The sequence below is a fragment of the Microbispora sp. NPDC046973 genome (assembly GCF_040644495.1).
Taxonomy (GTDB): domain Bacteria; phylum Actinomycetota; class Actinomycetes; order Streptosporangiales; family Streptosporangiaceae; genus Microbispora.
This window is the reverse complement of record NZ_JBEYWQ010000015.1, coordinates 114,792-171,501: the sequence shown is the minus strand read 5'-3', so window position 1 is coordinate 171,501 and position 56,710 is coordinate 114,792. Positions and strand designations below refer to the sequence as shown.

Sequence of the window (56,710 nt, the reverse complement as noted above, 5' to 3'; positions counted from 1 at the left end):
GCCCTCCCCCTCGCCGGTCACCAGCAAGGGCGGTGGGTGCCCGGCCACCGAGTACGCCAGCCGCCACCCGCCCTCGTCGTCCCTTTCCAGGCGGGCCAGGACGCAGGTGGCCGTGCTCTCGCCGTTCAGGGTCTCCAGGGCGCTGTTCAGCCGCCGCAGGACGTCGCCGGGGAACTCGTCGCGGTCGACGGCGAGCGCCCGCAGCATGTTGCGGACCTGGCTCATGGACACGGCGGCGGCCAGGTCGTGCCCGGCCACGTCGCCGATGACCAGCTTGAGGGCGCCGCCGGACAGCAGGAACGCGTCGTACCAGTCTCCGCCGATCTCCGCGGCGGTCGGGCTCGCCTGGTAGCGCGCGGCGAGCTCAAGGCCGGGGACGTGGGGCGGCTCGGCGAGCAGGCTGTGCTGCAGGGCCAGCGCCACCCGCTGGGTGCGGCGGAAGCGCAGAGCCTTGCTGATCGCGTCGTGGGCGTGGTCGAGCATCTCCCGCGTCAGGTCGACGTCGTCCGGCGCGATCGGCGGCCGTTCCCCGCAGGCGCCGATCACGACCACGGCCGCCACCTCGCCTTGGACGACGATGGGCAGGAGGGTCACGTTGTGCGACCCGGTCTCGGCCATCCACGTCCTGACGGTGTCTGGGCAGGGAAACGGAGGAGAGCCCGGAGGGAAGGACAGCTGGACCGGGCGGCGCCGCCGCACCGCGCGCACGAACGGGCCATCCGGAAGGTGATACTCCTTGCGCCGCGTCGGCAGCCTCGGCAAGCCGGCGCTGACGGCGGTGGCGATGCGTTCGGTGACGATCGGCGCGTGCGGGAAGCCACCGCTCGACTCGGGACGCAGGTACACGTCACACGAGTCGGCGAGCTCCGGCACGATCACGTCGGCGATGGCCTGGCACATCTCCTCCAGGTTGGTGATGTCGGTCGCCGCGGCCGCGGCTCGGTCCAGCAGCCGGCGGCGGCGCTCCTCCTGCCACTCCTGCTCGACGTCGGCGGAGGCACCCACCCACTCCACCACGACGCCGTCCTCGTACACGGGTACGGCCCGGAAGCGGATGTGCCGGTAGACGCCGTCCGACCCGGCGACGCGGAAGACCTGCTCCCAGATCGGGTTCGCCAGTTCGGCGGCCCGGGCCCAGGCGTCCAGTGCCCGCTCGCGGTCCTCGGGGTGCAGGGCCTGCAGCCACCCGTAACCGCGGCTCTCCTCCCATGTCTGCCCCGACATGCGCTGCCAGCTCTGGCTCGGCTCCTCGGCCTCGCCGTGCGGACCGGCCACCCACACCATGTGCGCGCCCGCCCACACCATGCTCTTGTAACGGCGCATGAGGCGGTGCCGCTCCTTCGTCAGGGCGCGAATCCGCCGTGTGGCGACGACCTGCTCCGTGACCTCCTGGATCACCGCCAGCAGTCCGCGCTCGCCGCCCTGGAGGGGAATCCCGGAAAGGCTCATCCGGAAGTGGCGCTCGTGTGGTCCGCCGCTCCGGTCCACGGTCACGCAGACCTCGTCGAGGCGCGTGGTCTCCCCTGTCTCGCGGATCTCGTCGAGCATGGCTAGGGTGTCCTGCCCGAGGACGTCACGCAGGCCCTCCCGGACCGGCACCCCGACCGGCCGGTCCCCGAACATCGCGTGGAAGGCATCGTTCGTGTAGAGCAACCGATGGTCTTCCCCCCGGGTCACCAGGACTGCTCCCGGCGTCTGGTCGAAGACGCCCATCGGTACGCGGCTGATCTCTTGTTGTCGGCCGGCTTGCACTGCATCTTCCCCCGGTTGAACCGTACGCACACGGTCGGCGGGTCCCCCGCATACGCGCCCCGCGACTCGCTTACGTGAAGATTACACGCGTTTGCGCAGGTCAAGAAGGTGCGTCACGGCTCGGTGCGGCTGCGGCACGGGCCGGAAACGACGAACGGCGCCCGGGGGCTCCGAGCGCCGTCCACTGGTGCGGGGTGGGGCCGGCTACTTCTTCTTGGCAGCCTTGCCACCCGCGTTGACCTGCTCCTTGAAGTCCGCCCCGGGGCGGAACCTGGGCGCCCAGCTCTCCTCCACCTTGATCGGATCCCCGGTGGAAGGGTTGCGGGCCGTACGGGCCGGCTTGTGGACCATCTCGAAAGCGCCGAAGCCGGTGATCGAGACCTTGTCCCCGCTCGCGACAGCGCCCTGGATGGCGTCGAGGACGGCGTTGACGGCTTCTGTCGCCGTCTTCTTGTCGCCGACACGATCCGTGATCGCGTCGACGAGTTCTTTCTTGTTCATTTCGGTTTCCTCCCCCTTACGCGCTTGAAATTAGGGGACGAGGTCGCGGGACTTCAATCACCGTGGGGCATGTTTCGCCTGCTCGGCGTGTCGAATGTGCCGTCCAGATAGGCGATGAAGGCGTCCAGCCGGGCGGCCGCATGGGCTATGTCCCGCTTTGCCACGTCACAGATAGCAAGCAGCCGTCGCGCCAGGCGGGCCTGCTCCTCCTGTGGTAAGGCTAACGCTCTGACGCGGCGATGCGCATCACGCAGTCGCCGCGCCAGCAGCTCATCTCCGGTCTGAGGATCGTTCAGACGGTCGTCGGCAGCCATGGCTGCCGTCCATTCTCGTACTCCTCGATGGCGTCCGCGTGACGCAGGGTCAGCCCGATGTCGTCGAGGCCCTCCATCAGCCGCCAGCGCGTGTAGTCGTCGATCTCGAACGAGGCCACCAGGTCGCCCGAGCGCACCTGGCGTTCCACCAGGTCGACGGTGATCTCGGTCTTCGGGTCGGCCTCGGCCGCGTCCTGCAGGCGCTCGACCACGTCCTCGGGCAGGACGACCGGCAGCAGGCCCATCTTCGTGGAGTTGTTGCGGAAGATGTCGCCGAACCGCGAGGCGATCACGACGCGGAAGCCGTACTGCTGCAGAGCCCAGACGGCGTGCTCGCGCGAGGAGCCGGTGCCGAAGTCGGGCCCGGACACCAGGATCGACGCGCCCTCGTACGCCGGGTCGTTCAGCACGAAGGACGGGTCCTCGCGCCAGGCGGCGAACAGGCCCTTCTCGAAGCCCGTACGGCTGACCTGCTTCAGCCAGACCGCCGGGATGATCTGGTCGGTGTCCACGTTGCTGCGGCGCAGCGGCACGGCCCGGCCGGTGTGAGTGGTGAAGGCATCCATGATGATCTCTTCCTGGGACTGAGGCGGGCGGACTAGAGGTCGGCGGGGGCGGTCAGCCGGCCGGTCACCGCGGTCGCGGCCGCCACCTGCGGCGAGACCAGGTGGGTGCGCCCGCCCTTGCCCTGGCGGCCCTCGAAGTTGCGGTTGGAGGTCGAGGCGCTGCGCTCGCCCGGCTTCAGGGTGTCGGGGTTCATGCCCAGGCACATCGAGCAGCCGGCCTCGCGCCACTCGGCGCCGGCCGCCTTGAAGACCTCATGCAGGCCCTCCTCCTCGGCCGCCTTCTTGACTCCCATGGAGCCCGGGACGATCAGCGTACGGGTGACGACCTTGCGGCCGCGCAGGATCTCGGCGGCGGCGCGCAGGTCCTCGATGCGGCCGTTGGTGCAGGAGCCGACGAAGACGGTGTCCACCTGGATGTCGTGCAGCGGCGTGCCGGCGGTCAGGCCCATGTACTCCAGCGCCCGCTCGGCGGCGGCCCGCTCGACCGGGTCGGCGAACTGCTCGGGCGACGGCACGGCGGAGCCGAGCGGCGCGCCCTGGCCCGGGTTGGTGCCCCACGTGACGAACGGCGTGAGGGTCGAGGCGTCGATCTCCACGACCTTGTCGAACTCGGCGTCGTCGTCGGTGCGCAGCGTCTTCCAGTACTCGACTGCCCGGTCCCAGGCCTCGCCGCTGGGGGCGTGGGGGCGGCCGCGCAGGTACTCGAACGTGGTCTCGTCGGGGGCGATCATGCCCGCGCGCGCGCCGGCCTCGATCGACATGTTGCAGACGGTCATGCGGCCCTCCATGGAGAGCTTGCGCACGGCCTCGCCGCGGTACTCGACGATGTAGCCCTGGCCGCCGCCGGTGCCGATCTTCGCGATGATCGCGAGGATCAGGTCCTTGGCGGTCACGCCGACCGGCAGCTCGCCCTTGACCTCGATCGCCATCGTCTTCGGCCGGTAGGCGGGCAGCGTCTGGGTGGCCAGCACGTGCTCGACCTCGGAGGTCCCGATGCCGAACGCGATGGCGCCGAACGCCCCGTGGGTCGAGGTGTGCGAGTCGCCGCAGACGATCGTCATGCCGGGCTGGGTGAGGCCGAACTGCGGGCCGATGATGTGCACCACGCCCTGTCCGGCGTCGCCCATCGGGTGCAGGCGGACGCCGAACTCCGCGGCGTTCTTGCGCAGCGTCTCGACCTGCGTGCGCGACACCGGGTCGGAGATCGGCCCGAGCACGGTCGGGACGTTGTGGTCCTCGGTGGCGATCGTGAGGTCGGGGCGGCGCACGGTGCGGCCGGTCATGCGCAGGCCGTCGAAGGCCTGCGGGCTGGTCACCTCGTGGATGAGGTGCAGGTCGATGTAGAGCAGGTCGGGCTCGCCTTCGGCACGGCGTACGACGTGCTGCTCCCAGACTTTCTCAGCCAGTGTGCGACCCATGGTTGTGACGCCTCCTCGCGTTCAGACCCCCGCGGTCGTGTCTCTCATGATGAGACGGAAATATCGGGATATGGACACTGTATCTGCTGATTCCCAACATTGCGTTTGCATCTCGTATGGCGAGACGGCAGTATCGGGGTATGGACAACTCTAGCGGGGTCGGAGTACTCGACAAGGCGGTTCTCGTACTCAACGCCCTGGAGGCGGGCCCCGCTTCCCTGGCACAGCTCGTCCAGGCGACCGGCCTGGCCAGGCCGACGGCCCACCGGCTGGCCGTCGCGCTGGAGCACCACCGCATCGTCTCCCGCGACACGCAGGGCCGGTTCATCCTCGGACCCCGCCTGTCGGAACTGTCCACCGCCGCGGGCGAGGACCGGCTGCTCGCCGTCGCCGGCCCGGTGCTCACCCAGCTTCGCGACCTCACCGGGGAGAGTGCTCAACTTTACCGGCGCCAGGGCGACGAGCGGGTATGCGTGGCCGCCGCCGAGCGCGCCAGCGGATTGCGCGACACCGTGCCGGTCGGCTCCGCGCTGCCCATGACCGCGGGGTCCGCCGCGCAGATCCTGCTCGCCTGGGAGGAGCCCGACCGGCTGCACCGCGGCCTGCGGGGGGCGAAGTTCACCGCCGCCACGCTCGCGAGCGTACGCAGGAGGGGCTGGGCGCACAGCGTCGGCGAGCGCGAGCAGGGCGTGGCGAGCGTCTCCGCGCCCATCCGCGGCGCCGGCGGCAAGGTGATCGCCGCGGTGTCGGTGTCCGGTCCCATAGAGCGGCTGACCCGTACGCCCGGCAGGATGCACGCCGCCCCCGTCGTCGCCGCCGCCGAGCGGATAACCGAAGCCATGCGCCGTGCGAACTGATTGGAGAGCGGTGTCCCGATAGCCCTAGGCTGGCGGGGTGACAGACCGCATCGAGGCAGCCGCCGCTGAACTGCGTCCCCTGCTCCAAGAATTCATCCTCTGGGCGCCGGACAACGCACCCGGCAGCGACCCCGACCTCGTGGGCCCCGTCGCCCTGTGGCATCGCCTGATCGCCCGCAACGACGTCGGACTGTGGAAGCGCGGCGACCTGCGCACGGTCCTGCTGGAGCGCATGCCCCAGGTCGTCGAGGACCCCGACGCCGCCGCGGACGGCATGATCCCCGCCGTCCGGGCCTATCTGACGTTCCTGTCGTCCACCGGGCGGCTCTCGCCGGGCTCGGCGTCCCTGGAGACCCTGCTCGCGGAGCTGGACGAGGTCGAGGACGACTTCGTGGACGCGATGGAGGACACCATCGCCGAACGCGACTGGGACGAGGAGGAGGACGAACTCGACGAGGACGAGGCCGACGAGGGCCTCGGCGACTTCGAGCCGTTCGCCGACGAGATCGGCGCCCTGCCCACGATCCGGCTGCGTCCCGACACCGAGCTGGCCGAGGCGGCCCGCCGGGTGACGCTCATCGCGCAGGCCCGCGACCTGGCGCTGTGGGTCGGCACCGGGCGCAAGGTGGGCGAGGAGACGCTGCTCACCGAATCCGAGGTGGACGAGGCGGTGCGCACGCTCGGCCTGCCCGACGCGCGCAACATCTGGAACCTGTGGAACCTCGCGATCGACCTGGAGTTCCTCGCCCCCGACGGCGACGACACGGTCAGCGTGGACTCCGACACCGCCGCCTGGCCCTTCGAGGACGACGACGACGTCCTGGACGCCTGGATGCTCGGCCTTCACTCGCTGGACTACGGCGACCCGGAACTGGACGACGACGACCTCACGCTGGCCCTGTCCGGCCTGACCCGCGCGCTGCTGATCCGCGTGCTGCTGGCCGGCGGCACGCGGACGGTGTCCTCGCTGCGCGAGGAGCTGGCCGAGGCCGCGGCGGAGTACGACGACCTGGGCGCCGACGCCTGGGCCGCGGCCGGCGACCCCCTCGCCTCCGTGCTCGCCTGGCTGACCGGCTACGGCATGGTCACCGTCGAGGGCGAGGCGGTGGCCTTGACGCCGCTCGGCACGGAGGGCCTCGTCCACCTGCTGGACGACGAGGACATCGAGATCGACGCCCGGCCCGCGATCGACGCCATGACCGCGCTCGACCTGCTGTCGTTCAGCGCCGACATGTCCGAGGAGGAGGCCGACGAGGAGTTCGCCGCCTGGCTCGCCCTGCGCGACCCCGCGCGGGCCGCCTCCGAGCTGCTCGAAGCCGCCGCCGAGGAGGAGGCGGACGCCCTCGTGCGGGTCCAGGCCGCCAGCCTGGTGGGCTCCCTGGGCGAGGCGGCGATTCCCGCCTGGCAGGAGGCGCTCAAGGAGCCCTCGCTGCGGCCGTACGCCGCGACGCACCTGACCCAGATGGACGTCGAGGACGCCCCGGAGCCGACCCAGGCGGATACCCACTGGCTGATCCTCGACATGTGGACGATCTCCGCCGGGCTCGGCCGGCCGGAGTTCGTGTCCAGCCTGCACGACATCGGCCCGGCGCAGACGCTCATCGGGCTGCTCGACGTGATCTGGAAGGTCCGCCACCCTCACATCGAGGAACTGCTCGACCTCATCGGCGAGACCCACCCGGACAAGCAGGTGGTCAAGGCCGCCAAGCGGGCGCTGTTCAAGGCGCGGTCGGGCAGCTAGCGGCTCGTGGAGGCCGGGACGGCGGCGTCCGCCCCGGCCTCGCCGCCGCCGCGGTCACGGCAGGATGACCGGCTCGGGCGTGCGGACTTAGTCTGGTCGCGTGACGCCGATCTCACTCATGGTGAGCCCTGTGGCGTGGTGGCAGCCGGCCGTCGACCTCGCCATCGCGCTCGTGCTGTCGGCGGCCATCGGGCTGGAACGGGAGATCCGGCAGAAGAGCGCCGGGCTGCGCACCCACACCCTGGTGGGGTTCGGCGCCGCGCTGTTCATGCTCGTGTCCAAGTACGGCTTCTCCGACGTCCTCGGCGACTCCGTGGTGCTCGATCCGTCGCGGGTGGCGGCCCAGATCGTCTCCGGCATCGGCTTCATCGGCGGCGGGCTGATCTTCGTACGTCGCGACGCGGTCAAGGGGCTGACCACCGCCGCCGCCGTGTGGCTCACCGCCGGGGTCGGCATGGCCGCGGGAGCCGGTCTGTGGCTGCTCGCCGTCCTGGCCACGGTGGGCAACTTCGTCGTGATGCTGGGGCTCACCCCGCTGGCCGCCCGGCTCCCCCGTTCCAAGCACGCGCAGTCGCGGCTGCGCCTGTCCTACCTGGACGGCCGGGGCGTGCTGCGCCAGGCCCTGGCCGAGTGCACGGGCCTGCGTTTCGTGGTCGACGAACTGTCGTTGGAGCAGGCCGGCCAGGGCCGGGACACCGGCACGGTCACGGTCACCCTGCTGATCCACGGCCCGGGCTCGATCGGGGACCTCACGAGCAGGCTGGCCGAGATCGAGGGCGTGCTCCTCGTCTCCTGTGACGACGCCAACGCCCAGCACATCTAGAGCATTCGTGAGCAGTCCCAGGCGGCCGGTGGCCCGCGCGACCGCCGCCCGGCCGACACGAGCGGTCCCCGCCACGGGTCCTGCGGCCCGGACAAGCGGCTGTGCGACCCTGATGGGAACCACCGGCCGTGACACGTGCCGACCCACCTCGCAGGAGGCCGCACCCGCATGACCAGCCACGGGCTCCTGGCGCCGCCCTCGGCGAGCTGAGCATGCTGATCACCCGCCTGACCGTGCCGCCACCTCATCCGGATCGGTGGCCGTTCACCGTTCCCGCCGTCCGGCACCTCACGGCGGGGCTCGACCTCACCGCCCCCGTGACGTTCCTCGTCGGCGAGAACGGCTCCGGGAAGTCCACGCTCGTCGAAGCCGTCGCCGACGTGTGCGGCATCAACGCCGAAGGAGGCAAGGCCGGCACCCGCTACGCCTCCACGGGGGAAGCGACGCCGCTCGGCCAGGCCCTGCGCGCCGAGTTCACCACGGCGGGGCTGCGCCTCGTCCGTGGCCCGCGTACCAGGCGGCGGGCGTTCTTCTTCCGCGCTGAGACGCTGTTCAACCTGGGCCAGAACGTGTCCGGCCTGCACGGGTTCTGGGAGGAGGACCTGACCGAGCAGTCGCACGGCGAGGGGTTCTTCACCGTGCTGGACCGCATGGTCGCCGGGCCCGGCCTCTACCTGATGGATGAGCCGGAAGCCGCGCTGTCGTTCACCTCGTGTCTGCGCCTGGTCGCTTTGATGGACCGCGTCGCCCGCGAGGGCGGGCAGATCATCTGCGCTACGCACTCGCCGATCCTGGCCGGCCTCCCGGGCGCGCAGGTCCTCGAACTGGACGACGATGGGATCCACCCCGTCGCCTGGAAGGACCTCCGCTTGGTGGACCACTGGCGGCGGTTCCTGGAGACGCCTGACGCCTACCTGCGGCACGTGCTCGGCCGCGACGCGACGCGGCGCCGGGAGTCGTCGTAGGCATCGTCGTAGGCACCACCGTCATCTCTGCGTCGTCACCAGGCCCAGGTCGAGCAGGCTCTCCGCCGTCTGCACGATCGTCGTCTCGGCGGGACGCGGACGCCATCCGAGCTCGTCGCGGGCCCGGTCGTTATGGGTGATCGGTCGCGGCGGCTCGTCCCCGGGCGCCTCCCGCGTGGGAACGCGCGCGGCGAGCGGGCCGAGCCACCGGCCCAGGATCTCGGGCGCGGCCATGGCGCGGATGTGCGGGTCGGCCACGTCGCGCACGTCGACGACGCCGAAGCGCTGCCGGGGCGCGACGCTCATCGTCCCGTCGAGCATCGCTTCGATCAGCTGCGTCGAGGAGCCCGGCCCGGCCCCAGGGTGGGCCCGAGGATGAACGTCGGGTTGACCACGACGAGCTCGGTGCCGCCGCCGTCGCGCTTCATCAGGTCCCACGCGGCCCGCTCGGCGATCGCCTTGGAACGCGGGTAGGGCGCCAGCCCCGGAGTGTCAGGGTCGGTCCAGTCGGCCTCGGTGAACTCGGCCCCCGGCTTCGGCGTGTATCCGACCGCGGCGAAGGACGAGGTGAGCACGACGCGCCGGGCGCCCGCGTCGCGCGCAGCACCCGCAGCGTGCCCTCGCGGGCAGGGACGATCAGCTCGTCGGGGTCCTCGGGCTGACGAACGGGATGGGCGAGGCGACGTGATGGACCTCGTCGCACCCTGCCACCGCGGCGGCCCAGCCGTCGTCGGCCGTCAGGTCCGCGGCGACGATCTCCAGGCCGGCGTCGTCGGCGTCGCCGCGGCGCGGCGCCCCGTAACGGCGAGAACCCCCGGCACGGGGAAGTGCCGAGGGTTCCCGGTAGCCCGGGCCGGAGTCGCACCCGCGCAGCGGGCATGGGCAGGGCGCGGCGCCCCGTAACGGCGAGAACCCCCGGCACGGGGAAGTGCCGAGGGTTCTCGATGATGTAGCCCCGACCGGATTCGAACCGGCGCTACCGCCTTGAGAGGGCGGCGTCCTAGGCCACTAGACGACGGAGCCGAGTGCAGTGAAGTAGTCCCGAGCGGATTCGAACCGCCGTTACCGCCTTGAGAGGGCGGCGTCCTAGGCCACTAGACGACGGGACCTTGCACTGCGCTGTTTCCAGCAGAATCCCTTGGGGGGATCCAGCTGGGGTACCAGGACTCGAACCTAGACTAACGGAGCCAGAATCCGTCGGGCTGCCAATTACCCCATACCCCATCTGCTCGCGGGGGCCTCGCGGCTCCCGCTTGCGACTCCGAAAGAATAGCCCAGCTTGCGACCCACTACCAAAACGATTGCGGCGCGCCTCGTGATCTCGTGATCCGATCCCCCGCGCGAAGGGTCCGATCCCCTCCGTACGAAGGGCCCGATCCTCCCGGGCGCAGGGCCGGGTCCGCCTGTGCGAGGCTGGGAGAAACGCCAGCACCACGTGAGGAGCCGCCAGCCATGACCTCGGCCGCGAACCCCTTCCTCAGCCCGAGCACCCTTCCCTACGGGCTGCCCCCCTTCCAGGAGATCAGGGAGGAGCACTACGCGCCGGCGTTCGAGCAGGGCATGGCCGAGCAGATCGCCGAGGTCGAGGCGATCGCCGAGAACCCGGAGCCCCCGACCTTCGAGAACACCATCGAGGCGCTGGAGAGGTCCGGCGCCCTGCTCGAGCGGGTCTCCGCGGTGTTCTTCAACCAGGCGTCCTCCGACACGACGCCCGGTGTGCAGGAGATCCAGAAGGACGTCACGCCGAAGCTCGCCAAGCACGCCGACGCGATCCACCTCAACGCCGAGCTCTTCGCGCGCATCCAGGCGGTCGAGGCGTCCGACGAGGAGCAGCGGTGGCTGCTGAAGCGCTACCTCACCGACTTCACCCGTGCGGGCGCCACGCTGGGCGCGCAGGACCAGGCCAGGCTCAGGGAGATCAACGAGCGGCTGTCGGCCCTGGGGACCGCGTTCCAGCAGAACCTGCTCGCCGACACCAACGAGCGGGCGGTGGTGGTCGAGGACGTGGCCGAGCTCGACGGGCTGTCGCAGGACGCGATCCATGGACTCGCCGAGCAGGCCAGGGAGCGCGGGCTGGAGGGCAAGTATCTGATCACGCTGGTCCTGCCCACCGGCCAGCCCACCCTGGCCGAGCTGACCAACAGGTCCCTGCGCGAGCGGATCCACCGGGCCTCGGTCGGGCGGGGCGCGGCGAACGCCGAACTGATCAAGGAGATCGCGGTCCTGCGCCGGGAGCGCGCCCGGCTGCTGGGCTACGAGAACCACGCGGAGTACGTCCTGGCCGACCAGACGGCGGGCACGACCCGGGCGGTCACCGAGATGCTCGACCGGCTCGTGCCGCCCGCCGTGGCCAACGCGCGCAAGGAACAGGCGGATCTGGAGGAGATCGCCGGCCACCCGATCCAGCCGTGGGACTGGGCGTTCTACTCCGAGAAGGTGCGCAAGGCCCGCTACGACATCGACAGCCGGCGCATGCGGCCGTACTTCGAGCTGAACACCGTGCTGGAGAAGGGCGTCTTCAACGCGGCGTCGCGCCTGTACGGCGTGACCTTCCACGAGCGCTCCGACCTGTACGGCTACCACCCCGAGGTGCGGGTCTTCGAGGTGCGCGACGAGGACGGCTCCCCGCTTGGCCTGTTCCTCGGCGACTTCCACGCCAGGGCCTCCAAGCGGGGCGGGGCGTGGATGAACAGCCTGGTGAGGCAGTCGGGCCTGGAGGGCACCAGGCCCGTGGTGGTCAACAACCTCAACATCGTCAAGGGCGAGCCGACCCTGATGACGTTCGACGAGGTCAACACGATGTTCCACGAGTTCGGGCACGCGCTGCACGGGTTGTTCTCCGACGTGCGCTACCCCCGGTTCTCCGGCACGGCCGTGCCGCGCGACTTCGTCGAGTACCCCTCGCAGGTGAACGAGATGTGGGCGACCCATCCGGAGATCCTGGCCGAGTACGCCAGGCACCACGAGACGGGCGAGCCGATGCCGCAGGACCTCGTCGACCGGATGCTGGAGACGCAGAAGTTCAACCAGGGCTTCGCCACGCTGGAGTACCTGGCCGCCACCCTGCTCGACTGGGCGTGGCACACGGCGTACGACGGCGAGGAGGACGTGGAGGAGTTCGAGAGGCGGGCGCTGCGAGAGGCCGGGGTGGACCTGCCGGCCGTCCCGCCGCGATACCGCAGCACGTACTTCGCCCACATCTGGGCGAGCGGCTACAGCGCGGGCTACTACTCCTACATCTGGAGCGAGGTCCTCGACGCCGACACCGTCGAGTGGTTCAACGAGAACGGCGGGCTGCGCCGGGAGAACGGCGACACCTTCCGCCGGGCCCTGCTGTCGCGGGGCGGCAGCGTCGACTCGATGACGGCGTTCCGCGACTTCCGCGGCCGCGACCCGGAGATCACGCCCCTGCTGGACCGCCGCGGACTGCTGTGACGATCACGACCGGGTGAGCGCGGAGATGGCCTGCCTGAGCCAGTCCTTCTCCGCGGCGGTCACGGCCCGGGCGACGAGCATCATGCCGCGGCGGAAGGGATCGGGCGTCTCCTCGGCCCTCAGGGGCCGTCCGCCGCGGTAGAAGAAGCTCGCCGGCGTCTCCAGGAAGGCCAGGCGCCGGCGCAGCACCCGCGCCTGGTCCTCGGCGTCGGGCAGCCGGGACAGGAACGCCAGCAACGTGAAGAACCTCGCCTGGTCGCTGATCTCGACGTCCGACGGCTCGCGCAGCCGCCTGAGCAGTTCCTCCCGGCCCCGCGCGGTGATCGAGAGCACCTGGCGCCGGGCGGCGCCGGAGCCCTCCTCCTCGTGCCGCTCCAGGAGGCCGGCCGCCTCCATCCGGGCGATCGCCGGGTAGAGCGCGCCGTCGCTGACCGGCCGGACGTGCCCGCTCAGCCCGGCGATCCGCTGCTTGAGCTCGTATCCGTGCATGGGCTCCTCGTCGAGGAAACCGAGGATCGTCAAGGCCAGGTCACCGCTTGCCACGGCGGCATCGTATCGCTATACCTCTAATCGACATAGCTCGATTCGAGGTGAACGCATGAGTCTGACCAGGCTCGCCCTGCCCGTCTACGTCGAACTCCTGACGGCCGTCGTCGCCGTCGGCCTGATCGACACGCTGTGGGTGTCCGGCCTCGGCAGCGAAGCCGTCGCCGCGGTCACGGTCGCGACCACGACCGAGAACCTCGCCCTCGGCGTGATCCTCTGTGTCGGAACGGGCACGACGGTCCTGATCGGACGGCGGGACGGCCGCGCGCCGCTGACCCCGGTCGTCCGTACGGCCTGGCTGCTGCTGGGCGTCTTCGCCCTGGCCGTGGCGGTGCCCGGCGTGCTGCTGCGCGAGCCGGTCGCCCGCCTGTTCACCGACGACCCCGTCACGGTGGGGCTGACCGCGGGCTACTACGCGGTGGCGTTCGCCGGGATCCCCGTCTTCTTCGCCCAGAACCTCGTCGACGGGATCTTCAAGGGCCTCGGCGACACTCGGACGCCGATGCGGACCGCCCTGCTGTGCAACGCGCTGGTGATCGGCCTGGACCCGCTGCTGATCTACGGGCTCGGCCTGGGCGTCCGGGGAGCCGCGCTGGCGACCGTGGCGGCCCGCCTGGCCACGCTGGCCGTGTCCGCCCTCCTGCTCGCCCGGCGGCTGCCCAAGGAGAGGGGGACGGAGAAGGTCTCGCCCGGCCGCGCGGACGCGGCGGCGATCCTGCGCACCGGGCTGCCCATGTCCGGCGACTTCCTCGCGCGCGCCCTGGTGGGCATGGCGCTGGCCGGCATCGTCGGCCGGCACGGCGTGGCCGCGCTCGCCGGCTACGGCATCGGCCTGAAGATCATGATGGCCGGGGTGATGTCCTTCTACGCCCTCCGCCAGGCGGCGATGATCCGCACCTCGCGGGCCGGCGAGGCGGACGACCCGTCTTCACGGCGCGATCACGCGGTTCAGGCGTTGCGGTACGGCCTGGCCGCGGGGCTGGCCGCCTCGCTCGTGCTGAACGCGCTCGCCCCGGCGGCCGTGGGCCCGTTCACCGCCGACCCCGCGGTGGCCGCGGAGGCCGTGTGGTTCCTGCGCTGCATGCCGCTCTACCTCGTGCCCTTCGGCGGGCTGATCGCCGTCGGCGGCGCGCTGCAGGCCGGCGGGCGGGGCGCCGGCCTGCTCGCGGCCACGCTGGCGGGCTTCGCCGTCCAGTTGCCTCTGGCTTTCCTGCTCGGCTCCCGGATGGGCACCACGGGAGTCTGGCTGGCCATGGCCGCCGGCGCCGCGCTGTCGCTCGGCCTGCTCAGGCCAGCCTGGCGAGGGCCGCGCGCACCCGGTCGAGCGAGCGCTCGCGGCCGAGCACCTCGATCGACTCGAACAGCGGCAGGCCCACGGTCCGGCCGGTGATCGCCACGCGGACGGGGGCCTGCGCCTTGCCGAGCTTGAGCCCGTGGGCGAGGCCGACCTCCTCCAGGGCCGTCTTGAGCGAGTCGGGGTCCCAGCTGACCGTCTCCAGTCGCTCGGCGTACCCGGCCAGGATCTCGGCCGCCCCCGCCTTCATCGCCTTGTCCCAGGACGCCTGGTCGAAGACGGGCTCGTCGAGGAACAGGAAGTCGACGTTGGCGGTGACCTCCGACAGCACGGCGACCCGGGTCTGCACCAGGTCGGCCACGCGGTCGAACACCGAGCGGTCCCAGGACGGATCGAGCCACGGCTCGCAGCGGGCGACGAACACCTCGCGGGGCAGCGCCCGGATGTACTCCCCGTTGAAGGCCCGCAGCTTCTTCTCGTCGAAGAACGCCGGCGCCTGGTTCACGTCCTCCAGCCGGAACAGCGGCATCATCTCCGACCACGGCATGATCTCGCGGTCGTCGCCGGGCCCCCAGCCGAGCAGCATGAGGTAGTTGACCATCGCCTCGGCAAGGTAGCCCTCGTCGCGGTAGGACTCCAGGGCGACCTTGTCGCGGCGCTTGGACAGCTTCTGCCGCTTCTCGTTGACGATCACCGGCACGTGCGCCCAGACCGGCGGCTCCGCGCCGAGCGCCTTCCACAGCAGTTGCTGCTTGGGCGTGTTCGACAGGTGCTCCTCGGCCCGTACGACATGGCTGATGCGCATCTCCATGTCGTCCACGACGTTGGCGAGGATGAACAGCGGCGAGCCGTCCCCGCGGACGATGACGAAGTCCTCCATCGCCGAGTTGGGGAACTCCACCCGCCCGCGGACCTTGTCGTCCACGACCGTCACGCCCTCGTCGGGCGTACGGAACCGCACGGCGCCCTCGGTCAGGCCGCGGTCGCGGCAGTGGCCGTCGTAGCCCTGGTGCTCCGAGCCGGTCCTGGCCTTCACGTCGTCGCGCGTGCAGGTGCAGTGGTAGGCCTTGCCGTCCTTGAGCAGCTTGGCCGCGGCCTCGCGGTGCTGCTGCTCGTAGGCGGACTGGAAGTAGGGCCCCTCGAAGTGCGGCGAGTCGCCGTTGATGCCGATCCAGGCGAGGGCCGAGATGATGCCCTCGGTCCACTCGGGCCGGTTGCGTGCCGCGTCCGTGTCCTCGATGCGCAGCACGAACGTGCCGCCGGACTGCTCGGCGATCGCCCAGTTGAACAGCGCCGAGCGGGCGCCGCCGACGTGGAACATGCCGGTGGGCGAAGGGGCGAAGCGCACCCTAGTCACGTGAGATCACCCGGTTAGTGAGAGTTCCGATTCCTTCGATGGAGACGCCGACCTCGTCGCCCACGGACATCGGGCCCACCCCGGCGGGCGTGCCGGTCAGGATGACGTCGCCGGGCAGCAGGGTCATGACCGCGCTCACGTACGCGATGAGCGCGGGGACGTCGTGCAGCAGGAGGGAGGTGCGGGCGCTCTGCCTGACCTCACCGTTGAGCGTGGTGGTGATCGCCAGGTCGGCCGGGTCGAGCTCGGTCTCGATCCAGGGACCGAGCGGGCAGAAGGTGTCGAAGCCCTTGGCCCTCGTCCACTGGCCGTCCCTGGCCTGCAGGTCGCGTGCGGTCACGTCGTTGGCGCAGGTGTATCCGAAGACGACCTCGCCCGCGCGCTCGGCGGGCACGTCACGGCACAGCCGGCCGATCACCACGGCCAGTTCGCCCTCGTAGTCGACCCGCTCCGACAGCTTCCCCGGGTAGGCGATCGCCTCCGACGGCCCGATCACGGTCGTGTTGGGCTTGAGGAACACGACCGGCTCCGCCGGGGGCTCGCCGCCCATCTCCCTGGCGTGGTCGGCGTAGTTCTTGCCGATAGCGATGATCTTGCTGGGCAGCATGGGGGCGACCAGGCGGACCTCGGCCACCGGGAACCGCTCGCCGGTGAACTCCACCCCGTGGAAGGGGTGGCCACCGACGCGGGCGATGACCTGCCCGTCCTCTTCCACCACGCCGAAGGCGACCTGGTCGCCCATCGAGAACCTCGCGATACGCACGTCACGAGCCTAGTGGGGGACGCCGGGTGGGCGTACGTAAGGTGGTCTGGTATCAGCGGGAGTCAAGCGTACGGGGAGTCGATGTGCCTTCGGTCGTGAAGATCAACGTGCTGACGGTGCCCGAGGAGATGCGGCGCGAACTGGAGAAGCGGTTCGCCAACCGGGCCGGGATGGTGGAGTCGGCCGACGGGTTCGAGTGGTTCGAGCTGCTGCGGCCGGTGGAGGGCAGCGACCGTTACCTCGTCTACACCCGCTGGCGCAGCGAGGAGGACTTCCGGCGCTGGCAGGAGAGCCGGGCCTTCCAGGCGGGACACGCGCGGGCCGCCGCCGAGGCCGCCGCGCAGGGCCAGGCTCAGGGCCACGGACACGGGCAGGGTCACGGTCACGGTCACGGGCAAGGCGGCCCGGCCGCATCCGACTCCGAGCTGTGGACGTTCGAGGTCGTGGAGAGCATCGGCCCCAAGCAGGAGGGCTGAGCCGGACCCGTCGAAGACGCGCCGGCCCCGGTCACGCACCGCCCGGGGCCGGTCGGCGGCTCAGGTGTCGAGCGGGTTGGCGGCGATCCGGGCGCCGATGCCGTCCGTGACGGCCCAGGCCGCCGAGCAGCCCGGCTTGCGCCGCGCCTGCTCCTCGAAGACGGCGAGGAACTCCGCGCGGAACCCGAGCCGGGGATGCCGCGCGAGCACGGAGGCCCGGGCGTCAGCGGGAAACTCCTCGGGCCGTTGTCCCGACACGTCCCACGACGTGGCCACCTGCAGCAGGTGCGACTCCGGGTCCTCGGACGCGGCGACCGGGTCGCGCATGTGGACGACGATGATCTCCTCGGCCCGCGCGGATCTGTCGGCCGGCCATCCGGCGGACATGCCGAAGACCCAGGCGAGACGTCCACCCGCCTCCTCGAACGGCACCGTGTGGCTGTCGAAGGTCTCGGTCAGCCCGATGTCGTGGAGCAGGGAGGACACGTAGTACAGCTCGTCGTCGAAGCCGATCCCGTGCGCCCGGGCGTACCCGGCGCCCCACAGGTAGGACCTGATCGAGTGGTTGAGCAGCGCGGGCGGGCAGAAGCGAGTCGCGACGGCGAGCGCGGCCGCCGCGGCGGGCGTCTCGGGGAACGTCGTTGAGAACGGAGCTGGCATGGCCCCAGGCTGGCAGAGCGGGAGGCCCGGACACGAGCGGCCGTACGGCCACTTCCCACACGATTCGGGCCACAGACGGGCTCCGTCATGCCGCGCAATAGCATTCCGGCCATGACGTTCCACCGGGTGGCGGTCGTGCTGTTCGACCGGACCCCGATGTTCGAGTCCGCCGTGCCGATCTCGGTCTTCGGGGAGGACCGGCCCGGCCTGCCGCCCTTCGACGTGCGGGTGATCGGCGGGGACGGCGGCTCCGAGGTGCGGACGAACGCCGGGGTCCGCCTGGCCACACCCCACGGGCTGGACGCGGTGGCGGGATCCGACCTGGTGATCGTGCCGACCTACCGCCGTCCGCCGGACGAGCCGCCGCCCGCCCCCGCCCTGGACGCGCTGCGGGCCGCCCACGAGCACGGCGCGATCGTCGCGGGGCTGTGCCTGGGCACGTTCGTGCTGGCCGCCGCGGGGCTGCTGGGGAACCGGGCCGCGAGCACCCACTGGGCGTACGCCGGGCTGCTCGCCCGCCTCCACCCGGACGTGTCGGTGCGCGCGGACGATCTCTACGTGGACGAGGGCAGGATCCTGACCAGCGCGGGCAGCGCGGGCGGCATCGACCTGTGCCTGCACCTGGTGCGCAGGGAGTTCGGCGCGGACGCGGCGACCGCGATCGCCCGCCGGATGGTCGTCGCGCCCCATCGGGCGGGCGGCCAGGCCCAGTTCGTGGAGCATCCCGTGCCCGGCCCCGCGGCGGACGACCCGCTGGGCGCGGCGCTGGACTGGGCGGTGCGCCACCTCGACCGGCCGCTCGGCGCGGACGCGCTGGCGGCCCGCGCGCTCATGAGCCGCCGCACGTTCGACCGGCGGTTCCGGGAGGCCACGGGCACCTCCCCGGCCCGCTGGGTGCTGCACCAGCGGGTGCTGCACGCACAGCGGCTGCTGGAGACGGGCGACCTGCCGGTCGAGCAGGTCGCCCGGCGCTGCGGCTTCGCCTCCGCGGTCGCGCTGCGCCCGCACTTCCGGCGGCTGGTCGGCGTCTCCCCCGCCGCCTACCGCCAGTCGTTCGGCCGGAATCCCTCGGTGGATGGCTGAGGCCGCTCTCACACCCGTACGGCCGGCCACGCCACCCTCGTATCCATGAACCGAGCACTGATCGTCATCGACGTCCAGAACGAGTACTTCACCGGCAACCTGCCCATCGCCCATCCGCCCCGGGAGGAGAGCTTGGCGGCGATCCTGCGGGCGATGGACGCCGCGGAGCGGCACGGCATCCCGGTGATCGTGGTGCGGCACACCGCCCCCGCCGCCTCACCGCTGTTCGCGGAGGGCTCGCACGGCTGGGAACTGCGCGAGGAGGTCGCGGCCCGGCCGTACGCGCACCTGGTGGACAAGACCAAGGCGTCGGCCTTCCACGGGACCGGCCTGGCCGGAAGACTCGACGGGATCGACACGGTCGCGATCGTGGGCTACATGACCCAGAACTGCGACGAGTCGACCGCCAGGGACGCCTTCCATCTCGGCTTCGCGGTCGAGTTCCTGTCCGACGCCACCGGGACCGTGCCGCTGGCGAACGCCGCCGGAGCACTGTCCGCCCGGCAGGTGCACGAGAACGTCCTGGTCGTCATGCAGTCGAACTTCGCCGCGGTGACCACCACCGGCGAGTGGATCGACGCCGTGGCGGCCGGAGTCCCGCTCGCCCGTCCGAGCATCTGGGAGAGCACCGCGCCCGCCCGCGCCTGACCGGGACCGGCATGCCATTTGTGAGCAGTTGTGCACTTGTAACCAGAGTGACTTGACCAGATCGCCAGAATTCGGACAGCATGAGCGGCTCCCATTCGATCTCGGAAGGAATCCGGCGTGTTCCGCCGCCTCTCAGCCCTCTCCCTGGTGGCCGTTCTCCCGCTGACCGCGCTCACCATGGCCGCGCCCGCCCAGGCGCGGGCCCCGCACCGCACTCCGGAGTGCCAGGGGGACTGGCTGCCCGCCACCCCCACCTCCGGCGACGTCATGAGCGGCAAGCTGTCCTTCCTCGGCCTGCCCGCGGTCACGGTCGGCAAGGACGTCGACTGGCGTATGGACCCGTACAAGAACAGGTCCTGGCAGATGGTGTTCCAGTCGCTGCGGTGGATGGGCCGGCTCGTGGCCGACTACGAGGCGACCGGCGAGGAGGACTACCTCGGCCGGGCCGTGGAGATCGCCAAGGACTGGGTCGGGGACAACCCGTACGGCGGGCGCACGACCAGCCCGTACGCCTGGGCCGAGCACCCGATCGCGCTGCGCGCCCCGGCCCTGGTGTGCCTGAGCAGGTACGTGAAGGCCGACTGGCTGAAGAACAGCCTGGCCCTGCACGCGAAGCTGCTGTCGAACCCCAAGAACTACGAGCTCGGCCACAACCACGGGCTCGACCAGGACATCGGCCTGCTGCGCATCGGCTGCCGCTACGGGAACCCGAAGTGGAAGAACCTCGCGGTGAGCCGCATGGTGAAGTCGATGAAGCTCGACATCGACGGGCAGGGCGCGCTGCGCGAGCAGGCGCCGCGTTACGCCATCTACGTGCACGACCGGCTCAGGGTGGCGGTCGACACGATCAAGGACTGCAGGATGAAGGTCCCCGCGGCGCTGGCCACCCGCTGGGAGAGCCTGCCGCGGCACATCAGCGCCGCCACCCAGCCCAACGGCTACATGGTGCCGATCGGCGACGGTCCCGCCGACGTCCAGCCGGCCGCCTTCGACCACGCCGACTCGACCGTGCAGGTCTTCGACGCCGGATACGTCTTCGGCCGCACCGCCTGGAACGACCCCAAGTCGGCCTACTACTCGATCCGCTTCGGGCCGGCGCTGAAGTTCCACGGCCACGAGGACCACATGGGCGTGACCTACTACGCCCAGGGCCGCTCGATCCTCACCGAGGCGGGCTTCGTCTCGTACGAGAACACCCCCTATCGGCGGTGGACGCTCAGCCCGGAGGCCCACAACGTGCCGATCCTCGTGGGCAGGAAGTTCCGCGGGCACACCCCCACGGCGCTGGTCGCCAAATCCGTGCACAAGGACCGGCAGACGTTCACGTTCACCGACAGGGCGTACGGCGTGCCGCGCAAGCGGTCGGTGCTGGTGAACCACCGCGAGGACGTGATGGCGGTGCTCGACAGCGGCGGCGGGAAGCTGCGGAACCTGTGGCACCTCGATCCCGGGCTGAAGGTCGTCTCCGACTCCGGCGGCCAGGTCGTGGTGGGCGACGGCGGGTGGAAGGCGTCGATCGTCCAGCTCGCGATGCCGTCGTGCAAGCCCGCCGGCGGCCAGCGGGTGGTGCGCGGGCAGACCTCGCCCTACCAGGGCTGGATCTCGCCGGGCTACATGCGCAAGGAGCCGGCTCCGGTGATCGTCTCGCCCGTGGCGGAGTCGTTGCTGACCGTCGTGGTGCCCGGAACCGACCGGCCGGAGGTCAGCTGCTCAGGACGCACTCTGACCGTTCACACCCCGGCCGGTTCGGTCACGCTGCGCGCGAGCTCTTCCGGCACTCTGTCGTAGACCTCCTCCCCCGGCAGGAGGGTGGCGGGCGGTTATCCGTACACCGAGGGTGACGGAGAGCCGCCCGCCAGGGAGCCGCCCGCGAGTTGCTTGGCGTGGTCCGGCACGTGGCCGAGCTTGTCGACCTCGTGGGCCAGTCCCTCCAGGACCGCCCGCAACTGCACCTGCGTGACGTCCGCGAACGTACGCAGGTAGGCGATCCTGCGCTCCAGCTCCTCGGCCTCGGCGCTCTGCAGCCCGTTGCCCGAGGCGCGGTAGGCGCCGACCGCCTGGTTGGCCGCCTCCTCCGCCTGCCGCTGCGCCTCCAGCAGGAGTTCCTCGTACTGCTGGCGGGCCTGGCTCACGATGCGCCGCGCGTAGTCCTCCGCCTCCGCGATCTGCGCGTCGGCGGTCTGCTGGGCGCGGGACAGGATGTTGATGGCGTCGACGTTCGGGCTCTGGGACGCGGCGGCCTGCTCGGGGTTCATGCCGTGTTCCTTGTACCACTGCTTCATGCGGTCGATGTACGCCCGCAGGTCGGCCTTCTCCTTGTCGCTGGCCGCCATGTCCTCCGCCACGCGGTAGAGGAACGAGCGCACCTCGTCCTCGCTGTAGCCGCGGCGCCCGAGCGATGTGCGCGTGAACTCCTGCTTGCGTACCCGATCCGGGGTGAGGGGCTGGCGCTCGGCCGCGGGGTTGCCCCAAGACGTCTCTGCCGTCATGACTCCCGACCTTTGTCGCTCGTGAACTCGTCGAAGTGGATCTGCTCGGTGGGCACGCCGGCGTCCAGCAGCCGTCCGACGGTGGCCTGCGCCATCTCCTCCGAGCCGCAGACGTAGACGTGCTGGCCACGCCATCCCTGCAGCGCGACGTCCACGGCGTAGCCGCGGGTGCCCCGATAGAAGGGGTCGTGGGAGACGACCGGCACGACGTTGAGCCAGGGGTGCTCGGCGGCCATCTTGGCCAGCGCCTCGTAGTCGTACAGTTCCCTGGAGTTCCGGGCGCCGACGACGAGGTCCACCCTGCGCGTCGGGCCCTCGTAGGCGATCTGCTCCACGAGTGCCTTGAGCGGCGCGAGGCCGGTGCCGCCCGCGATCATGAGCAGGTCGCCCTGGACGTCCGGGGTGAGCGTCAGCCGTTCCCCCACCGCCGCGCCCACCCGGAGCAGGTCGCCCCGCCGCGCGCCCATGACGAGCGCGGAGCTGAGCACGCCGCCGTCGACCATGCGGACGTGCAGGTCGATGGTGTTGTCCTGACGCGGCGCGTTGGCGAACGAGTAGAACCGCCAGATGCGCGGGCGCATGGCGTAGGAGATCGACGCCGACTGGCCCGGCCGGAAGGGATACTGGTAGTTCAGCCGGGCACGGATGACGGCGATGCCCAGAGTGCGCATCTCGTGGCCGACGATCTCGGCCTCCCACCAGGGCGGGGAGGTCTTCGACGCGTCGTTGGCGGCCTCCACCATCACCTGGGCGACCAGGTTGTACGCCTGCGTCCAGTCGTGCGCGAGCTGAGGGGTCCACCGATCGCCCAGGAAGTGCTCGAGCGTGGCGAGCAGCGCCTGGCCGACGGCGGGGTAGTGCGTCGCGGTCACCGCGAACTTGCGGTGGTCGCGGCCGAGCTGCTGCAGGACCGGGACGACCTCCTCGATCCGGTCGACGTTGCTGATGACCCTCCCCAGCGCGGCCACGAGCTTGTCGCGCTGGCGCGCCATCGACACCGGGAACATGTCCCGCACGTCCGGATTCATCAGGAAGAGAACCGAGTAGAAGTACAGCGGCACCTGGTCGCCCGAACGGGAAACAAGGTGCCAGCTGTCCTTGAGAGCCTGCGTATCCACTCAGTCGGCCGTTTCCACGGGCTCGGCGACGATGGACGACTTCACCTTGCCGAGGACGAGGCCGACGTCGCGCAGGATGTCCTCACCCACGCCGCCTGCCTGCAGGACCGCGAAAAGATGCTCGCCCACCTTGTCGTAGTGCTGCGAGGTGATGCCCATACCGGCGTGGGCCTCGCCCAGGTCACGGCCCTCGTACGGCTCGGGGCCGCCGAGGACCGAGCACAGCAGCATGACCATGTGCCGCTTCAGCCTGGGCATGTCGATACCGGTGAAGTACGGCTTCAGATCGTCGTCACCGAGCACGCGCTCGTAGAAGCTCTCGACGACGTCGCGCACCACTGGTGCGCCGCCGATCTGGTCATAGTAAGACGGCGAGGTGATCACAGGACCCTCCCATTCCGGGTGCACCAGCGAGGGGGATGACTGCGGGCCGAAAGTTTTCGGACTCCACGCAGTCACGTGGCTGGTCATGGTGACAGTCGGTCGCTCGGCTCCCACGGCACCGGCCGCCTCCGATTAGAAGATCAGAAGCCGACGGCAGGCGCCGCGACAGCAAGGGTTCGGTGCGCAGATACTTCTTGCCTTCACCCTCCGTTGAGCCAGAGCGGGGCGCTGAGGCTGGAACCGCGGCCGGGGTCGCCGATCGTGGCGAAGACCGCCTCAGGAGCTTCGCCTATCTAAGCACCAACTAGACTAAATGTCACTAAAACCACAACATCCACGAGCGCAACGTGAGCACCACTCGTACCACCCTCCGAGGGGTTCCACGGCTGGTCAGGCGCTGTGTCCCGCCCGCAGCAGGCCGTACGTCACCGCCTGCTCCAGCGCCTGCCAGGACGCCTCGATGACGTTCTCGCCCACCCCGACCGTGGCCCACTCGCCGGTAGCGTCGCTCGAGGTGATCAGCACGCGGGTCACCGCGTCCGTGCCGTGCGTGCCCTCCAGGATGCGGACCTTGAAGTCGATGAGCTCGACCCCCGCCAGCTCAGGGTAGAGCTTCTCCAGCGCCAGCCGCACCGCCCTGTCGAGCGCGTTGACCGGGCCGTTCCCCTCACCGGTCGCGATGATCCGCTCGCCCTTCGCGTGGAGCTTGACGGTCGCCTCGCTGACCACGTCGCCGCCGGGGCGGCGCTCGACGATCACCCGCCACGACTCGACCGTGAAGTAGCGCCGGTGCTCGCCGTCGACCGTGTCGCGCAGCAGCAGCTCGAACGACGCGTCGGCGGCCTCGAACGTGTGCCCCCTGGCCTCCAGGTCCTTGACCCGCTCGACCAGCCGCCTGGACTGCTCACCGGTGAGCTCGTAACCCAGCTCGCGGCCCTTCAGCTCGACCGAGGCGCGGCCGGCCATGTCGGAGACCAGCATGCGCATGTCGTTGCCGACCTCGGCGGGGTCGATGTGCTGGTAGAGGTTCGGGTCCACCTTGATCGCCGACGCGTGCAGGCCCGCCTTGTGGGCGAAGGCCGACGTCCCGACGTACGGCTGGTGGGAGTTCGGCGTGACGTTGGTGACCTCGGTGATCGCGTGGGCGATGCGGGTCATCTCGCGCAGCGACTGCGGCGGCACGAGGTCGAATCCCCGCTTGAGCTGGAGGTTGGCCACCACCGTGAACAGGTTGGCGTTGCCGGAGCGCTCGCCGTAGCCGTTGGCGCAGCCCTGCACGTGCGTGGCGCCGGCCTTCACCGCGGCCAGCGTGTTGGCGACCGCGCAGCCGGTGTCGTCGTGGCAGTGGATGCCGATGCGGGCCCCGGTGCCGGCCGCCTCGTGCACCACGTCGGCCAGCTCGTCGGGCAGCATGCCGCCGTTGGTGTCGCACAGCGCGACCACCGACGCCCCGGCCTCCGCGGCCGTGCGCAGCACCTCCAGCGCGTACGCGGGGTTGGAGCGGTAGCCGTCGAAGAAGTGCTCGGCGTCGAGGAAGACGCGCTGGCCCTCCGCGGTCAGGTGGGAGACCGTGTCGCGGATCATCGCGAGGTTCTCCTCCAGGGTGGTGCGGAGGGCCAGTTCCACGTGGCGGTCGTGGCTCTTGGCCACGAGCGTCACGATCGGCGCGCCGGATTCGCGCAGCGCGGCCACCAGAGGGTCGTCGGCGGCCTTCACGTTCGCCCGGCGGGTCGCGCCGAACGCTGCGAGCTGCGCGTGCTTCAGGTCGAGCTCCGTCTGAGCCCGCCGGAAGAACTCGGTGTCCTTGGGGTTCGCGCCCGGCCAGCCGCCCTCGATGAAGCCGACGCCGAGGCCGTCCAGGTGACGTGCGATGGCCAGCTTGTCGGCGACCGTGAGGTTCAGCCCCTCCTGCTGGGCGCCGTCGCGGAGCGTCGTGTCGTACACATGGAAACGATCGTCGGCCATCTCTGTGTCTCCTTCGCGGGGTTGCGTCTCGCCGCGCGCTTATCGGCCCAAACAAAAAGACCCCTCACGGACGTGAGAGGTCTGCGCGCCGGCGATGTCCTTCAGCCGGCGCGCCTGCCGATAATGAGCAGACCGTAGTACATGGTGCTGAGCAGTCTGCCACAGCCGGTCACCCTCTGGCACATCGATCTCATAGTACGAGATGTCGGAGAGTGTTCACGCAGGTCAGGGCGTTCGACGATCTAGTGTGATGGAGACCCACCGGCTGGTGGGCGACCGGATCAGCATGCAGATCGCCCCGGAGCAGGGCACCCTGCTCACCATGCTGGTCCGGCTCAGCGGCGCCCGGAGCGCCGTCGAGGTCGGGACCTTCACCGGCTACTCGTCGATCTGCATCGCCAGGGGCCTGCCCGCCGACGGGCGCCTGATCGCCTGCGACGTGAGCGAGGAGTGGACGGCGGTGGCCCGCCGCTACTGGGAGAAGGCGGGCGTCGACGACCGCATCGACCTGCGCCTCGGCCCGGCCGCGGACACGCTGCGGGCCATGCCGCCGGGCGAGAGCTTCGACTTCGCCTTCATCGACGCCGACAAGGCGGGCTACCCGGTCTACTACGAGGAGGTCCTGGCCCGGCTGAGGTCCGGCGGCCTGATCGCCGTCGACAACACGCTCCAGCACGGCGACATCACCGATCCCGCCGCCGGCGGCAACGTGCCCGCGATGCGGGAGTTCAACGACCTCGTCGCACGCGACTCCCGGGTGACGAGCGTGCTCCTGACCGTCGCCGACGGGCTCACTCTCGTCAGGAAGAACTGAACCCGGGATCTCGATGGACGTATGGCAATGATGGGGTAATAAGCCGCCATAGAGGCGCGGGACACACGATCGGCGCTCCCTCGGTGAGTACGCTCGCGAAGCGATTCGCATTGGCGGATCGCTTTGGCCCGGGGCTCGTCTTTATCACGCAGCGTCTGATGCAACCAGGCGTCTGATCCGAACAGGGGGCGGCGAATGACTTGTCGGCGCGGCGGCGGGACGTTTCTCACCGGCAGGATCGCCGGTCTCCTTCTCGCCGGAACTTCGGCTTCGACCGCGTTCTTCACCGGCGTCGCCCCGCTCGGGGCCGCCGCCGACAACGGGCACGGCCGCGCCGATCGCGCGGTGCGCAACGTCACGACCACCCAGGGGAAGGATCCGCAGGACCGGCCCGGAGACAAGCTGTCGGTGGCCGGCGCCACGCGCAACCACGGCTACCAGCACACGTCCACCAACACCGCCGGCGGCTCCTCGAACGTGCAGAACGCGCTGTGCCGGCGCGCCCGGGTGTGCAACATCACCCAGCACGTGACCATCGCCGGCCCGCGTGTGACCGTGAGCCCCGCACCGCCCGCGCCGGTGAAGACGCCCGGCGCCAGGCCCACTCCGGTGCCCACGGTCACCGTCACGGTGACCGCGACGCCCACGCCGTCTCCCGTCACGCCCCGGCTCGCCGCTCCCGCGGAGCCGGCGCCGTGCCCGGCCCAGCGGCCCCTGCTCAGGGCCGACGGCAGGATCGACGGCAGGGCCGGCGCGGGCGCCGGCCTGCTCGAAGGGCTGGTGACGCTGTCCGTCCTCGCGGTGGGCACGGCCTGCCCCGGCACGTCCGGCTAACCCCTGCCCGAGCGCGGGCTCTGCCCGGACCCTCAGCAGATCTTGTGGATCCAGTGGTGGGCGTCGGGGCGGCTGCCGTACTGGATGCCCACGAGCTCCTCACGGATCTTCATCGTGACCGGCCCGGGGGTGCCGTCGCCGACGGTCCAGCTCCGGTCGACGCCCTTGACGGAGCCGACGGGGGTGACCACGGCGGCGGTGCCGCAGGCGAAGACCTCGGTGAGCTCGCCGGACTCGCAGCCCGCCTGCCACTCCTCGATGGAGATCTTGCCCTCCTCCGCCGTGTATCCGAGCTCACCGGCGAGGCTGAGGATCGAGTCGCGGGTGATGCCGGGCAGCAGCGTCCCGGTGAGCGCCGGGGTGACGAGACGGTCGCCGAAGACGAAGAACAGGTTCATCCCGCCCATCTCCTCCACCCACCGGTGCTCGAAGGCGTCGAGCCAGACGACCTGGTCGCAGCCCTCCTCGACGGCCTGCCGCTGGGCCACGAACGCCGCCGCGTAGTTGCCGCCGCACTTGGCGAACCCGGTGCCGCCGGGCGCCGCGCGGGTGTATTCCGTGGACAGCCAGACCGAGACCGGCTTGAGGCCGCCGGTGAAGTACGACGCGGCGGGCGAGGCGATCACCATGTACTTGTAGTTCCGCGAGGGGTGGTTCACCCCGAGGGCGGGCTGCGTGGCGATCATGAAGGGGCGCAGGTAGAGGCTGTGACCCTCGGCGGTCGGCACCCAGTCGCGGTCGGTCTGCACGAGGAGTTCGAGCGACTCGACGAACGTCTCCTCGGGCAGCTCCGGCATCGCCATCCGCAGCGCCGACAGGTTGAACCGCGCCGCGTTCGCGTACGGCCGGAAGGCGACGATCGAGCCGTTCGGCTGCCGGTACGCCTTGAGCCCCTCGAACAGCTCCTGGGCGTAGTGGAACACCGACGTGGCGGGGTCAAGGACGAGCGGACCGTACGGCTGAAGTTTCGCGTCGTGCCAGCCCTCCCCCTCGCTCCAGTCGATGGAGATCATGTGGTCGGTGAAGACCTGACCGAAGCCGGGGCTCGCCAGCACCTGCTCGCGCTCGGCCGCACTGCGGGCCTGCGGATTGAGCTGCACGTCGAACCTGAGGTGGGTGGTCATGCGAGGTCCTTCTCTCTACGTCGTCGTAGTAATTGTGCGACGAGTCGGCTAAGGGAAAACTAGGGCATTCGACAGGTATGAAAAAGCGCATGGCGGCCCATACCGGGCCGCCATGCGCGTGATGTCGGGATGAGCGGCCGGGATCAGCCGGCTACTCGGGCGGCGATGTCGTCGCCGATCTCACGGGTGGAGCGCGCCGTCCACGCGCCCTGGCGCTCGATCAGGTCGTCGGCCACGGCCTGCTCGACCCGGGCCGACGCCTCGGCGTGGCCGAGGTGGTCGAGGAGCATGGCGACCGACAGGATCGTGGCGGTCGGGTCGGCCTTGCCCTGGCCCGCGATGTCCGGCGCGCTGCCGTGGACGGGCTCGAACATGGACGGCGCCGTGCGGGCCGGGTTGACGTTGCCGCTGGCCGCCAGGCCGATGCCGCCGGCGACCGCCGCGCCGATGTCGGTCAGGATGTCGCCGAACAGGTTGTCGGTGACGATCACGTCGAACCGCTGCGGCTGCGTGATGAAGAACATGGAGGCCGCGTCGACGTGGCAGTAGTCGGTCTCGACCTCGGGATACTCCAGGCTGAGCCGGTCGACGGTGCGCGCCCACAGGTCGCCCGCGTACGTCAGCACGTTGGTCTTGTGGACCAGCGTCAGCTTGCGGCGCGGCCGGCCCAGGGCCTTCTCGAAGGCGTAGCGCACGACGCGCTCGACGCCGTAGGCCGTGTTCAGGGACTCCTGCGTGGCGATCTCCTGCGGCGTGCCGCGGCGCATCGCGCCGCCGGCGCCGGCGTACGGGCCCTCGGTGCCCTCACGGACGACGACCATGTCGATGTCCTCGGGGCGGGCCTGTCCGAGCGGGGTCGTCACGCCGGGGAACAGCTTGACCGGGCGGAGGTTCACGTAGTGGTCGAGCTCGAAGCGCAGGCGCAGCAGCAGGTCGCGCTCCAGGACGCCGGGCGGCACGCTCGGGTCGCCGACGGCGCCCAGCAGGATCGCGTCGTAGCCGCGCAGTTCGTCGAGCACCTCGTCGGGGAGCGTCTGCCCGGTCGCGTGATAGCGCTTGGCACCGAGGTCGTACTCGGTGGTCTCGGACTTGACGCCCGCGGCGTTGAGGACCTTGAGGCCTTCGGCGACGACCTCGGTGCCGATACCGTCACCGGGGATCACTGCCAGGCGGATGTTGCTCGACTCCATGCGTGTACCTTACCGGTTGTCTCGGAGATCGAAACACGATCTCACCATTCGGTCCATACCCGGGCGTACCCGCCCGTCAGACGGGTCCCGCCGCAACGGCACGCTCGAAGACGAGGTCCCGCGCCGTGGACAGCCCGACCGCCAGCGCCCCGAGGATCACGGCGTCCGGCCCGAGCGTGGACACCTCGATCCGCGGCGGCGTGAGAGCCACCAGCGTCTCCAGCCGTTCCGCCACCGGACCGGCGAGCAGGTCGCCGGCCTGTGCGCCGACGCCGCCGCCGAGCACGACCAGCTCGGGGTCGAGCACGGCGATCACCCCGGCGAGGGCACGGGCGACGAGGTCGGCCTCGGCGGCCACCACCGTGCGCGCGACCGCGTCGCCGCGGTGCGCCGCCTCGACGACCTCCCCGGCCGTGGCCGCCGTCATGCCGAGGCGTGCCGCCGCCGCGACGATGCCGTCGGCGGACGCGACCGACTCGAACTCGCCGCGCCTTCGGTCGAGGCCCGGGCCGTCCTCACTCCCCGGCACGCCCACCGGCAGGTAGGAGATCTCGCCGGCCGCTCCCCGGGCGCCCCGGTAGAGACCGTCGTCGATGACCACCCCCATGCCGACGCCCGTGCCGATGGACACGAGGACGAAGTGGGAGACCCCCTTGCCCAGTCCGTAGGCGCCCTCCCCCACCGCGGCGAGGTCGACGTCGTTCTCCACGGTGTAGGGCGAGCCCGTCACGCCGGCCAGCGCGTCCACCGCGCCGGGACGTTCCCAGCCGGGCAGGCTCGGCGCGAGCCGGAGCGCCCCGTTCTCCTTATCGTGGATTCCCGGGGTGCCGAACACGGTGACGGTGACATCACCGGGCTCCAGGCCGGCCTCGGCGACGACCTCGGCCGCCAGCCGCTCCAGTTGCCTCAGCAGGCCGTCGTACGACCGCGCCGCCGAGGGCTCCTGCCTGCGGACGACGACGTCGCCCACGAGGTCGGCGAGGGCGAGCCGCACGGTGGTGCGGCCGATGTCGGCGGCGAGCACCCAGCCCGCCTCCGGCCTGATCTCATAAAGCAGCGCGGCGCGGCCGGTGCCGCCGGTGCGCAGCCCGACCGGGCGGACGAGCCTGGCACGCTCCAGGTCGGCCAGCGCCATCGAGATCGTCGGCTTCGACAGCCCGGTCACCTGGGCGAGCTCGGGACGCGAGGCCTTGCCGAGGCGGAAGATCTCGGTGAACACCGCCCGCTGGTTGATCAGCCGGAGCAGGCTGGTCGTGTTCGCGGCCCCACCGCCGATGCTCACCACGCACTCAAGATTGACACATCCGGAGGGTGGCCGGTCCCGCCGATCCCGGCCAGGTCAGCGCTGCGGTACGCCCCCGTTGTCGCGACGGTCGAGCGCGATCTGCAGCGCCGCGGCCGCCTCGTCCTCAGCGTCCTCGGAACGGCCCCAGGGATACATCTCGTACATGGCGATTCTCTCTTCGACGGAGGAATGCTGAGAGCGGATCCGCCTGTCGCGGATCCGGAACGTCGGCCGCCGATGGAACGCGGGTCACGCGTCACGGGCGGGCCGAAGGCCGGCGGCGCGGCGCTCCGCGACGGGCCGGCCTGCCCTGATCAGGCCCCGTCGCGGCAGGTGGAAGTGCGGGGCGCCTCGTCATCGCAAGAGTACCCCACAATCTCGTAGGACGACCTAGTATCTCACTTCCTGAGACAGAGTCCGCGGGGTGGGAAACACGGAGAACGCGAACGGCCCGGCGCGCGGGGCGCCGGGCCGTCCGATGAGCCGATGTCGAGGCGTCAGTCCTCCAGGTCGACCGTACGGCCGCTGTCGGCGCCGATCTCCGCCGCGATCTGCTCGACGACCTCGGACGGGATCGCCGTGTCGACCGTCAGCGCGATGAGGGCCTTGCCGCCCTTCACGTCCCGGGAGACCTGCATGGAGGCGATGTTCACGTTGTGCTCGCCGAGCAGGCGGCCGACGATGCCGACGATGCCGGGGCGGTCGGCGTAGGTGAAGAACGCCAGGTGCTCGGTCGGCTCGATCTCCATCGCGTAGCCGTTGACCTCGACGATCTTGGTGATCTGCCGCGGGCCGGACAGGGTGCCGGAGACCGAGACCGTGCGGCCGTCGGCGAGCACGCCGCGCACGGTGATGACGTTGCGCCAGTCGGGGCTCTCCGCGCTGGTGACCAGCTCGACCACGACGCCGCGGTCCTTGGCCAGCAGCGGCGCGTTGACGTAGGTCACCGCGTCCTCGACGACGCCGGTGAAGACGCCCTTGAGCGCGGCCAGCTCCAGGACCCGGACGTCCTGCGAGGAGATCTCGCCGCGGACTTCGACGTCCAGGCGGGTGGCCACCTCGCCCGCGAGCGCGGTGAAGATGCGGCCCAGCTTCTCGGTGAGCGGCAGGCCCGGCTTGACGTCCTCGGCGACCGCGCCGCCCTGGACGTTCACCGCGTCGGGCACGAACTCGCCGGCGAGTGCCAGCTTGACGCTGCGGGCGACCTGCGTGCCGGCCTTCTCCTGGGCCTCGTGGGTGGAGGCGCCGAGGTGCGGCGTCACCACGACCTGGTCGAACTCGAACAGCGGGCTGTCGGTGCAGGGCTCCTTGGAGAACACGTCGATGCCCGCGCCCGCGACGCGGCCCTCCTTGAGGGCGGAGTAGAGGGCGTTCTCGTCGATGATCCCGCCGCGGGCGACGTTGATGAGGCGGACGGTCGGCTTGACCATGTGCAGCTCGCGGTCGCCGATGAGACCGATGGTCTCCTTCGACTTCGGCAGGTGGACCGTGATGAAGTCGGCCTGCTGGAGCACCTCCTCCAGCGACGCCAGCCGCACGCCCATGGCCGCCGCGCGGGCCGGCTGCAGGTAGGGGTCGTACGCGATGATCTCGACGCCGAACGGCTGCAGGCGCTGCGCGACGAGCTGGCCGATCTTGCCGAGGCCGAGGATGCCGATGACCTTCTCGTCGAGCTCGACGCCGGTGTACTTCGAGCGCTTCCACTCGCCGCCCTTGAGCGCGGAGTGCGCCTGGGCGACGTTGCGGGCGCTGGCGAGGATCAGCGCGACCGTGTGCTCGGCGGCGCTGGTGATGTTGGAGGTCGGGGCGTTCACGACCATGACGCCGGCCTTGGTCGCGGCCTCGACGTCGACGTTGTCCAGGCCCACGCCGGCGCGGGCGACGACACGCAGCTTGGGCGCCGCCGCGATGGCCTCCGCGTCCACCTGGGTGGCGCTGCGTACGATCAGGGCGTCCACGTCGGCGAGGGCGGGCAGCAGCTGCGACCGGTCGGCGCCGTCGGTGTGCCGGACCTCGAAATCCGCGCCGAGCACGGCGAGACCCGCTTCTGAGAGCTCTTCTGCGACAAGTACGACGGGCTTGTTCACTGGGTTGAGTCCTTCGTGAAGTGCGACAGCGCGGACGACGTGAGTCTATCGGGGCCTTGTGAAAGCTCTCACGAGCGCCCGGCATACGAGACACGCAAGGTCTCGGCGGTGTCGCGACGGCACGACGACCCGGTCTCAGATTCTCGATCGGTACGGCTTCGCGCCGCCCGGGCCTTCAGAAGGTTCTGATGGGATTCACGGGAATCATGAGACTCGCTCGCGTACGTGCCCAGCCGGTCGATGTACCCCGGCTACGCCTGATCCATACGGACTGCCACCCATCTCGGTATTGATCGCACCTAATCTGGGGATTAGCCTGATTCGCCATGGTCCAGTCCCTATCGTTCAGGCTATGAGCATCGGGAACCCCTCCCTGGGCGACGTTCTCGCGCGGCATGGCAGCCCCCGGCAACTCCTGGCGGCTCTCGCGGAGTGGGGCATCCTGGTGGCGGTCCGACCCGACCGCTCCGTGGTGCTCGGCACGACACAGAACGGCGAACGCGTTCTGCTGGGCTACACGGGACCGGCGACCTACGCCCGGCACCGTGGCAGCCACTCGCTGTCGGCGTGCGACGCCGACACCATCCTCGACATCCAGCGCGTCACGGGCGTGCGCGAGATCGTGATCGACGCGGCCGGCCCCGCTGCGGCCGCCGTGCCGATCGACGACCTGCGGCGCCATCTGGAGCAGACCCGCACCGGTCCCGCTCCGGCGCTGTCGGCCATGGGCTCGGCCGCCCCCACGGCGTACGCCACGGGCGCGATGGCGACCGTGACCCGCGCGCAGGCCACGCGGCAGGCTCCCCCGCCGCCCGCGCCCGCCCCGCCCATGCCCGCGCCGGTCGCGGCGGCGCCCTCCGCGCTTCCGTCGCAGTGGATCCCCGCCCCCCGCCAGCACCTGTCGGGGGCGATGCAGGTCGTTGACCCCGGCTACCGCAGGACCCGCCATCCGATCCTGCCGGCGCTGCGGGTGGCGGTCGCCGAACTGCTTCCTGAGTATCCCTACGTCCACCACGTCTGGATCTCCGAGGCGCGCACGGCCGCCGGGCTGTGGGGGATCATGCTGCACGTCAAGGTGCACATCCTCGCCGCCGACGACATCGTGAAGGAGCTGCACCGGCGGGTGCGCGCCCGGCTGCCGCAGCTGGCGGCCAGCGAGGCCCCGGTGCTCATGGCCCGGGTCGCCGACGCGCACACCGAACGCCGCCTGATCGAGGTCGGCGCGCACGTCGTCTGCCCCGACGTGCGCGACTGAGCCGGAAGCCCGTCGCCGATCTCCGCCGGCGCCGCCCGCGGAGATCGGCGAGACACCGGGCAGCCGCCGAACCGTTGCCTGACGGTCCTTCCTAACGGTCGCTTGCTCGGCTTGAATGTCGCCATGGTCTCCACGGCGACGCCCTCCCCGTCGAAGGTCTCCCTCGGGGTTCGCCTCGGGTACGCCGTCGGCTCGTTCTGCACGGCCAACTTCTCCACGATCCCCGGGCTGCTGCTGCTCTTCTACATGACGAACGTGCTCGCGGTGCCGGCCGCGTTCGCGGGCGTCGTGCTCTTCCTGCCCAAGGCCTGGGACCTGGTCGCCAACACCCTGGTCGGCCGGTGGTCGGACCGCACGGTCTCACGCTGGGGACCGCGCCGGCCCTGGCTGCTCGCCGGCGCCGTCGTGCTGCCGGTGTCGTTCGCCCTCATGTTCGCCGGGCCGCCGCTCACCGGCGTGCCCGCCGCCCTGTACGTGGGCCTCGCCTTCCTGGCCGCCGCGACCGGATACGCCCTCTACGAGGTGCCGTACAAGGCGATGCCCGCGGAGATGACCACGGACTACCACGAGCGGACCTCGCTGCTGCAGTGGCGCATGGTCCTCATCGCGGTCGGGATCGCGATGAGCGGCATCCTCGCCCCGATGATCGCCGGCGAGACGGCCGGCGGGTATCGCACCATGGGCGTCGTCTTCGGCGTGATCCTGCTCGTCGCGATGCTCGGCTCGTTCTTCGGCACCGCCCGCGCGCCCTTCACCGGCCAGCAGAGGTCCGAGGGGACGCTGCGGGAGCAGCTCGCCGCCGCCCGCACCAGCAAGCAGTTCCTGTGGCTGCTCGGGCTCAGCTCCGCGCAGACGCTCGGGGCCGGCGTGATGCTCGCCGGGGCGCCCTACTTCGCCGCCTACGCGCTCGACGACACCTCCGCCACCACCACGCTCTTCGCGGCGCTCGTGGGGCCGATGCTGGTCACGATGCCGCTGTGGGTGTGGCTGGCCCGCAAACTCGACAAGCGCGGCGCGATGATCCTGTCCGGCGCGCTGTTCACGGCCGGCGCGCTGCTGATCCTCGCGACGCCCGCGCTCGGCGAGCTGTACGCGCACCTGTGCGTGATGATCGTGGGCGTCGGCTACGCGGGCCTGCAACTGCTGCAGTTCTCCATGCTCGCCGACGTCATCGCGTACGACGGCGCAGTGAGCGGCGAGCGCAGGGGCGGGGTCTTCACCGGCCTGTGGACCGCGGTGGAGAACGCGGTGGCGGCGCTCGGGGCGACCGCGTACGGGTGGGTGCTGAGCGCGGGAGGCTTCGTCTCCTCCGATCCCGAGCATCCGGTGACCCAGCCGGACAGCGCCCACCTCGCCGTGGTGATCGGCGTGACCGTGGTGCCCGCCCTGATCACGTTCGCGGGCGTGCTGATGACCCTCAGGTATGACCTCACCGCCGGCCGCCTCGCCGCCGTCGCCGGCGCGGCCGGGACCGCGGCCTCAGCGCCCGCCGTCTCCGGTGCCGAGAACGCCGGGAAAGACGGCGGGCAGCCCGAACCCGGCGAAGTGCTCCACGCCGAGGAATGAGGTGATCTCGCAGATCCGCTCGTCCCGCAGGGTCAGCACGGTGATCGACCAGGCGGCGTGCGGGCGGGCGGCGCCCTCGCCGACGTAGAAGGCCACGGCCGGCTGTCCGTTCGCGCCGGTCAGGACGTATCGCCAGCTCGGGCAGCGGGTGAGCGGCACCCGCACGGCGAAGTCGGCGACCGCCGCGATACCGCGATACCAGTGCGGCAGCGGGGGCATCGACCAGGTGACGTCGTCGGTGAGCAGCGCGATCAGGGCGTCGGCGTCCCCGCGTTCCAGGGCGGATGCGAATCCGACGGCGATCTCCCGCACCCGGGGGTCGCCGATCGTGCGCGGCGCCCGCTGCCGGTCGGGGGAGGGCGCCTTCTCCGCGAGGATCCTGCGGGCCCGCGCCAGAGCCGAGTTCACGGAGGCGGCCGAGGTCTTCATCATCGCGGCGATCTCGGCGGCGGAGAAGCCGAGCACCTCGAAGAGCAGCAGCGCCGCACGCTGGTTGCCGGGCAGGTGCTGCAGAGCGGCGACGAAGGCGAGCTCCACGGCCTCGCGCCGCTCGTAGCGCCCCGCCGGGCCGTCCGCCGGGCCGGCGTCGGGGTAGGGGCCCAGCCAGGCGACGTCGCCGGGCGGGCCCTGCCCGTCGACGACCGCGCGCTCGCTCGACGGGCCAAGGTCCATCGGCAGCGCCCGCCTGCCCCGGCTCTCCACGAGGTCGAGGCAGGCATGCGTGGTCACGGCGTACAGCCAGGAGCGCAGTGAGGAGCGGCCCTCGAAGCGGGCGAGGCCCCGCCAGGCCCGCAGCAGGGCGTCCTGGAGGGCGTCGTCGGCGTCGTGGACCGAGCCGAGCATGCGGTAGCAGTGGGCGTGCAGCTCCGGGCGCAGCGGCCGGACCAGCCGGCCGAACGCGGCCTCGTCCCCGTCTCGCGCCCGCGCCAGGTCGCCGTCCGCCGCCGGGGAAAAAACCTCGCCCACGAGCGACGATTCTGCCTCACATCGGGAGTCTCCCCTCCCAGGGAGCACGACCGGCTCCCGACCGTTCCTTTCCGAACAGGAGAGACGCCATGATGACCGAGGCGGATCTGAAGGCCGACCTGCGCCGCTATCTGCAGGACGCCCGCGACGCCCTGCTGTGGAAGCTCGACGGGCTGTCGGAGTACGACGTCCGCCGCCCGCTGACGCCGACGGGCACCAACCTGCTGGGGCTGGTCAAGCATCTGACCGGCGTCGAGCTGCTGTATCTGGGGTTCGTGTTCGGCCGTCACTTCGAGGAGGCCGTGCCCTGGTTCCGTCCCGATCTGGGACCGGCCGCCTTCGCCAGGAACGCGGACATGTGGGCCACCGCCGAGGAGTCCCGCGAGTACGTCACCGGGGTGTACCGGCGCGCCTGGAGACACGCGGACGCCACGATCGCGGCGCTGCCGCTGGAGTCGGCCGCCGACATCGTGTGGTGGCCCGAGGAGCACCGGCGGGCGACCCTGCACCGCGTGCTGGTCCACATGATCGCCGAAACGCACCGGCACGCCGGCCACGCCGACATCGTCCGCGAGTCGATCGACGGCGCCGCCGGATACCGGGACGGCGACGAGATCGTGACGGCCGGCGATCCGTCGTGGTGGGAGAGCTACCGCGAGGAGCTGGAACGCGTGGCCCGGAAGGCCGCGGACGACCTTAAGCGCCCCTGAAGGCGGTCGCCGCGCTGATCACGCCACTGACCTGGGGATTATGGGACATCTCAGGCTGTACGGTGGATAAAGGAAGTTTAAGAGAAGGTAGATACTTTAGGGTTTGGACCGATTTATCCCCACATGTCGGTCTGTAGCGCACCATAATGACGACTTCCCCAGCGTCTAACCCCCACTGGAGGAATGATCGTGAACAGAGCGCTCGGAGCGGTCCTGTGCCTCGGCAGCGTCGCGGCCGTCGGCGTGGCGGCCGGCCCCGCTCAGGCCGAGGCCTGGCACGCGGGCTGCCGGGTCGCCGCCGCGAAGCCCTACGTCAGCGTGGACGGCAAGATCCGCGCGGCGGGCTCGCGAGCCGGTTGCATCGACGACGCCCGTTTCCGGGTCCGGATCGTGAAGAGCAGGCCGGGCCCGGACCGCGTGGTCAAGAGCGGCTCCAAGGTGGTCAGGAACGCGCGCGTCGTCGTCGCGCTGACCTGCGTCGACGGCGCCTACTACAGCGTCGTCACCGACTACCGCGGCCACCTGTCGCGGTCGAGGCCGGTGCGCCTCGACTGCGACGTCCCCACCCCGGTTCCCACCGCCACCTCTTCCCCAAGCCCCACCGCCGTCCCCACCACCAGCCCCTCCGCCGTCCCCAGCACGGCCCCTGCCACGAGTCCCTCCGCGAGCGCCCCCGCCCCCACCACTCCCAGCGCCTCTCCCACGAGTGGCTCGGCCGTGGGCACCGCCATCGAGAACGAGGTCGTCCGCCTCACCAACGTCGAGCGGGCGAAGGCGGGCTGCGGCCCGCTGAAGCACGACGCGCGCCTGCGCGCCGCCGCGTACGCCCACTCGGCCGACATGTCCGCCAAGAACTACTTCGACCACACCTCGAAGGACGGCCGCTCCTTCTCCGACCGCATCACGGCCGCCGGATACACCTGGCGGGCGGCGGCCGAGAACATCGCCAAGGGCTACGGCACGGCCCAGGCGGTGGTCCAGGGCTGGATGAACAGCCCCGGACACCGGCAGAACATCCTCAACTGCACCTACACCGACATCGGGGTCGGGTACGTCGCCGCCGGCGGCCCGTACTGGACCCAGGACTTCGGCCGGCAGTAGACCGGCAGTAGAAACGCCCCGGCCCGGCGCGGGAGCGGGGCCGCCACGCCCGGCGGCCCCGCTCCCGCGCCGGGATTGGCGGGGAATACGGCGGTCTTCTGGACACCTCGGACCACTGCGGCGGATACTCCAATCATGAGCTCTCCCCCGGTTCGCGCCTCGGACGGGGACCGCGAGCGCGCGCTCAGCGAGCTCCGCGACCGGGCCGCCGAAGGACGCCTGTCCATGGAGACCTTCGTCGGCCGGGTGGACCTGGCGCTTCGTGCTCGCAACCGCAACGAGCTGGACGAGCTGGTCGCCGACCTCCCGCACCGCGGGCGCTGGCGCAGGCGGATCACCGACGCCGTCGCCTCCGTGTCGGAGCTGAGCAGCCGGATCGAGTCCGCCTGGCGGCGTCCCCGGCTGCCCCGGCTCGCCCTGCCCGCCGACGGCCGGGCCCGCTACCTGGTCGGCCGCGGCTCCTCCTGCGACCTCGTCCTCGCCGACCTGACCGTCTCGCGGGTGCACGCCGAGCTGCGGCGGGAACACGACTCGTGGCTGCTCGTCGACCTCGGCTCGATGAACGGCACCCGGCTGAACGGCTGGCGCCTGGTCGGTCCCGCGGCCGTGCGGGCCGGCGACGAGGTGTCCTTCGGCGACTGCGTGTTCCTGGTCTCGATGCCGGGCTGATCGTTATACGTAGATTTCCGTATTGCCGACCTGGCACGGCTCACCGACGATCGCGGAAAGCCACTCACCCGGGAGCGGACTGTGCGGTTGTCACGACGAATCACGATCATGCTGGCCGGCGCCGTCCTGGCCACCGGGATCGCGGGCTCCGGCCTCCCCGCCGGGGCGCGGGACCCGGCCCCAGGCGTCGCGGACCTGACCCGCGACCTCGACCAGATCCTCGCCGACTCCCGGCTGGCCCCCGCGCGGGCGGGCGTCGCCGTGCGCGCCGCGGCCACCGGCGAGGACCTCTACTCCCTCGACGCGGACAAGCTGTTCGCCCCCGCCTCCAACACCAAGCTGCTCACCTCGGCCGCCGCGCTCGACACGCTCGGCGCCGACTTCCGGTTCACGACCGACGTGCTCGCCGCGTCCAAGGTGGGCCGCACGGTCGTCGGGGACCTCACGCTGCGGGGCACAGGCGACCCCACCATGCTCGCCGCCGACTACGACGCGCTCGCCGCCGAGGTCGCGGCGGCCGGGGTCAAGGTCGTCACGGGACGGCTGGTCGCCGACGACACCTGGTTCGACGACGTACGGCTCGGCACCGACTGGGCGTGGGACGACGAGCCGTACTACTACGCCGGGCAGATCTCCGCGCTGACCGCGGCGCCCGACACCGACTACGACGCGGGCTCGGTGATCGTCTCGGTCGCGCCCGGAGACGGCCCCGGCACGCCCGCCAAGGTCTCCACCACGCCGCCGACGGACTACGTGAAGATCGTGAACAGGGCCGTCACCGGCGACGAGACGGACGTGCTCGTCGAGCGGCAGCACGGCACCAACACCGTCGTGGTCAGCGGCACGGTCTCCGAGCCGTACGACGAGTGGGTCGCGGTGTGGGACCCCACGCTCTATGCGGCCACCCTGTTCCGGGAGGGGCTGGCCCGGCACGGCGTGAAGGTGCTCGGGCCGACCGTGCGCGGGACCGCTCCGGCGAAGGCGGCCACGGTCGCCTCACGCCGGTCGATGACCCTCGGCGACCTGCTCGTGCCGTTCCTGAAGCTGAGCAACAACATGCACGCGGAGATCCTCACCAAGACGATGGGACGCAAGGTCTCCGGCGCGGGGACGTGGGCGGCCGGACTCGCCGTGACGACCGCGTTCGCGCAGGCGAACGGTGTGAAGACGTTGCGGCTGCGGGACGGCTCCGGCCTGTCCAGGGTGGACGCCCTGACGCCCGCCGGAATCACGGCCCTGCTCGCGGCGGTGCGCGGCAAGCCCTGGTTCCCCACCTGGTACGCCGCCCTGCCGATCGCGGGAGAGGCCGACCGGATGGTCGGCGGGACGCTGCGCAGCAGGATGCGCGGCACGGCGGCGGCCGGGAACGTGCACGCCAAGACCGGCTCGCTGACCGGTGTGACCGCGCTGTCGGGCTACGTGACCAGCGCGGACGGCGAGCCGCTGGTCTTCTCGGTCGTCAGCAACGGCTACCTGTCCGGCCCGCCCAGGGACCTGGAGGACCGGATCGCCGTCAGGCTGGCCCAGTTCAGCAGGAAGGCCCCAGTCGACGAGACGGTGGACGAGACGGCGGCCGCGCGCAGCGTGACCCCCGGGTCGTCGCCGCGGGAGGAAGCCACGTCGTCCCCGGAGCGGCCGGCCGGCGACCTCGAGTGCTCCTGGCTCAAGCCCGCCCGGTGCTGACTCGCCCGGCCCCTGACGGCCGGTGAACGCGACGCGGCGCCGCTCCCCACCTCGTCGGCGGGGCGCGGCGCCGCGGTCACGCGAGCGATCGCGAGCGTCAGGCCTGCTCGCCCTTGAGCCAGCTCATCATCGGGCGGAGCTTGCCACCGGTCTGCTCGATGGAGTGGCCCGCCAGCTCCTCGCGGTAGCGCTTGAAGTTGGTCTGGCCGGAGTCGAACTCCTCGACCAGCTCGCGGGCGAAGCGGCCGTCCTGGATCTCGTCCAGGATGCGGCGCATCTCCTTCTTGGTCTCCTCGTTGACCACGCGCGGGCCGCGGGTGTAACCGCCGTACTCGGCGGTGTCGGACACCGACCAGTACATCTTGGAGATGCCGCCCTCGTACATCAGGTCCACGATCAGCTTCATCTCGTGGAGGCACTCGAAGTAGGCGACCTCCGGCTGGTAGCCGGCCTCGATCAGCGTCTCGAACCCGGCCTTGATCAGCTCGGAGACGCCGCCGCACAGCACGGCCTGCTCACCGAACAGGTCGGTCTCGGTCTCCTCGGTGAAGGTCGTCTTCAGCGCGCCGGCGCGGGTGCCGCCGATGCCCTTGGCGTACGACAGCACGAGCGGCCAGGCGCTGCCGGTGGCGTCGCGCTCGACGGCGACCAGGCAGGGCACGCCGCGGCCGGCCGAGTATTGGCGGCGGACCAGGTGACCCGGGCCCTTCGGCGCCACCATGGCGACGTCGACGCCCGCCGGGGCCTCGATGAGGCCGTAGCGGATGTTGAGACCGTGGCCGAAGAACAGCGCGTCGCCCTCGACGAGGTTCGGCGCGACGTGCTCGGCGTACAGGTGCCGCTGGATGTGGTCCGGCGCGAGGATCATCGTGAGGTCGGCCTCTTCGACGGCCTCGCCCGGCGACAGCACGCGCAGCCCGTCGGCCTCGGCCTTCTCCCGGCTCTTGGAGCCCTCGGGCAGGCCGACCCGGACGTCCACCCCCGAGTCGCGCAGGCTCAGCGCGTGCGCGTGGCCCTGGCTGCCGTAACCCAGCACCGCGACGTGGCGGCCCTGGATGATCGACAGGTCGGCGTCGTCGTCGTAGAAGATCTCAGTCACTTGCTTGCCTTTCACGGGTTGTCCGTCGCGACGTGCCTGCCATGGGAGCTATGCGCTGCGGTCGAGGGCGCGAAGCGAGCGGTCGGTGATGGAACGGGCACCGCGGCCGATGGCCACCATGCCCGACTGCACGAGCTCCTTGATGCCGTACGGCTCAAGGACCCGGACGAACGCCTCCAGCTTGTCGGTCGTCCCGGTGACCTCGATCGTGACCGCGTCCGGGGCCACGTCCACGCAACGCGCCCGGAAGAGGTTCACGAGTTCGAGAACGTGCGACCGGCTCTCGGAGTCGGTCCGCACCTTGATCAACATCAGCTCGCGCTGCACCGACTGGCTGTTGTCGAGCTCGACGATCTTGATGACGTTGACCAGCTTGTTGAGCTGCTTGGTGACCTGCTCCAGCGGGAGGTCCTCCACGTTGACGACGATGGTCATCCGCGAGATGTCGTCGTGCTCGGTGGGCCCGACCGCCAGCGAGTCGATGTTGAACCCGCGACGGCTGAACAGGGCGGCGACCCGGGCCAGCACGCCCGGCTTGTTCTCCACCAGGACGGACAGCGTGTGGCGGCTCATGCCTGCTCCTCGCGATGCTGGTCGTGATCGGGTCGGGCCGGGGCGGGGCTCATTCTCCACCCTCCCAGTTCGGCGCCATGTCGCGGGCGTACTTGATGTCGTCGTTGCTGGTGCCGGCGGCGACCATCGGCCAGACCATCGCGTCCTGGTGCACGACGAAGTCGACCACCACCGGCACGTCGTTGATCTCCATGGCCTTGCGGATCGTCTCGTCCACGTCCTCGGGACGCTCGCACCGCAGGCCGACACAACCGTACGCCTCGGCCAGCTTCACGAAGTCGGGAATCCGCTTGACCCGCTGAAGGTCGGTGTTGGAATACCGCTCGTCGTAGAACAGGGTCTGCCACTGGCGGACCATGCCGAGGTTGCCGTTGTTGATGACCGCCACCTTGATCGGCACACCCTCGATCGCGCAGGTCGCCAGCTCCTGGTTGGTCATCTGGAAACACCCGTCGCCGTCGATCGCCCACACGACCTTGTCCGGGCAGCCCATCTTCGCGCCCATCGCGGCCGGGACGGAAAAGCCCATCGTGCCCGCACCACCGGAGTTGATGAACGTCCCCGGGTGCTCGTAGGTGATGAACTGCGCGGCCCACATCTGGTGCTGGCCCACACCCGCGGTGTAGATCGCCTCCGGCCCCACCAGCGCGCTCAGCCGCTCGATCACATACTGCGGGGCGAGCGACCCGTCGGCGAACTCCTCATACCCCAGCGGGTAGGTCTGCTTGTAGCCGTTGAGGATCCGCCACCAGTCGGCGTAGTCGCCCTTGCGGCCGTCGGCCTGCTCGGTCCGCACCGCCGTGATCAGATCTCCGATCACCTCACGGCAGTCGCCCACGATCGGCACATCGGCATGCCGGTTCTTGGAGATCTCCGCCGGGTCGATGTCGGCGTGGATCACCTTCGCGTGCGGCGCGAAACTGGACAGCTCCCCGGTGACGCGGTCGTCGAAGCGGGTGCCGAGCGCGATCAACAGGTCCGAACGCTGCAGCGCGCCGACCGCGGACACGCTGCCGTGCATGCCGGGCATGCCCATGTGCTGGGGGTGGCTGTCGGGGAAGGTGCCCCGCGCCATCAGCGTCGTGACCACCGGGATGCCGGTCAGCTCGGCCAGCTCCAGCAGCTCGGAGGCGGCCCGCGCCTTGTGCACGCCGCCGCCGACGTAGAGCACCGGCCGCTTGGCCTCGGTCATCAGCCGGGCGGCCTCGCGGATCTGCTTCGAGTGCGGCCGGGTCACCGGGCGGTAGCCGGGCAGCTGCATGACCGGCGGCCAGGAGAAGGTGGTCGTGGCCTGCAGGGCGTCCTTGGCGATGTCCACCAGCACCGGCCCCGGGCGGCCGGTCGCGGCGATGTGGAACGCCTCGGCGATGGTCCGCGGGATGTCCTCGGCCTTGGTCACCAGGAAGTTGTGCTTGGTGATCGGCATGGTGATGCCGGAGATGTCGGCTTCCTGGAAGGCGTCGGTCCCGATCAGCGGCGTGGACACCTGACCGGTGATCGCCACGATCGGCACCGAGTCCATGTAGGCGTCGGCGATCGGGGTGACCAGGTTGGTCGCTCCCGGGCCGCTGGTGGCCATGCACACGCCGACCCTGCCGGTCGCCTGCGCATACCCCTCGGCCGCGTGGCCGGCGCCCTGCTCGTGCCGTACAAGCACGTGCCGGACCTTGGTCGAGTCGTAGAGGGGATCGTAGGCGGGGAGAATGGCCCCGCCCGGGATCCCGAACACCGTGTCGACCCCGACGTGCTCCAGTGCCCGCACGAGGGCCTGGGCACCTGTCATTTTCTCGGTCATCGGCTCGTTCCTTGTGGCTGAGCTTGCTTCTGGCTGGGCTGCTTGGCGTGACTCCTGGCATAAAAAATGCCCCATCCGCTGGGCGGAGCTGGGGCGCGCGCAGGACCGAGTGCTTCGTCAGGCTGCGCGCCTGCGAAGTACTACGAGAATCCCACCGCTATGCATGGCTACAACGATGTCCGATGGAGCGCCTCCACGTCAAATCATCTGGGACGCCCGTCTCGCCATCCAAGACACCCGCAACGGACTCCCAGGTTATGTCACCGCTTGCCGTGGCCTGGCGCGCCTCCGGCACGGCCCGGCGGATCCCAGCGCCCATACGAGCGACGCGGGAGACACGCCTAGGCGGTGTTCTGGAGGGTGGTGGTGGGCATCAGGGAGTCGACGCCGCGCGCGGTCATGGGGCGGGCCACCAGATAGCCCTGGCCACGCGTGCAGCCCATCTTGCGCAGCAGGTCGAGTTGCTCGGGACGCTCGATGCCCTCGGCGACGACGATCAGGCCGAGGTCGTTGCCGAGTTGCACGATCGTCTTCGTCAGCAGGGTCAGCGTGTCGTCGCGGCCGAGCCCGGAGACGAACGACGGGTCGATCTTGATCATGTCGACCGGCAGCTGGCGCAGGAACGCGAGCGAGGCGTAGCCGGTGCCGAAGTCGTCGATGGCCAGCCGTACGCCGAGGGTCCTCAGCTCGGACAGCCTGCTGATCATCTCCCCGGCGTCCTCGACCAGCATCTCCTCGATGACCTCGAGGGTCAGCGCACTGGCGGGCAGCCCGCTCTCGCTCAGCGCCTCCGCCACGGTCTCCACGAAACGCGGGGCCATGATCTGCCGTGCGGACAGGTTCAGCGCGAGCCCGATGTCCCAGGACGACGCGCGCCAGGCCGCCACCTCGCGGCACGCCTCGCGCAGGATCCACTCGCTGAGCGGCACGATGATCCCGGTGTCCTCGGCGGGCCCGAGGAACTGCTCCGGCGGCACGAACGTGCTGCCCCGCCACCAGCGCACCAGCGCCTCGACGGCGGTCACCCGCGACGTGGCCAGGTCGACCACGGGCTGGTACTCGATCGCGAACTGGTTCTCCAGCAGCGCCCGCTGCAGGTCGGAGGCGATCTCCAGGCGGCGCAGGACGTCGGCGTGCATGTGGGTGGCGAAGACCTCCACCCGGCGCCCGCCGAGCTCCTTGGCCCGCGACATCGCCACGTCGGCGTTGCGCAGCAGGTCTCCGGGCGGCAGGTCCTCCTCGGCGAACGCCACGCCGACGCTGGCCGTCAGCGCGACGTCCCGGTCCGCGACGTGGAACGGCTCGTTCGAGACCGCGCGGACGAGCCGCTCGGCCAGGTCGATGGCGGTCTGCGCGTCGGCGCCGCCGGACGCGCCGCCCTCCAGCAGCACCGCGAACTCGTCCCCGCCCCACCGGGCGAGCGTGTCGTCGGCGCGTACGGCCGAGCGCAGGCGGCGGGCGGCCTGGCCGAGCAGGTGATCGCCGCTGGCGTGGCCGACGGAGTCGTTGACGGAGGTGAAGCCGTCGAGGTCCAGGAAGATCACCGCGGTCCCGCCGGCACCGCGGCGGGTGAGCACGTCCCGGGCGCGTTCCTCGAAGTAGGCCCGGTTGGGCAGCCCGGTGACCCCGTCGTGGAAGGTCAGGTGGGTGACCTGGTTGCGCAGGGCCACCTGGTCGCTGAGGTCGCGGATCGTGACCAGGACGAGGTCGTCGTCGCGTACGTGCCGGGCGGCGACGGACTCGGTGGGACGCCAGGTGCCGTCGGAGGCGCGGAAGCGGCAGGAGATGCGGGTGCCGCCCTCCTGCTCGGGCCCGTCGTCCTCGTCCGTCATGCGGTCGAGCAGGGCCTGTACGGCCGGCAGGTCCTCGGGGTGGATGTAGTCGAAGATCGGCCGGAAGGCGAGGTCCTCGGGGCGGTAGCCGTACGTCGTCTCGAGGCCGGGGCCCACCTCCTGGATCACCCCGCAGGTGTCGCACACGAGCACGACGTCGCCGGTGTTCTCGGCGAGCCTGCGCAGTTGCTGCTCGCCGACGTCGACGAGGCGGCGCATGCCCGCGGTCTCGACCAGGAGCACGAACAGCCGGCCGAGCAGGACGAGGACGACCGAGGCGGCCACGACCGCCAGGGCGGCGTCGCGGCTGCTCCGCATCACGTACAGGGTGGCGACCAGCGTGGCGGCGGCGACGAGCACGAGCGGGGTGGCGGCCGTCAGCGCGGCGGGCAGCGGCCTGGCCGGCCGGTCCTCCTGCACCCATGGGGCGACGGCGAGGACCAGCAGCATGGCCGGGACGACGAGCCCTGCCGCGAGCGGCGGGGTGTCGCCGTCGAGGCGGGCGAGGGCCGTGGCCATCTCCGCCACCGTTATCGCGGTGAGCGCCCCTACGCCGGTGAGCCCGACCACCCGGTTGCCCGACCGGGAGGCCGCCACGGCCGGTGTCACGGCGCAGGCCGCGAGCAGGCAGACCACGGGCAGCGCGAGCGCGACGAAGAACGCTCCGGTGTCCTCCGCCTTCCTGAACGCCGGGCCGAGCACGGCGACCCAGGCCACGGCGAAGACCGACGCCGCGCCCAGGTAGGCGTCGGCCGCCTGGCGTATCACCCCGCGCGTGAACGCGGGTGGTTTCACCGACATGCCGCAGCCGATCGCGAGCAGCACCGATCCGGCGAGCATGAGCAGGTCGGCGAACGTGAGCACGAACGGCGTGCCGTCGGCCACGGGACGCACGCCGACGCCGAGGAGCCAGGTCAGCGACCCGGCGGCCATCCACCGCAAGGCGCCGGGCTGACGCCGGTGGGCGGGGACGACGCGGGAGGCGGCCATGATCAGCGAGACGGCCGCGAGGAGGCCGGTGACGACCCCCGCGATCGCGGTCACGACCGGCGCCGAGCCTCCGGTGACCAGGGCCACGACGACCGCCACCGCGCCGAGACCGGCTGCGGTGGTGAGTGGGACCCGGGGGTCACGCCTGACTTTCACGCGCGTCGCCTCTGCACCTGTCGCCGCTTCACCGCCGGCCGTCGTGTCCTCCGGGGTTTCGGCGGAGGCCGGAGTCGCATAAGCGTCGCCGGGTTCGGTGGGGTGTGTCATGGTCGCCCCTCCCGTTCTCGACTCGGCTTTACTCTCCCTGTCACATGGCCAGTGTGCGCACAGCCGCTGATCGAGAGGGGGACAACGAGCGAGTCGTCACCGATCTGATAACCAGCCGCGGACGCTGAGCTTCACCGTACGCACCCCAGGTCACGAGGCAGCCACGTTCCGGAATCCTTAATGGAGCGGTCAGTAATGCCCGGTGATCATGTTATCGAGTGGACGGCCCGTCAGATGACGGATCACCTGTTCCCGCACGAGCCTTCGCGTACGCCTGATGGACGCGGGCGTGCTGCCGGCGATGTGCGGGGTGATGAAGACGCCCGGTGCGGTCCAGAGCGGGTGGTCGGACGGCAGCGGTTCGACGGGGGTGACGTCGAGCGCCGCCCGCAGCCTGCCCGTCCGCAACTCGGCCAGCAGCGCGTCGGCGTCCACCACCGACCCGCGCGCGGCGTTCACGAGCACCGCGCCGTCCTTCATCCGGGCGAGGAACCCGGCGTCCACCAGACCGGCCGTCCCCGTCGTGGCGGGCACCAGGAGCACGACCACGTCGGCGGCGGGCAGCAGCGCGGGCAGTTCGTCCTGTCCGTGCACGTTGTCCCGGGCCGTGCGCGCCACCCGGACGATGTCCACCTCGAATCCGGCCAGACGCCGTTCGAGCGCCTCGCCGATCGAGCCGTAGCCGACGATCAGCACGGTGGAGTCGGCGAGGACGCCGGTGTGGTGGTAGGTCCACTCGCGTCTGGCCTGGGCGGCCGCGAAGCCGGGGAACTCCCGCAGCATCGCGATCATCGCGCCCACCGCCCACTCGGCCGTGCCCGCGTCGTGGACGCCCCGCGCGTTGCACAGGACCGCCTTCGGCGGCACGTGCGGCAGGTAGGGCTCGACCCCCGCCGTCACGGTCTGCAGCAGGCGGAGGCCGGTCATGCGGCCCAGAAGGCCGGGGATGTCCGGCACCGGGACCAGCGGAGGCACCCAGATCTCCACCTCCTCGGGCGGACCGGGGAGCGGCGTCTTTCCGTCGTACACGGCGCAGTCGAGGGCGGGGAGCCCTTCGGGAAGCTCCGTGAGTGCGTCGGCGATGTCCTGTGATGCGACCCAGATCTTCACAGGAACAACCTAGGGAACCATCACCCCCGCCAGCGAGTATGGGTACGTGAGGAGGTCATCGGGGATGGCGAACAGGCACGGCGTGGGCGTGGCACTCCTGGGGGCGGCCCTTCTGTCGGCGGCCGCGGGGTGCGCGCCGGGTGAGGAGGGCGGGGGCAGGACTCCCCCGCCGCTGCCCGCCGCGAGCGACGTCACGGGCGCAGGTGCGGGCGCCACCGCGGGTGCGACTCCGGATGGCACCGCGGGTGGCACCGCGGGTGCGACTCCGGGCGCCACCATGGGCGGCGGTGAGACGAACGTGACCCCCGCCGCGCCGCGCACACTGGTCACCGGCCTGACGGTGCCCTGGGCGATCGCGTTCCTGCCCGGCGGCGACGCCCTGGTGACCGAGCGCGAGTCGGCGCGGCTGCTGCGGATCACACCCGGCGGCCGGGTCCACGAGGCCGGCGTGATCGAGGGGGTGTCCGCGAGCGGCGAGGGCGGCCTGCTGGGCGTCGCCGTCTCGCCCCGCTACGGCACCGACCACTTCGTCTTCGTCTACTTCACCGGTGAGAAGGACAACCGGATCGTCCGCTACCGCTACGACGGACGGCTCTCCGACCGCCGGGTGATCGTCAGCGGCATCCCGAAGGGGGCCATCCACAACGGGGGCCGCCTCGCCTTCGGCCCCGACGGCTACCTGTACGCCTCGACGGGGGAGACCGGCGAACGCGGCATGGCCCAGGACAGGAACTCCCTGGGCGGCAAGATCCTGCGCATGACTGCGGACGGCCGGCCCGCCGCGGGCAATCCCTTCGGCACCCTGGTGTGGACCTACGGGCACCGCAACGTGCAGGGCCTGGCCTGGGACGACCGGGGCCACCTGTTCGCCACCGAGTTCGGCCAGAACACCTACGACGAGATCAACCTCATCGAGAAGGGCCGCAACTACGGCTGGCCGGTCGTCGAAGGGGTGGGCAACCGGTCCGGATACACCGATCCGCTGCTCACGTGGTCGACCGCCGAGGCGTCGCCGTCCGGCCTCGCGTACGCCCGGGGGGCGCTGTGGGCCGCGGCGCTGCGCGGCGAGCGCCTGTGGCGGGTGCCGGTGGACGCCTCGGGCCGCGTGGGCCGTCCCGCCGCGCTGTACACGGGCGAGTACGGCAGGCTGCGCGCGGTGGCCGCCGCGCCCGACGGCACACTGTGGGTGAGCACCAGCAACCGGGACGGGCGCGGCTCTCCCAGGGACGGCGACGACCGGATCCTGGTGGTGCGGCCCTCCTCCTGACCAGCGCCCCCTTCTGATCAGCGCCTTCTGATCAGCGCCTTCTGATCAGCGGCAGACGGTCTCGGCCTGGGCGCGGTAGGAGGTGCGGAAGGCCTGCCGGGAGACCACCTCGCCGTCCTGCCGCAGCACCCGCGTCACCACGGCGGTGAAACCGGGCTGCCCCTGCGTCGCGACGCAGCCGGAGCCCTGACCGGTCACGGCGGGCAACTCGAGCCGCTGCCCGACGACCGGCCCCTGCAGGTCCACGTCGTACCGCTTGGTGCTCCACAGCGTCACGGTCAGCGAGGTGCCCGTGGCGGAGGCCTGGACGAGCACGCCGTACGGCGAGTCGTTCCTCCAGCGCAGGTCGGGGCCGGGGAAGGACACGGCGGCCTCGGTGCCGATCGGCAGCTGGGAGTCATGGACCTCGGGCGGGGTGTGCTCGGCGACCCGGAGCCCGGCGCGGAGCACGGCGTTCATCAGGGTGGTCGCGACCTGGGGCATCCCCGCCGCCTCGGTGCCGGCCCGACCGTCGATCATGGTGGGGCCGATGCCGTCGAATCCCGCGGCCGCGGTGCGCGGCCCGACGACCTCGTTGAACGAGAACGTCTCCCCCGGTTCCACCAGGCGGCCGTCGAGGAGTGCCGCGGCGGCGCGGATGTTGCCCGCGTTCTGCGGGCAGCAGGCGTAGGAGGTGGTGAAACGGCCGACCTCCTCCCGGATCCCCATCCGCTGCGCCGCGTCGTCGGTGATCCGTGGCGGCCCGTTCACGACCGACACGGCCACCGTACGGCCGCCGCCGTCGAGGGCGGCCAGCACGTCCGCGGCGAGGCGGCCCGTGTCCACCCGGTCGCCCGGCCTGCCGGGCACCAGGACCGGCCGGCCGTCCTTGATCGTGACAGTGGCGTCGCGGGCCGCCCGCGCGGGACCGACCAGGGCGGGCTCGACGCCGGCGATCGCCGCCACGGCGTCGAAGCGCGGCCGCAGGACCGCTCCTTCGGGCGCGAACGTCAGGTGCCGCGCCAAAGTGGCCGGCGACAGGCTGACGGAGGCGGTCCCGTTGACCAGCGTGAGCGGCGCGGACACCGCACGTCGCGCCCAGTGCAGGGCGCGCCGCACCTCGGCACGGGTGATGTGCGGCAGGTCCCGCATCGTGGGCACCACGATGACGGCCTCGGGGTCGAGGTATCCCCTGACGATCTGGTCGGCCGTCGCTCTCCTGTCGATGACACGGCCCACGCGCGGATACGTCGGGACCGGGGTGACCCCGTCGAACGAGACGCCGCCCTCGCGCCCCGGGCGCTCCAGTGGCGCGGCGACGACCCTGGCCACCGTTTCGTCGAGTTTGCGGCGGTCCACCGACACGACGGGCTTCACCTCTTGGCTGCCGGTCAGCGCGTTCCACACCTCAGGCGGGCTGGGGAAGCCCCCGGGCGCGGCGCGGACCGTGGCCTCGGCGTCGAGCATCAGACCGGCCTGCTGTGGGTCCACGGTCAGCCGCCGCGTGCCCTGCCGTACGATCAGCGGCGTCCTGGCCTGGGCGTACAGCCGTTCGCGCAGGGTGGCGACGGCCTCGGTCCTGCTCTGCCCGCCGATGTCCACGCCGAGCACCGTGGTGCCGGGCAGGACCTTGCCCGCCATGGAGACGGCCGGCACGAGATAGAGCATCAGGAGCAACGCCGCCAGGCCGATCAGCGCGCGGCGGAGCGTACGGCCCTGGGGGACGGGGTCCAGCAGTTCGAGGTCCGGCGGCGGCACGACGACGGCGGGTTCCTCACGGGCCGGGCGCTCCGGGACCCGCCACGGCTCGACCGGTGGAGCCGGCGGCGGGAGGTTTCCGTTGCCGGACGGCTTGGCGGCCGGAGCGGCGGGAGCGGGAGGTTCGGCGAAGATGTCGGCCGACACCCCCCGGGGAAGGGCCGAGACCCCGCGGGGCAGCGAGGCGACGCGGCGCACCGGGTGTTTCTGCGGAGGCGCGGACGCCGCCCCGGACGGATCCGTGGGCGGGTCGACGGACGCTCCGGCGTTGCGCACGCCTCGGTCTCCTCCAGCTCAAGGTCAACTCCGATCAGTTAACCCTAAAACACCCTCTGCTGGATATGTCCTGAAGCAACACCTTCCGCGCTGGTATCGGCAGTCTCCGGCCAAGAAAGGCCGACGGCCGGTCACGCGTAATCGTGACCGGCCGTTCTCACATCCTGCTGTGGACAGCCGCTGACGGCAGCCTCGCACCCACCCGGCGAGCGGGTCAGGCCCTAGCCCTGGACGCCGAGCTTCTCCAGGATCAGCTCACGGGCCCGGCCCGCGTCCGCCTTGCCCCGGCTGGCCTTCATGACGCCGCCGACCAACGCGCCAACGGCGGCGATCTTGCCGCCGCGCACCTTCTCCGCGGCGTCGGCGTTGTCCGCCAGCACCTTGTCGATGATCGCCGACAGCTCGCCCTCGTCGCTGACCACCTGGAGACCGCGCTTCTCCACGACCTCGTCCGGGCCGCCCTCGCCGGCGAGCACGCCCTCCAGCACCTGACGGGCCAGCTTGTCGTTCAGCGCGCCGGAGGCGACCAGCTCGGTCACCCGGGCGACCTGCGCCGGAGTGATGGGCAGGTCGGCGAGCACCGTGCCCGACTCGTTGGCCCGCCGGGCCAGCTCGCCCATCCACCACTTGCGCGCGTCGGCGGCGGGAGCACCCGCGGCCACCGTCGCCTCGACCAGGTCGATCGCGTCTGCGTTGTGCATGGCGGCCATGTCCAGGTCGGACACGCCCCACTCCTGCTGGAGCCGCTTGCGCCGCGCCGACGGAAGCTCGGGCAGCGCCGCCTTCAGCGACTCGACCCAGGCCGGGTCGGGCGCCATCGGCAGCAGGTCGGGCTCGGGGAAGTAGCGGTAGTCCTGCGCCTCCTCCTTCGACCGCCCGGAGGTCGTCTGACCGGTGTCCTCGTGGAAGTGACGGGTCTCCTGCACGATCCGGCCGCCCTCGGCGAGGATGGCCGCCTGGCGCTCGATCTCCCCGCGGACCGCCCGCTCGACGCTGCGCAGCGAGTTGACGTTCTTGGTCTCCGTACGGGTGCCCCACTCGGCAGAGCCGCGCGGCATCAGCGAGACGTTCACGTCGCAGCGCAGCGAGCCCTGCTCCATCCGCACGTCGGACACGCCGAGCGAGCGCATCACCTCGCGCAGTTCGGTGACGTACGCACGGGCGACCTCCGGAGCGAGCCGGTCGGTGCCCGCGATCGGCTTGGTCACGATCTCCACGAGCGGGATGCCGGCGCGGTTGTAGTCGACGATCGAGTAGTCGGCGCCGTGGATCCGCCCGGTCGCGCCTCCGACGTGGGTCGACTTGCCGGTGTCCTCCTCCAGGTGCACCCGCTCGATCTCGACGCGGACGGTCTTCCCGTCCACCTCGACGTCCAGGTAGCCGTCCGTGCACAGCGGCTCGTCGTACTGGCTGATCTGGTAGTTCTTCGGCATGTCCGGATAGAAGTAGTTCTTCCGGGCGAACCTGCACCACTTCGCGATGGTGCAGTTGAGCGCGAGGCCGATCCGGATCGTCGACTCGATCGCCTTCTCGTTGGCCGTCGGCAGCGAGCCGGGCAGCGCCAGGCACACCGGGCAGACCTGCGTGTTCGGCGGCGCGCCGAAGGTCGTCGGGCAGCCGCAGAACATCTTCGAGGCGGTGCCCAGCTCGACGTGCGTCTCCAGCCCCAGCACCGGCTCGAAGCGCTCCAGCGCCTCGTCGTACGGCATGAGCGTCGCGGTATCAGCCATAACGGAAACCCAGATTCTCCAGTGCGTTGGTCATTTCGGTCCACCAGCAGGCGAAAGGTGGAAGAGCGAGGCGGCGTCGCCGCGGGCCGCGGCGACGGCCTCGACAAGGCGGTCTCCGCGGGCCACGGCCGCCGCGAACATCAGCGCGTCGAGCAGGTTGGACTTCCCGCTGGCGTTCCTGCCGATGACGGCGAGGAACGGCGGGATGTCGAGCTGGAAGTCCAGGAATGACTTGAAGCCGTCGATCTCGATGCGGGTGATCATGCCGCCGTTCCCCTCCCCTCGGCGACTAGAGCGCGGGCGCGCGGGACAGCAGCGGGCCGCCCCACCGGCTCTCGTAGGCCTTCTCCACGGCGGCGCCGACCCGGTAGCAGCGGTCGTCGGCCAGGACCGGGGCCATGACCTGCAGTCCGACCGGCAGGCCGTCCTCGTCGGCCAGGCCGCACGGCACCGAGATCGCCGCGTTGCCGGCCAGGTTGGTCGGGATCGTGCACAGGTCGGCGAGGTACATCGCCATCGGGTCGTCGGCCCGCTCCCCGATCGGGAACGCCGTGGTCGGGGTGGTCGGCGAGACCAGCACGTCCACCTGCTGGAAGGCCGCCTCGAAGTCGCGCATGATCAGCGTGCGGACCTTCTGGGCCTGACCGTAGTAGGCGTCGTAGTAACCGGACGACAGCGCGTACGTGCCGAGCATGATGCGCCGCTTGACCTCCGGGCCGAAGCCGGCCGCCCGGGTCAGGGCCATGACCTCCTCGGCGCTGCGGGTGCCGTCGTCGCCGACGCGCAGGCCGTACCGCATGGCGTCGAAGCGCGCCAGGTTGGACGAGCACTCCGACGGCGCGATCAGGTAGTACGCGGGCAGCGCGTAGGAGAAGGTCGGGCAGGAGACCTCGACGACCTTGGCCCCGAGCGACTCCAGCAGTTCGACGGCCTCGTTGAAGCGGGCGAGGACGCCGGCCTGGTAGCCCTCTCCGCCGAACTCCTTGACCACGCCGACCCGCATGCCCGCCACGTCGGCGTGCCGCGCGGCCTCGACGACCGGCGGGACCGGCGCGTCGATCGAGGTCGAGTCGAGCGGGTCGTGGCCGGAGAACGCCTCGTGCAGCAGCGCCGCGTCGAGCACGTTGCGGGCGAACGGACCGGGCGTGTCGAGCGAGGACGCGAACGCGATCAGCCCGTAGCGGGACGAGCCGCCGTAGGTCGGCTTCATGCCGACGATGCCGGTGACGGCGGCGGGCTGGCGGATCGAGCCGCCGGTGTCGGTGCCGGTGGACAGCGGCGCCTCGTAGGCGGACACCGCGGCCGACGAGCCCCCCGAGGAGCCGCCCGGGATCCTGTCCAGGTCCCAGGGGTTGCGGGTCGGGCCGTACGCCGAGTTCTCCGTGGACGACCCCATGGCGAACTCGTCCAGGTTCGTCTTGCCGAGGATCACCAGACCGGCCTCGCGCAGGCGGCGGGTCACGGTCGCGTCGTACGGCGGGCGCCAGCCTTCGAGGATCTTCGAGCCGGCGGTCGTCGGCATGCCGGTCGTGGTGAACACGTCCTTGTGCGCGATCGGCACCCCGGCGAGCGGCCCGAGCGTCTCGCCGGCGGCGATGCGCTCGTCGACCGTGCGTGCCTGCGCCAGCGCGGACTCGGCGTCCACGTGCAGGAAGGCGTTGACCCGGCCGTCGACCTCGGCGATCCGGTCGAGGTGGGCCTGGGTGACCTCGACGGCGGTGACCTCTCGGGAGGCGACCAGCGCGCCGAGCTCGGCGGCGGTCTTGCGAATCAGGCTCATTCTTCCTCCCCGAGGATCCGCGGCACGCGGAAGCGGTCGTCCTCCACGGCGGGCGCGCCGGACAGGGCGCCTTCGGGCGTGAGGCCGGGCCGTACGTCGTCGGGCCGGAAGACGTTGGTCAGCGGAAGCGCGTGCGAGGACGGCGGGATGTCGTCGGCCGCCACCTCCGCGACGCGGGCGACGGCGCCGACGATCTGGTCGAGCTGGGCGGCGAAGTGGTCGAGCTCGTCGTCGGCCAGTGCCAGCCGGGACAGCCGGGCGAGGTGAGCGACCTCATCGCGGGTTATGGCGGACATGAGTCGTCGAACCCGTTTCATGATGGAGATTGGACCTACCCATCCTAGGGCTCGCCGCCGAGCGCGGCCGACCCGACGACGCCGCGTCACATGCTCTTAATACGACTTCCGCATCGTGGCCCGCCCAGTGTGGCGGTCCAGTGTGGCGGTCCCGTGCGGCGGCCCAGTACGGACAGGTCGATGCGGACGGCCCGATGGCGGACGGCGTATCGCGGGCAGCTCGATGCGGACGGTTCAGTGCGGCGGTTCAGTGCGGCGGTTCAGTGCGGCGCGAGACGGGCGCCGCCGCTCTCGCGGTCCCGGAAGGCGGCGCTGAGCCGGCCGCGCAGCCAGGTGGTCGCCTCGCTCGCGGGCATGGGCTTGGCCAGCCACCATCCCTGGCCCGCGTGGCAGCCCATCTCTCGGAGCAACGTGGCGACCTCCGTCGACTCGACCCCCTCGGCGACCGACCGCAGCCCGAGGGACCGTACGAGGTCGATGATCGAGCGGACGATCCGGTCGTCGTCCGGCGACTCCCCGAGCCGCCGTACGAACGACGCGTCGATCTTGACCTCGGAGACCGGGAGCCGCTGGAGCCGGACCAAGGAGGAGTAGCCGGTGCCGAAGTCGTCCAGGGCCAGCTGGATGCCGAGGCCGGCCAGGGTGCGGATGGCCTCGGCGCTGTAGGCCTGGTCGGTCATGAGGATGCGCTCGGTGACCTCCAGACGGATGGCCTCAGGAGGCAGGTCCAGCTTCTCCAGCCCGGACTCCAGTTGCTCGGGCAGGCCAGAATCCAGCAGGTCGCGGGCCGACACGTTGACCGAGACCGGCACGTCGATGCCCGCGTGCCACCACCGGGCCGCCTGCCGCAACGCTTGGCCGATGACGTGCTGGGTGAGCTCGCGCATCAGGTACGACTGCTCGGCCAGCGGGATGAACTCGGCGGGCGAGATCGGCCCGCGCACCGGATGCCACCAGCGCAGCAGCGCCTCGACGCTCTCGACCCTGCCGTCCTCCAGGCTCACCTTGGGCTGATAGTGGAGCTCCAGCTCGTCGGCGTCGATCGCCCGCCGCAGGTCGCCGAGCAGACTCAGCCGTTCCGGCGAGTTGCGGTCCTTGCCCGGCAGGTAGAACTCGACGCCGGTGCGGCCCTCCTTGGCCAGGTACATCGCCACGTCGGAACGTTGCATGAGCAGCTCGAAGTCCGGCGCGTGGTCGGGATAGAGCGCGATGCCGATCGACGCGTCGAGGTCGAAGGTCATGCCCTCGAGGCGTACCGGCTCGGTCAGCGCGACCCGCAGCCGCGAGGCGACCTCCTTGGCCGCCTGGGCGTCCCTGATCGACGGCAGCAGCACCGCGAACTCGTCCCCGCCGAGGCGGGCGACCACGTCGCCGGGCCGCACGCTGTGGGTGAGCCGGTGGGCCACGATCTGCAGCAGCCGGTCGCCGACCGGATGGCCGAGCGTGTCGTTGACCTCCTTGAAGCGGTCGAGGTCGAGCAGCAGCAGCCCCACCCGCTCGTGCTCGCGCGCCTCGGCCA

At 71.2% G+C, this 56,710-nt stretch carries 50 protein-coding genes and 3 tRNA genes (2 of these 53 only partly in view); 19 read left to right on the top strand and 34 right to left on the bottom strand.

Translation table 11 applies throughout. The annotated features are described in order from the left end of the window. From ABZ860_RS26155 to leuC, 5 genes are all read right to left on the bottom strand, one after another. A protein-coding gene (locus ABZ860_RS26155; RefSeq protein ID WP_357224807.1) for a SpoIIE family protein phosphatase crosses the window boundary here: on the bottom strand, positions 1 to 1,713 show its 5' portion. 294 nt of this gene lie to the left of the window's left edge; only the first 1,713 of its 2,007 coding nucleotides appear in the window; the start codon lies at positions 1,711 to 1,713; the stop codon falls past the left edge of the window. 243 nt (positions 1,714 to 1,956) lie between these two features. Further along, positions 1,957 to 2,253, bottom strand: a complete 297-nt coding sequence (locus ABZ860_RS26150) for an HU family DNA-binding protein (protein ID WP_111698130.1) — start codon at positions 2,251 to 2,253, stop codon at positions 1,957 to 1,959. A gap of 53 nt (positions 2,254 to 2,306) precedes the next feature. Then, positions 2,307 to 2,567, bottom strand: a complete 261-nt coding sequence (locus ABZ860_RS26145) for a hypothetical protein (RefSeq protein WP_357224804.1) — start codon at positions 2,565 to 2,567, stop codon at positions 2,307 to 2,309. Then, positions 2,546 to 3,133 carry a 3-isopropylmalate dehydratase small subunit gene (gene leuD, locus ABZ860_RS26140; protein WP_357224802.1) on the bottom strand — a complete coding sequence of 196 codons (588 nt, stop codon included), beginning with the start codon at positions 3,131 to 3,133 and terminating at the stop codon, positions 2,546 to 2,548. Before leuD ends, ABZ860_RS26145 begins: the two co-directional genes overlap by 22 nt. Before the next feature lie 32 nt (positions 3,134 to 3,165). After that, complete coding sequence (leuC, locus tag ABZ860_RS26135) at positions 3,166 to 4,551, bottom strand: 3-isopropylmalate dehydratase large subunit (protein WP_357224799.1); 1,386 nt, start codon at positions 4,549 to 4,551, stop codon at positions 3,166 to 3,168. A 140-nt stretch (positions 4,552 to 4,691) separates the two neighbouring features. Between leuC and ABZ860_RS26130 the strand changes: the two genes are divergently transcribed. The 4 genes from ABZ860_RS26130 (at position 4,692) to ABZ860_RS26115 (ending at position 8,937) form a co-directional block, all read left to right on the top strand. Beyond that, complete coding sequence (locus tag ABZ860_RS26130) at positions 4,692 to 5,408, top strand: IclR family transcriptional regulator (RefSeq protein WP_079312748.1); 717 nt, start codon at positions 4,692 to 4,694, stop codon at positions 5,406 to 5,408. 37 nt (positions 5,409 to 5,445) lie between these two features. Beyond that, positions 5,446 to 7,149, top strand: coding sequence for a hypothetical protein (locus tag ABZ860_RS26125; RefSeq protein ID WP_357224798.1), 1,704 nt, complete (start codon positions 5,446 to 5,448; stop codon positions 7,147 to 7,149). A gap of 118 nt (positions 7,150 to 7,267) precedes the next feature. Beyond that, positions 7,268 to 7,972 (top strand): MgtC/SapB family protein, encoded by a 705-nt coding sequence (locus ABZ860_RS26120; RefSeq protein ID WP_357224900.1) that lies wholly within the window; start codon positions 7,268 to 7,270, stop codon positions 7,970 to 7,972. 212 nt (positions 7,973 to 8,184) lie between these two features. Next, the gene (locus ABZ860_RS26115; RefSeq protein WP_357224796.1) at positions 8,185 to 8,937 is read left to right on the top strand and encodes an AAA family ATPase; all 753 of its coding nucleotides are present in this window, start codon (positions 8,185 to 8,187) and stop codon (positions 8,935 to 8,937) included. Positions 8,938 to 8,958: 21 nt separating this feature from the next. Here the strand turns inward: ABZ860_RS26115 and ABZ860_RS26110 are convergent, their stop codons facing one another. The 5 genes from ABZ860_RS26110 to ABZ860_RS26090 all read right to left on the bottom strand — a co-directional run bounded on the left by ABZ860_RS26110 (position 8,959) and on the right by ABZ860_RS26090 (position 10,161). After that, positions 8,959 to 9,258: a hypothetical protein gene (locus tag ABZ860_RS26110; protein ID WP_357224793.1), complete on the bottom strand. Its 300-nt coding sequence runs from the start codon at positions 9,256 to 9,258 to the stop codon at positions 8,959 to 8,961. An 8-nt stretch (positions 9,259 to 9,266) separates the two neighbouring features. After that, on the bottom strand, positions 9,267 to 9,626 hold the full coding sequence (locus ABZ860_RS26105) for an NAD-dependent epimerase/dehydratase family protein (protein ID WP_357224898.1): 360 nt from the start codon (positions 9,624 to 9,626) through the stop codon (positions 9,267 to 9,269). A 261-nt stretch (positions 9,627 to 9,887) separates the two neighbouring features. Beyond that, a tRNA-Glu gene (locus tag ABZ860_RS26100) sits at positions 9,888 to 9,960 on the bottom strand. A 13-nt stretch (positions 9,961 to 9,973) separates the two neighbouring features. After that, positions 9,974 to 10,046: transfer RNA gene (locus ABZ860_RS26095), tRNA-Glu, on the bottom strand. A gap of 43 nt (positions 10,047 to 10,089) precedes the next feature. After that, positions 10,090 to 10,161, bottom strand: a tRNA-Gln gene (locus ABZ860_RS26090). Between the two features lie 228 nt (positions 10,162 to 10,389). Here ABZ860_RS26090 and ABZ860_RS26085 point away from each other — a divergent pair. After that, positions 10,390 to 12,372, top strand: coding sequence for a M3 family metallopeptidase (locus ABZ860_RS26085; protein ID WP_357224792.1), 1,983 nt, complete (start codon positions 10,390 to 10,392; stop codon positions 12,370 to 12,372). Between the two features lie 3 nt (positions 12,373 to 12,375). Here ABZ860_RS26085 and ABZ860_RS26080 read toward each other — a convergent pair whose 3' ends face one another. Beyond that, on the bottom strand, positions 12,376 to 12,915 hold the full coding sequence (locus ABZ860_RS26080; RefSeq protein WP_357224789.1) for a PadR family transcriptional regulator: 540 nt from the start codon (positions 12,913 to 12,915) through the stop codon (positions 12,376 to 12,378). A 55-nt stretch (positions 12,916 to 12,970) separates the two neighbouring features. Here ABZ860_RS26080 and ABZ860_RS26075 point away from each other — a divergent pair, with 55 nt between their 5' ends. Then, a complete protein-coding gene (locus ABZ860_RS26075) occupies positions 12,971 to 14,308 on the top strand; it encodes an MATE family efflux transporter (protein ID WP_357224788.1) in 1,338 nt (445 codons plus the stop codon). Here the strand turns inward: ABZ860_RS26075 and gltX are convergent. Together gltX and ABZ860_RS26065 are read right to left on the bottom strand one after the other, a co-directional pair. Continuing rightward, positions 14,205 to 15,569 carry a glutamate--tRNA ligase gene (gene gltX / locus ABZ860_RS26070; RefSeq protein WP_357224787.1) on the bottom strand — a complete coding sequence of 455 codons (1,365 nt, stop codon included), beginning with the start codon at positions 15,567 to 15,569 and terminating at the stop codon, positions 14,205 to 14,207. The genes ABZ860_RS26075 and gltX overlap by 104 nt on opposite strands. Continuing rightward, on the bottom strand, positions 15,562 to 16,332 hold the full coding sequence (locus ABZ860_RS26065; protein WP_357224785.1) for a fumarylacetoacetate hydrolase family protein: 771 nt from the start codon (positions 16,330 to 16,332) through the stop codon (positions 15,562 to 15,564). Before ABZ860_RS26065 ends, gltX begins: the two co-directional genes overlap by 8 nt. Before the next feature lie 83 nt (positions 16,333 to 16,415). Here ABZ860_RS26065 and ABZ860_RS26060 point away from each other — a divergent pair, with 83 nt between their 5' ends. Then, positions 16,416 to 16,808, top strand: a complete 393-nt coding sequence (locus ABZ860_RS26060; protein ID WP_357224784.1) for an antibiotic biosynthesis monooxygenase — start codon at positions 16,416 to 16,418, stop codon at positions 16,806 to 16,808. A gap of 60 nt (positions 16,809 to 16,868) precedes the next feature. Here ABZ860_RS26060 and ABZ860_RS26055 read toward each other — a convergent pair whose 3' ends face one another. Next, on the bottom strand, positions 16,869 to 17,468 hold the full coding sequence (locus ABZ860_RS26055; protein ID WP_357224781.1) for an HD domain-containing protein: 600 nt from the start codon (positions 17,466 to 17,468) through the stop codon (positions 16,869 to 16,871). 111 nt (positions 17,469 to 17,579) lie between these two features. On the opposite strand from ABZ860_RS26055, the gene ABZ860_RS26050 reads away from it, so the two are divergent. The 3 genes from ABZ860_RS26050 (at position 17,580) to ABZ860_RS26040 (ending at position 20,987) form a co-directional block, all read left to right on the top strand. Next, on the top strand, positions 17,580 to 18,551 hold the full coding sequence (locus ABZ860_RS26050; RefSeq protein WP_357224780.1) for a helix-turn-helix domain-containing protein: 972 nt from the start codon (positions 17,580 to 17,582) through the stop codon (positions 18,549 to 18,551). 45 nt (positions 18,552 to 18,596) lie between these two features. Next, entirely contained in the window at positions 18,597 to 19,199 is a 603-nt protein-coding gene (locus ABZ860_RS26045) for a cysteine hydrolase family protein (protein WP_357224777.1), read from the top strand. A 117-nt stretch (positions 19,200 to 19,316) separates the two neighbouring features. Continuing rightward, positions 19,317 to 20,987 carry a heparinase II/III family protein gene (locus tag ABZ860_RS26040; RefSeq protein ID WP_357224776.1) on the top strand — a complete coding sequence of 557 codons (1,671 nt, stop codon included), beginning with the start codon at positions 19,317 to 19,319 and terminating at the stop codon, positions 20,985 to 20,987. A 32-nt stretch (positions 20,988 to 21,019) separates the two neighbouring features. On the opposite strand, the gene ABZ860_RS26035 is transcribed toward ABZ860_RS26040, so the two are convergent. The 4 genes from ABZ860_RS26035 to cimA all read right to left on the bottom strand — a co-directional run bounded on the left by ABZ860_RS26035 (position 21,020) and on the right by cimA (position 25,155). Continuing rightward, positions 21,020 to 21,688: a DivIVA domain-containing protein gene (locus ABZ860_RS26035; RefSeq protein WP_357224773.1), complete on the bottom strand. Its 669-nt coding sequence runs from the start codon at positions 21,686 to 21,688 to the stop codon at positions 21,020 to 21,022. Next, positions 21,685 to 22,806: a globin domain-containing protein gene (locus tag ABZ860_RS26030; protein ID WP_357224771.1), complete on the bottom strand. Its 1,122-nt coding sequence runs from the start codon at positions 22,804 to 22,806 to the stop codon at positions 21,685 to 21,687. The genes ABZ860_RS26035 and ABZ860_RS26030 overlap by 4 nt, the downstream gene beginning before the upstream one ends. Then, on the bottom strand, positions 22,807 to 23,190 hold the full coding sequence (locus ABZ860_RS26025) for a group 1 truncated hemoglobin (protein ID WP_357224768.1): 384 nt from the start codon (positions 23,188 to 23,190) through the stop codon (positions 22,807 to 22,809). 390 nt (positions 23,191 to 23,580) lie between these two features. Continuing rightward, positions 23,581 to 25,155 (bottom strand): citramalate synthase, encoded by a 1,575-nt coding sequence (gene cimA, locus ABZ860_RS26020; RefSeq protein ID WP_357224766.1) that lies wholly within the window; start codon positions 25,153 to 25,155, stop codon positions 23,581 to 23,583. A gap of 250 nt (positions 25,156 to 25,405) precedes the next feature. Here cimA and ABZ860_RS26015 point away from each other — a divergent pair, with 250 nt between their 5' ends. Both ABZ860_RS26015 and ABZ860_RS26010 read left to right on the top strand, forming a co-directional pair. After that, a complete protein-coding gene (locus tag ABZ860_RS26015) occupies positions 25,406 to 25,969 on the top strand; it encodes a class I SAM-dependent methyltransferase (RefSeq protein ID WP_357224764.1) in 564 nt (187 codons plus the stop codon). A gap of 195 nt (positions 25,970 to 26,164) precedes the next feature. Then, positions 26,165 to 26,803, top strand: a complete 639-nt coding sequence (locus ABZ860_RS26010; RefSeq protein WP_357224762.1) for a hypothetical protein — start codon at positions 26,165 to 26,167, stop codon at positions 26,801 to 26,803. 32 nt (positions 26,804 to 26,835) lie between these two features. On the opposite strand, the gene ABZ860_RS26005 is transcribed toward ABZ860_RS26010, so the two are convergent. The 4 genes from ABZ860_RS26005 to serA all read right to left on the bottom strand — a co-directional run bounded on the left by ABZ860_RS26005 (position 26,836) and on the right by serA (position 32,489). Beyond that, positions 26,836 to 27,927, bottom strand: coding sequence for a branched-chain amino acid aminotransferase (locus tag ABZ860_RS26005; RefSeq protein ID WP_357224760.1), 1,092 nt, complete (start codon positions 27,925 to 27,927; stop codon positions 26,836 to 26,838). Between the two features lie 143 nt (positions 27,928 to 28,070). Continuing rightward, a complete protein-coding gene (locus tag ABZ860_RS26000) occupies positions 28,071 to 29,117 on the bottom strand; it encodes a 3-isopropylmalate dehydrogenase (protein ID WP_357224758.1) in 1,047 nt (348 codons plus the stop codon). A gap of 76 nt (positions 29,118 to 29,193) precedes the next feature. After that, positions 29,194 to 30,402 carry an ROK family transcriptional regulator gene (locus ABZ860_RS25995; protein ID WP_357224756.1) on the bottom strand — a complete coding sequence of 403 codons (1,209 nt, stop codon included), beginning with the start codon at positions 30,400 to 30,402 and terminating at the stop codon, positions 29,194 to 29,196. Positions 30,403 to 30,899: 497 nt separating this feature from the next. Continuing rightward, entirely contained in the window at positions 30,900 to 32,489 is a 1,590-nt protein-coding gene (gene serA / locus ABZ860_RS25990) for a phosphoglycerate dehydrogenase (RefSeq protein WP_357224754.1), read from the bottom strand. A gap of 352 nt (positions 32,490 to 32,841) precedes the next feature. Here serA and ABZ860_RS25985 point away from each other — a divergent pair, with 352 nt between their 5' ends. Together ABZ860_RS25985 and ABZ860_RS25980 are read left to right on the top strand one after the other, a co-directional pair. Continuing rightward, on the top strand, positions 32,842 to 33,744 hold the full coding sequence (locus ABZ860_RS25985) for a hypothetical protein (protein ID WP_357224752.1): 903 nt from the start codon (positions 32,842 to 32,844) through the stop codon (positions 33,742 to 33,744). A 123-nt stretch (positions 33,745 to 33,867) separates the two neighbouring features. Next, positions 33,868 to 35,310 (top strand): MFS transporter, encoded by a 1,443-nt coding sequence (locus ABZ860_RS25980; protein ID WP_357224750.1) that lies wholly within the window; start codon positions 33,868 to 33,870, stop codon positions 35,308 to 35,310. On the opposite strand, the gene ABZ860_RS25975 is transcribed toward ABZ860_RS25980, so the two are convergent. Next, complete coding sequence (locus ABZ860_RS25975; RefSeq protein WP_357224748.1) at positions 35,224 to 36,276, bottom strand: sigma-70 family RNA polymerase sigma factor; 1,053 nt, start codon at positions 36,274 to 36,276, stop codon at positions 35,224 to 35,226. The two genes, ABZ860_RS25980 and ABZ860_RS25975, sit on opposite strands and share 87 nt — an antisense overlap. Before the next feature lie 89 nt (positions 36,277 to 36,365). Between ABZ860_RS25975 and ABZ860_RS25970 the strand changes: the two genes are divergently transcribed. From ABZ860_RS25970 to dacB, 4 genes are all read left to right on the top strand, one after another. After that, positions 36,366 to 36,986 (top strand): DinB family protein, encoded by a 621-nt coding sequence (locus ABZ860_RS25970; RefSeq protein WP_357224747.1) that lies wholly within the window; start codon positions 36,366 to 36,368, stop codon positions 36,984 to 36,986. Between the two features lie 189 nt (positions 36,987 to 37,175). Continuing rightward, positions 37,176 to 38,087 (top strand): CAP domain-containing protein, encoded by a 912-nt coding sequence (locus tag ABZ860_RS25965; protein ID WP_357224744.1) that lies wholly within the window; start codon positions 37,176 to 37,178, stop codon positions 38,085 to 38,087. A 135-nt stretch (positions 38,088 to 38,222) separates the two neighbouring features. Beyond that, positions 38,223 to 38,756: a DUF1707 and FHA domain-containing protein gene (locus ABZ860_RS25960; protein WP_357224742.1), complete on the top strand. Its 534-nt coding sequence runs from the start codon at positions 38,223 to 38,225 to the stop codon at positions 38,754 to 38,756. A gap of 81 nt (positions 38,757 to 38,837) precedes the next feature. Then, the gene (gene dacB / locus ABZ860_RS25955; RefSeq protein ID WP_357224740.1) at positions 38,838 to 40,439 is read left to right on the top strand and encodes a D-alanyl-D-alanine carboxypeptidase/D-alanyl-D-alanine-endopeptidase; all 1,602 of its coding nucleotides are present in this window, start codon (positions 38,838 to 38,840) and stop codon (positions 40,437 to 40,439) included. 97 nt (positions 40,440 to 40,536) lie between these two features. Here the strand turns inward: dacB and ilvC are convergent, their stop codons facing one another. From ilvC to ABZ860_RS25930, 5 genes are all read right to left on the bottom strand, one after another. Next, on the bottom strand, positions 40,537 to 41,529 hold the full coding sequence (gene ilvC / locus ABZ860_RS25950; RefSeq protein ID WP_142562269.1) for a ketol-acid reductoisomerase: 993 nt from the start codon (positions 41,527 to 41,529) through the stop codon (positions 40,537 to 40,539). Positions 41,530 to 41,586: 57 nt separating this feature from the next. After that, positions 41,587 to 42,111, bottom strand: a complete 525-nt coding sequence (gene ilvN, locus ABZ860_RS25945) for an acetolactate synthase small subunit (RefSeq protein ID WP_030506098.1) — start codon at positions 42,109 to 42,111, stop codon at positions 41,587 to 41,589. A 49-nt stretch (positions 42,112 to 42,160) separates the two neighbouring features. Continuing rightward, positions 42,161 to 43,981, bottom strand: a complete 1,821-nt coding sequence (locus tag ABZ860_RS25940) for an acetolactate synthase large subunit (RefSeq protein ID WP_357224737.1) — start codon at positions 43,979 to 43,981, stop codon at positions 42,161 to 42,163. Between the two features lie 266 nt (positions 43,982 to 44,247). Continuing rightward, entirely contained in the window at positions 44,248 to 46,884 is a 2,637-nt protein-coding gene (locus ABZ860_RS25935) for an EAL domain-containing protein (RefSeq protein WP_357224735.1), read from the bottom strand. A 300-nt stretch (positions 46,885 to 47,184) separates the two neighbouring features. After that, positions 47,185 to 48,105 (bottom strand): 2-hydroxyacid dehydrogenase, encoded by a 921-nt coding sequence (locus ABZ860_RS25930; protein ID WP_357224733.1) that lies wholly within the window; start codon positions 48,103 to 48,105, stop codon positions 47,185 to 47,187. 64 nt (positions 48,106 to 48,169) lie between these two features. Between ABZ860_RS25930 and ABZ860_RS25925 the strand changes: the two genes are divergently transcribed. Next, on the top strand, positions 48,170 to 49,372 hold the full coding sequence (locus tag ABZ860_RS25925; protein WP_357224731.1) for a PQQ-dependent sugar dehydrogenase: 1,203 nt from the start codon (positions 48,170 to 48,172) through the stop codon (positions 49,370 to 49,372). 45 nt (positions 49,373 to 49,417) lie between these two features. Here the strand turns inward: ABZ860_RS25925 and ABZ860_RS25920 are convergent, their stop codons facing one another. From ABZ860_RS25920 to ABZ860_RS25895, 6 genes are all read right to left on the bottom strand, one after another. Beyond that, positions 49,418 to 51,385, bottom strand: coding sequence for a VanW family protein (locus ABZ860_RS25920; RefSeq protein ID WP_357224730.1), 1,968 nt, complete (start codon positions 51,383 to 51,385; stop codon positions 49,418 to 49,420). 221 nt (positions 51,386 to 51,606) lie between these two features. Continuing rightward, a complete protein-coding gene (gene gatB, locus ABZ860_RS25915; RefSeq protein WP_357224727.1) occupies positions 51,607 to 53,115 on the bottom strand; it encodes an Asp-tRNA(Asn)/Glu-tRNA(Gln) amidotransferase subunit GatB in 1,509 nt (502 codons plus the stop codon). A 30-nt stretch (positions 53,116 to 53,145) separates the two neighbouring features. Then, on the bottom strand, positions 53,146 to 53,379 hold the full coding sequence (locus ABZ860_RS25910) for an AAA family ATPase (RefSeq protein ID WP_357224726.1): 234 nt from the start codon (positions 53,377 to 53,379) through the stop codon (positions 53,146 to 53,148). A gap of 25 nt (positions 53,380 to 53,404) precedes the next feature. Next, a complete protein-coding gene (gene gatA / locus ABZ860_RS25905; RefSeq protein WP_357224724.1) occupies positions 53,405 to 54,895 on the bottom strand; it encodes an Asp-tRNA(Asn)/Glu-tRNA(Gln) amidotransferase subunit GatA in 1,491 nt (496 codons plus the stop codon). Next, entirely contained in the window at positions 54,892 to 55,191 is a 300-nt protein-coding gene (gene gatC / locus ABZ860_RS25900) for an Asp-tRNA(Asn)/Glu-tRNA(Gln) amidotransferase subunit GatC (RefSeq protein WP_030506108.1), read from the bottom strand. The genes gatA and gatC overlap by 4 nt, the downstream gene beginning before the upstream one ends. Before the next feature lie 260 nt (positions 55,192 to 55,451). Further along, positions 55,452 to 56,710, bottom strand: the 3' portion of a protein-coding gene (locus ABZ860_RS25895; RefSeq protein WP_357224897.1) for an EAL domain-containing protein. The gene runs 811 nt beyond the window's last position; 1,259 of the gene's 2,070 nt are visible here — the last part of the coding sequence; its start codon lies off the right edge, out of view; the stop codon is at positions 55,452 to 55,454.

What these genes read in the sequence shown, in the direction of transcription:
- ABZ860_RS26000 (WP_357224758.1), bottom strand. Translation starts at nt 29,117, where the DNA reads ATGGAGTCGAGCAACATCCGCCTGGCAGTGATCCCCGGTGACGGTATC.
- ABZ860_RS26010 (WP_357224762.1), top strand. Translation starts at nt 26,165, where the DNA reads ATGACTTGTCGGCGCGGCGGCGGGACGTTTCTCACCGGCAGGATCGCC.
- gatB (WP_357224727.1), bottom strand. Translation starts at nt 53,115, where the DNA reads ATGGCTGATACCGCGACGCTCATGCCGTACGACGAGGCGCTGGAGCGC.
- ABZ860_RS26120 (WP_357224900.1), top strand. Translation starts at nt 7,268, where the DNA reads ATGGTGAGCCCTGTGGCGTGGTGGCAGCCGGCCGTCGACCTCGCCATC.
- ABZ860_RS26015 (WP_357224764.1), top strand. Translation starts at nt 25,406, where the DNA reads ATGGAGACCCACCGGCTGGTGGGCGACCGGATCAGCATGCAGATCGCC.
- ABZ860_RS25940 (WP_357224737.1), bottom strand. Translation starts at nt 43,981, where the DNA reads ATGGGGCATTTTTTATGCCAGGAGTCACGCCAAGCAGCCCAGCCAGAA.
- ABZ860_RS25910 (WP_357224726.1), bottom strand. Translation starts at nt 53,379, where the DNA reads ATGATCACCCGCATCGAGATCGACGGCTTCAAGTCATTCCTGGACTTC.
- ABZ860_RS26055 (WP_357224781.1), bottom strand. Translation starts at nt 17,468, where the DNA reads ATGCCAGCTCCGTTCTCAACGACGTTCCCCGAGACGCCCGCCGCGGCG.
- ABZ860_RS26035 (WP_357224773.1), bottom strand. Translation starts at nt 21,688, where the DNA reads ATGACGGCAGAGACGTCTTGGGGCAACCCCGCGGCCGAGCGCCAGCCC.
- ABZ860_RS26150 (WP_111698130.1), bottom strand. Translation starts at nt 2,253, where the DNA reads ATGAACAAGAAAGAACTCGTCGACGCGATCACGGATCGTGTCGGCGAC.
- ABZ860_RS25925 (WP_357224731.1), top strand. Translation starts at nt 48,170, where the DNA reads ATGGCGAACAGGCACGGCGTGGGCGTGGCACTCCTGGGGGCGGCCCTT.
- ABZ860_RS25970 (WP_357224747.1), top strand. Translation starts at nt 36,366, where the DNA reads ATGATGACCGAGGCGGATCTGAAGGCCGACCTGCGCCGCTATCTGCAG.
- ABZ860_RS26115 (WP_357224796.1), top strand. Translation starts at nt 8,185, where the DNA reads ATGCTGATCACCCGCCTGACCGTGCCGCCACCTCATCCGGATCGGTGG.
- ABZ860_RS26075 (WP_357224788.1), top strand. Translation starts at nt 12,971, where the DNA reads ATGAGTCTGACCAGGCTCGCCCTGCCCGTCTACGTCGAACTCCTGACG.
- ABZ860_RS25985 (WP_357224752.1), top strand. Translation starts at nt 32,842, where the DNA reads ATGAGCATCGGGAACCCCTCCCTGGGCGACGTTCTCGCGCGGCATGGC.
- ABZ860_RS25980 (WP_357224750.1), top strand. Translation starts at nt 33,868, where the DNA reads ATGGTCTCCACGGCGACGCCCTCCCCGTCGAAGGTCTCCCTCGGGGTT.
- ABZ860_RS26045 (WP_357224777.1), top strand. Translation starts at nt 18,597, where the DNA reads ATGAACCGAGCACTGATCGTCATCGACGTCCAGAACGAGTACTTCACC.
- gatA (WP_357224724.1), bottom strand. Translation starts at nt 54,895, where the DNA reads ATGAGCCTGATTCGCAAGACCGCCGCCGAGCTCGGCGCGCTGGTCGCC.
- ABZ860_RS26005 (WP_357224760.1), bottom strand. Translation starts at nt 27,927, where the DNA reads ATGACCACCCACCTCAGGTTCGACGTGCAGCTCAATCCGCAGGCCCGC.
- leuC (WP_357224799.1), bottom strand. Translation starts at nt 4,551, where the DNA reads ATGGGTCGCACACTGGCTGAGAAAGTCTGGGAGCAGCACGTCGTACGC.
- ABZ860_RS26050 (WP_357224780.1), top strand. Translation starts at nt 17,580, where the DNA reads ATGACGTTCCACCGGGTGGCGGTCGTGCTGTTCGACCGGACCCCGATG.
- ABZ860_RS26130 (WP_079312748.1), top strand. Translation starts at nt 4,692, where the DNA reads ATGGACAACTCTAGCGGGGTCGGAGTACTCGACAAGGCGGTTCTCGTA.
- ilvN (WP_030506098.1), bottom strand. Translation starts at nt 42,111, where the DNA reads ATGAGCCGCCACACGCTGTCCGTCCTGGTGGAGAACAAGCCGGGCGTG.
- gatC (WP_030506108.1), bottom strand. Translation starts at nt 55,191, where the DNA reads ATGTCCGCCATAACCCGCGATGAGGTCGCTCACCTCGCCCGGCTGTCC.
- cimA (WP_357224766.1), bottom strand. Translation starts at nt 25,155, where the DNA reads ATGGCCGACGATCGTTTCCATGTGTACGACACGACGCTCCGCGACGGC.
- ABZ860_RS25960 (WP_357224742.1), top strand. Translation starts at nt 38,223, where the DNA reads ATGAGCTCTCCCCCGGTTCGCGCCTCGGACGGGGACCGCGAGCGCGCG.
- ABZ860_RS26145 (WP_357224804.1), bottom strand. Translation starts at nt 2,567, where the DNA reads ATGGCTGCCGACGACCGTCTGAACGATCCTCAGACCGGAGATGAGCTG.
- leuD (WP_357224802.1), bottom strand. Translation starts at nt 3,133, where the DNA reads ATGGATGCCTTCACCACTCACACCGGCCGGGCCGTGCCGCTGCGCCGC.
- ABZ860_RS26110 (WP_357224793.1), bottom strand. Translation starts at nt 9,258, where the DNA reads ATGCTCGACGGGACGATGAGCGTCGCGCCCCGGCAGCGCTTCGGCGTC.
- ABZ860_RS26085 (WP_357224792.1), top strand. Translation starts at nt 10,390, where the DNA reads ATGACCTCGGCCGCGAACCCCTTCCTCAGCCCGAGCACCCTTCCCTAC.